General features: G+C 60.2%; 56 protein-coding genes, 2 tRNA genes and 1 pseudogene (1 of these 59 running past the window's edge). 26 read left to right on the top strand and 33 right to left on the bottom strand.

The window, feature by feature from the left end; all coding sequences use genetic code 11:
• The 4 genes and pseudogenes from BSU04_RS48695 to BSU04_RS02410 all read right to left on the bottom strand — a co-directional run.
• Positions 1-234, bottom strand: the 5' portion of a protein-coding gene (locus tag BSU04_RS48695) for a DUF2946 domain-containing protein (RefSeq protein ID WP_373452785.1). Its footprint begins 75 nt before the window's first position; 234 of the gene's 309 nt are visible here — the first part of the coding sequence; it begins with the start codon at positions 232-234; its stop codon lies beyond the left edge, outside the window.
• Positions 216-312 (bottom strand): annotated as a pseudogene (locus tag BSU04_RS48690) (DUF2946 domain-containing protein); the annotation flags it as partial. The gene BSU04_RS48695 and the pseudogene BSU04_RS48690, both read right to left, overlap by 19 nt.
• A gap of 238 nt (positions 313-550) precedes the next feature.
• A tRNA-Met gene (locus BSU04_RS02415) sits at positions 551-627 on the bottom strand.
• Between the two features lie 279 nt (positions 628-906).
• On the bottom strand, positions 907-3699 hold the full coding sequence (locus BSU04_RS02410) for an ESPR-type extended signal peptide-containing protein (RefSeq protein WP_089159086.1): 2793 nt from the start codon (positions 3697-3699) through the stop codon (positions 907-909).
• 464 nt (positions 3700-4163) lie between these two features.
• Between BSU04_RS02410 and BSU04_RS02405 the strand changes: the two genes are divergently transcribed.
• Both BSU04_RS02405 and BSU04_RS02400 read left to right on the top strand, forming a co-directional pair.
• Positions 4164-4667, top strand: a complete 504-nt coding sequence (locus tag BSU04_RS02405) for a heme-degrading domain-containing protein (protein WP_089159085.1) — start codon at positions 4164-4166, stop codon at positions 4665-4667.
• A gap of 3 nt (positions 4668-4670) precedes the next feature.
• Positions 4671-5009, top strand: a complete 339-nt coding sequence (locus BSU04_RS02400) for an SMR family transporter (protein ID WP_089159084.1) — start codon at positions 4671-4673, stop codon at positions 5007-5009.
• Between the two features lie 29 nt (positions 5010-5038).
• Here the strand turns inward: BSU04_RS02400 and BSU04_RS02395 are convergent, their stop codons facing one another.
• Complete coding sequence (locus tag BSU04_RS02395) at positions 5039-5356, bottom strand: hypothetical protein (protein WP_256982034.1); 318 nt, start codon at positions 5354-5356, stop codon at positions 5039-5041.
• Between the two features lie 471 nt (positions 5357-5827).
• Between BSU04_RS02395 and BSU04_RS02390 the strand changes: the two genes are divergently transcribed.
• The 5 genes from BSU04_RS02390 to BSU04_RS02370 all read left to right on the top strand — a co-directional run bounded on the left by BSU04_RS02390 (position 5828) and on the right by BSU04_RS02370 (position 8698).
• Positions 5828-6100, top strand: a complete 273-nt coding sequence (locus tag BSU04_RS02390; RefSeq protein ID WP_089159082.1) for a hypothetical protein — start codon at positions 5828-5830, stop codon at positions 6098-6100.
• Positions 6100-6471 carry a hypothetical protein gene (locus tag BSU04_RS02385; protein ID WP_256982031.1) on the top strand — a complete coding sequence of 124 codons (372 nt, stop codon included), beginning with the start codon at positions 6100-6102 and terminating at the stop codon, positions 6469-6471. Before BSU04_RS02390 ends, BSU04_RS02385 begins: the two co-directional genes overlap by 1 nt.
• A gap of 73 nt (positions 6472-6544) precedes the next feature.
• Positions 6545-6826 carry a DUF1488 domain-containing protein gene (locus BSU04_RS02380; protein ID WP_089159080.1) on the top strand — a complete coding sequence of 94 codons (282 nt, stop codon included), beginning with the start codon at positions 6545-6547 and terminating at the stop codon, positions 6824-6826.
• An 84-nt stretch (positions 6827-6910) separates the two neighbouring features.
• A complete protein-coding gene (locus BSU04_RS02375) occupies positions 6911-7528 on the top strand; it encodes a TetR/AcrR family transcriptional regulator (RefSeq protein WP_144021103.1) in 618 nt (205 codons plus the stop codon).
• Positions 7529-7591: 63 nt separating this feature from the next.
• Positions 7592-8698 (top strand): enoyl-CoA hydratase/isomerase family protein, encoded by a 1107-nt coding sequence (locus BSU04_RS02370; protein WP_089159078.1) that lies wholly within the window; start codon positions 7592-7594, stop codon positions 8696-8698.
• Here BSU04_RS02370 and BSU04_RS02365 read toward each other — a convergent pair.
• From BSU04_RS02365 to BSU04_RS02345, 5 genes are all read right to left on the bottom strand, one after another.
• Positions 8695-9126, bottom strand: a complete 432-nt coding sequence (locus BSU04_RS02365; RefSeq protein WP_089159077.1) for a hypothetical protein — start codon at positions 9124-9126, stop codon at positions 8695-8697. The two genes, BSU04_RS02370 and BSU04_RS02365, sit on opposite strands and share 4 nt — an antisense overlap.
• Before the next feature lie 399 nt (positions 9127-9525).
• Entirely contained in the window at positions 9526-9807 is a 282-nt protein-coding gene (locus BSU04_RS02360) for a hypothetical protein (protein WP_089159076.1), read from the bottom strand.
• 247 nt (positions 9808-10054) lie between these two features.
• A tRNA-His gene (locus BSU04_RS02355) sits at positions 10055-10130 on the bottom strand.
• 99 nt (positions 10131-10229) lie between these two features.
• A complete protein-coding gene (gene dusA, locus BSU04_RS02350; protein ID WP_089159075.1) occupies positions 10230-11231 on the bottom strand; it encodes a tRNA dihydrouridine(20/20a) synthase DusA in 1002 nt (333 codons plus the stop codon).
• A 172-nt stretch (positions 11232-11403) separates the two neighbouring features.
• Positions 11404-12843 carry a DHA2 family efflux MFS transporter permease subunit gene (locus tag BSU04_RS02345; protein WP_089159074.1) on the bottom strand — a complete coding sequence of 480 codons (1440 nt, stop codon included), beginning with the start codon at positions 12841-12843 and terminating at the stop codon, positions 11404-11406.
• A gap of 205 nt (positions 12844-13048) precedes the next feature.
• On the opposite strand from BSU04_RS02345, the gene BSU04_RS02340 reads away from it, so the two are divergent.
• From BSU04_RS02340 to gnd, 3 genes are all read left to right on the top strand, one after another.
• On the top strand, positions 13049-14101 hold the full coding sequence (locus BSU04_RS02340) for an NADP(H)-dependent aldo-keto reductase (protein ID WP_089159094.1): 1053 nt from the start codon (positions 13049-13051) through the stop codon (positions 14099-14101).
• A gap of 283 nt (positions 14102-14384) precedes the next feature.
• The gene (tkt, locus tag BSU04_RS02335; RefSeq protein ID WP_089159073.1) at positions 14385-16481 is read left to right on the top strand and encodes a transketolase; all 2097 of its coding nucleotides are present in this window, start codon (positions 14385-14387) and stop codon (positions 16479-16481) included.
• A gap of 6 nt (positions 16482-16487) precedes the next feature.
• Positions 16488-17474, top strand: a complete 987-nt coding sequence (gene gnd, locus BSU04_RS02330; protein ID WP_089159072.1) for a phosphogluconate dehydrogenase (NAD(+)-dependent, decarboxylating) — start codon at positions 16488-16490, stop codon at positions 17472-17474.
• 132 nt (positions 17475-17606) lie between these two features.
• Here the strand turns inward: gnd and BSU04_RS02325 are convergent, their stop codons facing one another.
• Both BSU04_RS02325 and nodI read right to left on the bottom strand, forming a co-directional pair.
• A complete protein-coding gene (locus tag BSU04_RS02325) occupies positions 17607-18494 on the bottom strand; it encodes an ABC transporter permease (RefSeq protein ID WP_089159071.1) in 888 nt (295 codons plus the stop codon).
• Positions 18495-18497: 3 nt separating this feature from the next.
• On the bottom strand, positions 18498-19463 hold the full coding sequence (gene nodI / locus BSU04_RS02320) for a nodulation factor ABC transporter ATP-binding protein NodI (protein ID WP_089159070.1): 966 nt from the start codon (positions 19461-19463) through the stop codon (positions 18498-18500).
• Positions 19464-19863: 400 nt separating this feature from the next.
• Here nodI and BSU04_RS02315 point away from each other — a divergent pair, with 400 nt between their 5' ends.
• The gene (locus tag BSU04_RS02315; protein ID WP_089159069.1) at positions 19864-20370 is read left to right on the top strand and encodes a universal stress protein; all 507 of its coding nucleotides are present in this window, start codon (positions 19864-19866) and stop codon (positions 20368-20370) included.
• Between the two features lie 139 nt (positions 20371-20509).
• On the opposite strand, the gene BSU04_RS02310 is transcribed toward BSU04_RS02315, so the two are convergent.
• The 3 genes from BSU04_RS02310 to lexA form a co-directional block, all read right to left on the bottom strand.
• The gene (locus BSU04_RS02310) at positions 20510-21154 is read right to left on the bottom strand and encodes a DUF2939 domain-containing protein (RefSeq protein ID WP_089159068.1); all 645 of its coding nucleotides are present in this window, start codon (positions 21152-21154) and stop codon (positions 20510-20512) included.
• Positions 21155-21330: 176 nt separating this feature from the next.
• Positions 21331-21717, bottom strand: coding sequence for a hypothetical protein (locus BSU04_RS02305; protein WP_256982029.1), 387 nt, complete (start codon positions 21715-21717; stop codon positions 21331-21333).
• Between the two features lie 196 nt (positions 21718-21913).
• Positions 21914-22564: a transcriptional repressor LexA gene (lexA, locus tag BSU04_RS02300; protein WP_089159092.1), complete on the bottom strand. Its 651-nt coding sequence runs from the start codon at positions 22562-22564 to the stop codon at positions 21914-21916.
• A gap of 294 nt (positions 22565-22858) precedes the next feature.
• Here lexA and BSU04_RS02295 point away from each other — a divergent pair, with 294 nt between their 5' ends.
• From BSU04_RS02295 to BSU04_RS02270, 6 genes are all read left to right on the top strand, one after another.
• A complete protein-coding gene (locus BSU04_RS02295) occupies positions 22859-23908 on the top strand; it encodes a sulfate ABC transporter substrate-binding protein (RefSeq protein WP_089159067.1) in 1050 nt (349 codons plus the stop codon).
• Between the two features lie 167 nt (positions 23909-24075).
• A complete protein-coding gene (gene cysT, locus BSU04_RS02290) occupies positions 24076-24972 on the top strand; it encodes a sulfate ABC transporter permease subunit CysT (RefSeq protein ID WP_089159066.1) in 897 nt (298 codons plus the stop codon).
• Positions 24969-25898 (top strand): sulfate ABC transporter permease subunit CysW, encoded by a 930-nt coding sequence (gene cysW, locus BSU04_RS02285; protein WP_089159065.1) that lies wholly within the window; start codon positions 24969-24971, stop codon positions 25896-25898. The genes cysT and cysW overlap by 4 nt, the downstream gene beginning before the upstream one ends.
• A gap of 15 nt (positions 25899-25913) precedes the next feature.
• Complete coding sequence (locus BSU04_RS02280; RefSeq protein ID WP_089159064.1) at positions 25914-26972, top strand: sulfate/molybdate ABC transporter ATP-binding protein; 1059 nt, start codon at positions 25914-25916, stop codon at positions 26970-26972.
• Positions 26973-27010: 38 nt separating this feature from the next.
• Positions 27011-27937, top strand: a complete 927-nt coding sequence (locus BSU04_RS02275) for a CysB family HTH-type transcriptional regulator (protein ID WP_089159063.1) — start codon at positions 27011-27013, stop codon at positions 27935-27937.
• A 62-nt stretch (positions 27938-27999) separates the two neighbouring features.
• Complete coding sequence (locus BSU04_RS02270; protein WP_089159062.1) at positions 28000-29004, top strand: asparaginase; 1005 nt, start codon at positions 28000-28002, stop codon at positions 29002-29004.
• Positions 29005-29036: 32 nt separating this feature from the next.
• Here the strand turns inward: BSU04_RS02270 and BSU04_RS02265 are convergent, their stop codons facing one another.
• The 6 genes from BSU04_RS02265 to gcl form a co-directional block, all read right to left on the bottom strand.
• Positions 29037-29495 carry a GNAT family N-acetyltransferase gene (locus BSU04_RS02265; RefSeq protein WP_089159061.1) on the bottom strand — a complete coding sequence of 153 codons (459 nt, stop codon included), beginning with the start codon at positions 29493-29495 and terminating at the stop codon, positions 29037-29039.
• 180 nt (positions 29496-29675) lie between these two features.
• The gene (gene lysM / locus BSU04_RS02260; protein ID WP_089159060.1) at positions 29676-30176 is read right to left on the bottom strand and encodes a peptidoglycan-binding protein LysM; all 501 of its coding nucleotides are present in this window, start codon (positions 30174-30176) and stop codon (positions 29676-29678) included.
• The gene (locus BSU04_RS45180; protein WP_144021102.1) at positions 30155-30382 is read right to left on the bottom strand and encodes a hypothetical protein; all 228 of its coding nucleotides are present in this window, start codon (positions 30380-30382) and stop codon (positions 30155-30157) included. Before BSU04_RS45180 ends, lysM begins: the two co-directional genes overlap by 22 nt.
• A gap of 111 nt (positions 30383-30493) precedes the next feature.
• Positions 30494-31375, bottom strand: coding sequence for a 2-hydroxy-3-oxopropionate reductase (gene glxR / locus BSU04_RS02255; protein WP_089159059.1), 882 nt, complete (start codon positions 31373-31375; stop codon positions 30494-30496).
• A 35-nt stretch (positions 31376-31410) separates the two neighbouring features.
• A complete protein-coding gene (hyi, locus tag BSU04_RS02250) occupies positions 31411-32214 on the bottom strand; it encodes a hydroxypyruvate isomerase (protein ID WP_089159058.1) in 804 nt (267 codons plus the stop codon).
• A 15-nt stretch (positions 32215-32229) separates the two neighbouring features.
• Complete coding sequence (gene gcl, locus BSU04_RS02245; protein ID WP_089159057.1) at positions 32230-34005, bottom strand: glyoxylate carboligase; 1776 nt, start codon at positions 34003-34005, stop codon at positions 32230-32232.
• A 142-nt stretch (positions 34006-34147) separates the two neighbouring features.
• Between gcl and BSU04_RS02240 the strand changes: the two genes are divergently transcribed.
• The 8 genes from BSU04_RS02240 to BSU04_RS02205 all read left to right on the top strand — a co-directional run bounded on the left by BSU04_RS02240 (position 34148) and on the right by BSU04_RS02205 (position 40106).
• Positions 34148-35059 carry a LysR family transcriptional regulator gene (locus BSU04_RS02240; RefSeq protein ID WP_089159056.1) on the top strand — a complete coding sequence of 304 codons (912 nt, stop codon included), beginning with the start codon at positions 34148-34150 and terminating at the stop codon, positions 35057-35059.
• Between the two features lie 183 nt (positions 35060-35242).
• A complete protein-coding gene (gene rpsF / locus BSU04_RS02235; protein WP_031359789.1) occupies positions 35243-35644 on the top strand; it encodes a 30S ribosomal protein S6 in 402 nt (133 codons plus the stop codon).
• A 43-nt stretch (positions 35645-35687) separates the two neighbouring features.
• Complete coding sequence (priB, locus tag BSU04_RS02230) at positions 35688-35987, top strand: primosomal replication protein N (protein ID WP_089159055.1); 300 nt, start codon at positions 35688-35690, stop codon at positions 35985-35987.
• Between the two features lie 2 nt (positions 35988-35989).
• Positions 35990-36265, top strand: a complete 276-nt coding sequence (rpsR, locus tag BSU04_RS02225; RefSeq protein WP_047896822.1) for a 30S ribosomal protein S18 — start codon at positions 35990-35992, stop codon at positions 36263-36265.
• Positions 36266-36293: 28 nt separating this feature from the next.
• Positions 36294-36749 (top strand): 50S ribosomal protein L9, encoded by a 456-nt coding sequence (rplI, locus tag BSU04_RS02220; RefSeq protein ID WP_089159054.1) that lies wholly within the window; start codon positions 36294-36296, stop codon positions 36747-36749.
• Positions 36750-36901: 152 nt separating this feature from the next.
• A complete protein-coding gene (locus BSU04_RS02215; RefSeq protein WP_031359785.1) occupies positions 36902-38290 on the top strand; it encodes a replicative DNA helicase in 1389 nt (462 codons plus the stop codon).
• Positions 38291-38421: 131 nt separating this feature from the next.
• Positions 38422-39048, top strand: a complete 627-nt coding sequence (locus tag BSU04_RS02210; RefSeq protein WP_089159053.1) for a DUF47 domain-containing protein — start codon at positions 38422-38424, stop codon at positions 39046-39048.
• Between the two features lie 44 nt (positions 39049-39092).
• Positions 39093-40106, top strand: coding sequence for an inorganic phosphate transporter (locus BSU04_RS02205; RefSeq protein ID WP_089159052.1), 1014 nt, complete (start codon positions 39093-39095; stop codon positions 40104-40106).
• Positions 40107-40160: 54 nt separating this feature from the next.
• On the opposite strand, the gene BSU04_RS02200 is transcribed toward BSU04_RS02205, so the two are convergent.
• From BSU04_RS02200 to BSU04_RS02145, 12 genes are all read right to left on the bottom strand, one after another.
• Entirely contained in the window at positions 40161-40967 is an 807-nt protein-coding gene (locus BSU04_RS02200) for an SDR family oxidoreductase (protein WP_089159051.1), read from the bottom strand.
• A 143-nt stretch (positions 40968-41110) separates the two neighbouring features.
• The gene (locus tag BSU04_RS02195) at positions 41111-42388 is read right to left on the bottom strand and encodes a C40 family peptidase (RefSeq protein ID WP_089159050.1); all 1278 of its coding nucleotides are present in this window, start codon (positions 42386-42388) and stop codon (positions 41111-41113) included.
• A 225-nt stretch (positions 42389-42613) separates the two neighbouring features.
• A complete protein-coding gene (locus BSU04_RS02190; protein WP_089159049.1) occupies positions 42614-44479 on the bottom strand; it encodes a PhoH family protein in 1866 nt (621 codons plus the stop codon).
• A gap of 476 nt (positions 44480-44955) precedes the next feature.
• Complete coding sequence (locus BSU04_RS02185; RefSeq protein ID WP_089159048.1) at positions 44956-45417, bottom strand: peroxiredoxin; 462 nt, start codon at positions 45415-45417, stop codon at positions 44956-44958.
• A 165-nt stretch (positions 45418-45582) separates the two neighbouring features.
• Positions 45583-46479, bottom strand: coding sequence for a polysaccharide deacetylase family protein (locus BSU04_RS02180; protein ID WP_089159047.1), 897 nt, complete (start codon positions 46477-46479; stop codon positions 45583-45585).
• 9 nt (positions 46480-46488) lie between these two features.
• The gene (locus tag BSU04_RS02175; RefSeq protein ID WP_089159046.1) at positions 46489-47538 is read right to left on the bottom strand and encodes a bifunctional UDP-4-keto-pentose/UDP-xylose synthase; all 1050 of its coding nucleotides are present in this window, start codon (positions 47536-47538) and stop codon (positions 46489-46491) included.
• The gene (locus tag BSU04_RS02170; protein ID WP_089159045.1) at positions 47535-48575 is read right to left on the bottom strand and encodes a formyltransferase; all 1041 of its coding nucleotides are present in this window, start codon (positions 48573-48575) and stop codon (positions 47535-47537) included. Before BSU04_RS02170 ends, BSU04_RS02175 begins: the two co-directional genes overlap by 4 nt.
• Before the next feature lie 7 nt (positions 48576-48582).
• Positions 48583-49611, bottom strand: coding sequence for a glycosyltransferase (locus BSU04_RS02165; RefSeq protein WP_089159044.1), 1029 nt, complete (start codon positions 49609-49611; stop codon positions 48583-48585).
• Positions 49612-49699: 88 nt separating this feature from the next.
• On the bottom strand, positions 49700-50863 hold the full coding sequence (locus BSU04_RS02160) for a DegT/DnrJ/EryC1/StrS family aminotransferase (RefSeq protein ID WP_089159043.1): 1164 nt from the start codon (positions 50861-50863) through the stop codon (positions 49700-49702).
• Positions 50864-50971: 108 nt separating this feature from the next.
• On the bottom strand, positions 50972-51343 hold the full coding sequence (locus tag BSU04_RS02155) for an SMR family transporter (RefSeq protein WP_089159042.1): 372 nt from the start codon (positions 51341-51343) through the stop codon (positions 50972-50974).
• Positions 51344-51469: 126 nt separating this feature from the next.
• Positions 51470-53143, bottom strand: a complete 1674-nt coding sequence (locus BSU04_RS02150; RefSeq protein WP_089159091.1) for a glycosyltransferase family 39 protein — start codon at positions 53141-53143, stop codon at positions 51470-51472.
• Positions 53144-53561: 418 nt separating this feature from the next.
• Positions 53562-53936, bottom strand: coding sequence for an Mth938-like domain-containing protein (locus BSU04_RS02145; protein WP_089159090.1), 375 nt, complete (start codon positions 53934-53936; stop codon positions 53562-53564).
• A 1238-nt stretch (positions 53937-55174) separates the two neighbouring features.
• On the opposite strand from BSU04_RS02145, the gene BSU04_RS02140 reads away from it, so the two are divergent.
• Positions 55175-55844 (top strand): reverse transcriptase N-terminal domain-containing protein (locus BSU04_RS02140; RefSeq protein ID WP_179258177.1); only part of this gene is annotated, 670 nt, incomplete at its 3' end.

The following is a 55844-nucleotide window of genomic DNA, read 5'->3' as shown; positions in this document are numbered from 1 at the left end:
GTTATCAGGCGGAGGTCCCGGCGTAACACGTGCTTGATAAGCACTTGCGCAAGGTGGGGCCGCAGGTGAATGTGCCGCCAGGCTGCAGTAACCACATGCATCCCAATGACCCGCGGCGGAATGCGGCGAACGGATGGGGTCGTCAGTATTGGTCTGCGGGGTATGGAACTCCGCCGAGCAAAACGCGCTCAGGATTGTCGCGGATTGCGTACTGGAGGCAAGCGCTTGCGACACGGCCGGAGCGAGCGCGGTCATCAGGATCGCGAGCAATCCGATGAGACTTCCGAACTTGCGGACGAGGCGACGGCGCATGAGGCTGACGTTGGCTTCCAAAGCGGGGTTTAGCCGCTGATTATGCCATGCGCGGATTGAGAGTTTGTGCGCCTGCAAGGCGACCATTCAGCGCAGCATGGGATCGTGGACACCCCCGTGGGCGCCCCCCGTGGGTACCCCCCGTGGGTACCCGATAGTCGCGCGAAACAACCACGGCTCAACAATCACTGCCGAAATGAAAAAAGCCCGGAGAACCGGGCTTTTGACTTTTAATCCTTGGTTGCGGGGATAGGATTTGAACCTATGACCTTCGGGTTATGAGCCCGACGAGCTGCCAGACTGCTCCACCCCGCGAAAAAGATTATAGGGCAACGGTGATTGCAGTGCAACATGTTTGTCATGTTCATTGCATTGCATGACTTGGTCGAACACGGCATTGGCTGACGAGGAACTTCGATGCTGTTCGTGCTCAGGTGCCTTGAGACGCCGTAGCTAAGCGCACGACATTGCCTCAAAGAGTTAGAGAGAGAGTGAGAGAGAGTGAGAGCGCATATGAAAACTCGGCCGTTAATCTCATGAGAGGGGTTTGCGGCCGAGTGTTTCGACTAGGCTTCCAGCTTGCTGAACCTTAGCTTAGAAGCCGAACGCGAAGCCTGCGCCTCCGGTGCTTTCTTCGCCGGTCGTCGAACCGCCGACTGTGATGACCATGTTGGTGCCAAAGCGCTTCTGGAAGCCGACCGCAATAGCGGCCTTGTTACGATATACACCCGTGCCCGCCGCGAAGCGGTTGTCCTTATCGGCGACCGCTGCCGCGCTGCCCGCCATCATCGCCATCGCGCTGCTCATCGCACCGACGCTATTGATATGGTTGTTCGCGAGCGAGAGCCCACTGTTCATGTCAGAGCGAAGCGCGTCCGTATAACCTTTTGCCGACTTCACGCCCGTGTTCACCGATTGCTGCATCTGGTTCACGTTGACAGCATCGGTGCCGTCGGTGCCCGCTGCGACGTTCGTGACCTGACGCTGACCGCCGGCCGCGGTGCTTCCCACCGATACCGCGTTGGCACGATCTGCCACCGAGCCTGCGCCCAGCGCGACTGAGTTGTTTGCGCTCGCCGATGCATTCGCACCAACCGCAACCGCATTGTTCGCTGTAGCCGATGTGTTCGAGCCGACTGCGATCGAATTGGTGCCGCTAGCCACGGACGTCGCGCCGGACGCTATTGCGTTTGCGCCCGATGCCACCGCGTTTGCGCCCGATGCTACCGAGTGCGTGCCCGAGGATGTTGCGACTTCCGTGTCGCGATTGCCATCGGCGGTGAACAGCGGGTTGTATGCGCCGTTCGCAATGTTGGTGACCTGGCCCATCATGTCGTTCAACTGACCCAGGTTGACCGCGTCCATGTTGCCCGTGGCTGCGGCGACGTTATGCAGCGCCGTGCCCGTGGTGTTGCCGTTGCCGAGCGTTGCGTTGGCATAGTCCGGCGTGCCGTCGGCGTTGGTGTCGTACTTGATGGCGCTTGCGCTCAGTGACGTGACATTGCTCGATACTGCGTTGAGCTGACCGACGTTGACTGCGTCGGTGGAAGCTGTACCCGCTGCCACGTTTGTCACCTGACGTTCGCTGCCTGCCGCGCCGACCGATACGGAATTGTCCCGATCCGCTACCGAGTTCGAACCGAGCGCAACGGAATTCTTGCCCGACGACAAAGCCGCACCGCCGATAGCCACGGAATCCGCACCGGTCGCCGATGAATCGGCAAGCGTCGAGTTCGTGTGGAAGTATTTGATACCGCCACCGTTGTTGACGTTCCCTTCGAATGTTTCGAGCGAGCCGACGCGCTGGTTGGTCGAGTACAACTGTGAGCCGTTGACAGCATCAGTACTGGTCGAGGACAGGTCGCCAATTTGCAGGTTAGAAATCGTGACAAGCTTCGACGCACCGACGCCGCCCAAGGTGATGTGCGCTTTATCGGTTGTGTCGTAGGCGACCTTGTTGGTCAGTTCGGTATCGACCTTGGTAATCGCGTCGCCAACGGTGCCAAACGAAGTGCCCGCAACGGTGTATGCCGGTGCTTGAATCGTGCCATCGGCATTGACCTTCGCGCCGCCGCCAAGCAGCGTTGTTACGTTTTGAAGTTGCGTGACGTTGACAGCGTCGTTGGCGAACGTACCTGCACCGACGTTCGCAATCTGGCGCAGTTGAGTCTTGCTGCCCACGGAAACCGTGTTCGCGCGATCTGCCACGGAGTATGCACCGAGCGCAACCGAATTATCAGCCGACGCCGTCGATGACCGGCCGAGCGCAACGGCAAGATGGTTGAGCGCCTTCGCGGACACCCCCACAGCAGTCGCGCCGCCCGTCGAACCTGTGCTGTCTGCGATAGAGCCAGAGCCCAGTGCTATGTCGGAATCGTTGTTCGCAAGCGATCCGCCGCCCAGCGCCATGGCTGATTGGGCATTCGCCGCAGCGTTCATTCCAACTGCGATTGCAGAAAGGGATCCGTCGTTACTCCCATTGGTTGTCCCGCTTGCCTTGGAACTCATCCCAATGGATATGTCGCCCAGTTGCGCGCTGCTTGCCGCGCCGCCGATCGCGATGGATTCGGAACCCGTCGCCAATGAATCGGCGAGCGTGGAGTTCACGTGTAAATACTTGCTGGAACCAGCGCTGTCGGCGAGTGCTGTCAGCGCATCGCCGACATTAGTGTAGTTCGTGCCCTTGAGCGAAAAGGTCGGGCCGGTAACCGACCCATCTGCGTTAAGCGTAGCTGCGCCACCGAGCGCGCTGACAAGAGGCGTGAGCTGGCTGACGTTGACCGCGTCGTTGGTTCGTGTGCCGGCCGCGACTTGTACGAGTTGGCGTTGCGTCGTCGAGTTGCCGATGGAGACTGTGTTATCGCGATCGGCGATAGCGCTCATGCCGATTGCCGTAGATGCAACGCCGGTCGCCGTTGCGTGCGATCCTAGAGCGGTCGACTGCATACCCGATGAAACGGCGAGGGCGCCGAAAGACGATGCGCTGGCGGCAAGCGCCTTGGCATTCGAGCCCACGGCGACGCCACCGATCACTCCACCGTCGCCGCCAGGCGCGCCACTCTGTACTTTGACGTCTGCGCCAATCGCGACGTCTCCAACACCTGACGCCGTAGCGCCCGCGCCCATCGCAACGCCATAGTCGTTGGTCGTGTCGGTGCCAGAGCCAATGGCTATTCCGTTAGCGATGCCTGAAGCAGCGGCCGTCACCGTGCCTCCGTCGAGCGACACGGTTGCAGAGGCTCCTCCAACTACCCCAATAGACATCGCAGATGCGAGCGCTGCCTTCGCCAATTTTCTACCGCGCTTACCTCGTGCCGGACTATTTTCCGACACCGCGACCCATGCACCGATGGATTCATTCCAGACCGACTTATAAACCTTGTTCATTTTGCATTCCTGCGTAGAGTTGACTCGGATCCATGACGCAAGCAAGCAGATGAACGATGGTTCATCTGCTTGTCGAGTCAGCGCTGGTGTCGAATCCAGGTGGACCCGCAAATGCCTGCGTGGACAGGGTCCGAACTCTACGTAGCGAGATGAAATGCTCTAATGAGAAATCTCCTAATTGGTAGTGGTTTGTAATAGAAACAACATATCAGCTAACCGAACTAATTTGATGTGCACAGCGCGCTAAGAAAAACTAAGAATTATTAGGGTGCTGGACGACAAATAAATCGATTTCTACTTACTCACTCAAACAAGACATGCCGGTCGTCGCAGAGCAGTTAAATGGCGCACCTGCACAAGCCCCTTCACCCAGGCATGTCACAATTTGTGTAATTCGCGTCGGGTAACGAATGATTTTAAGATCGCGTTGCCCGGACTTGTTACTTGCCAGGAAATCATCGCTTATGAACATCGCTCAGGACCTTCAGACCATCGTCCATCAAGAACAGACGCTGGTCTTCCCGCACTTCGACTCGGACCGCGCGTGGCAGATCGGCTCGCAACTCCGCGAGATGGCGGTGGCGCGCGGCGCGCCGATGGCAATCGACGTGCGTACCTTCGGGCAGCCCCTGTTTTTCGCGTTACTCCATGGCGCCACGCCCGATAACGTCCGCTGGGCGCAACGCAAGGCGCGCACAGTCGAGCATTTTCGCCGTAGTTCGTATGCAATCGGTTTGAGCTTGCAGCAGGCATCGGCAACACTCGCCGATAAATACAGTCTTCCCGCCGCCGAGTTCGCTTCTCATGGCGGCGCATTTCCGTTGTCGGTCAAAGGCGCGGGCGTGATCGGCGTGGTGACGGTGTCGGGCTTGCCGCAACGCCAGGATCACGAGTTCGTGGTGCAAGCGCTGTGCGCGGTTCTCGGGCACGACGCAAGCGCGTTCGCGTTCGCACCGGACAAGGCGTAACCCATGCGCTCTTCCGCTTATATGCTGCTCGCGGTTGCGATCGTTGCCGAAGTCGTGGCGACATCGGCCTTGCGGGCATCCGAGGGATTCTCGCGGCTGGTGCCATCCGTCATTGTGGTGATCGGATACGGCATCTCGTTCTACTTGCTCTCGCTGACGCTGAAGTCGCTGCCCGTCGGCATTGTGTACGCAGTTTGGTCAGGCGCGGGCATCGTGCTGATCACGCTCGTGGCCGCGCTGCTCTTCAAGCAGATCCCCGATTTGCCCGCCGTGCTCGGCATGGGCCTGATCGTGGCGGGCGTGGTCGTGCTGAACGTGTTTTCGAAGGTCAGCCCGCACTAATTTGCGAAGCGGGACGGGCGTTCCTAAAGCTAGTTGCAGCGTATGACCATCGAGCGGTTTTTAACATTGGCGGATACCACGTTCGTGATGCTGCCGCCCGACGGTCCGCCTTCCTCGTTGTCCTTCGATACGATCGTGTAGCCGGTCGCGCCGCATTTATCGCCTGCCAGGACGTAGCAACTCGCCCATGTCGTGCTCGCATCGGCGCCGCTGCAGTTGATGGCGTAGCCGCTCTGGCCGTCGGGGAGGTGGATCAGCGATGCATCGGTCGACGACGCGCATCCGCCGAGACTTAAAACACCCGCGGCCACCATGGCGAGGCCGGTGACCTGTAAAACCCGCGTCATGCGAATCGGGGAAGGGATCGGCAAGCGCCGTGCAAATTGCTTCATCGTGTTCCTCTGGTGGCAAACGCCGGAGAACGCCGTGGAAGATCGGGCAGAGCGCACAGCCTCTGCGCTGTAACCCGTCTCTCCAACATACGTCTCCAACATGTTTCGTAGCCGCATTTTCCCACATGCCGGTGAGCACAGGAAAAAGCGGGCCTTTTGATCTAAATCAAATTCCCCTGGATAAACACTTCCTTAGCGAGCGCTCTGGCGCGCGCCTTGCAATACTTTTGCAAACGGACAAGCTTCGGTCGCTCCGGGCCACCTCAAGTGCCACCTCAAGTGCCACCTCAGGGGCGACCTCAGGGGCGACCTCAAGCACGGAAGAATATGCAACAGGTTGCAACCGCTGAGAACTATTTGCCGGCTGGCATACCTTACAGAGATGCAGGCAACACGCGGCACCTATAAAACACTTGAGAGGAAGACATGGCTGAACGCGTTAGCGGCCCGTATCGCGGGTATTACATCAGCGCGGCGGCGCGCCTTACCCAGGCGCCCGATCAGGCGCACGGAAAGTCTGACGCCCCCATCTACGTGGGTACGGTCAGCCTTGCCGAAGGCGGTCCGGACAACGTCCGTCGCTACGAAGCGCTAGTCGATGTTGGTACACAGCAGCGCTTCACGACCGAGGACGAAGCGCTCGCCACTGTGGAGCAGGCGGCGCGCGCCTATATCGACAGATTGTTGCAAAATAGCTGATGCGCACGCTCAACATCCGTCTCCCGGCGATGCGTTGCGTAGCCGAGGCGCTGCTTGACTTGTTCCCGATCGGCGCAGATATCAGCGAAATCGGCACGGATCAGAAGCCGTGCCTCTTCGTGAGCTGGCGCACGAGCGGCATGGCAAGTCATCCAGGCAATATTGCGTGGGGCGTGCACTACCGCTTCGAGGCGGAGGCGCTGGGTCTTTTCGATCTCGCCGCCGACCCGGCGCAGCAGCAATTTTGCGAACGGGTAAGGGACATGAGCCGGCATCTGAAGTTCGATTACGCCGATCCGGACGCGGTGTCGCTGCTCATTGTCGACGTGCCCGCCGAGCTGCTCCGGCTCAGCATGGAAGAAGCCGGGTAGACCGGATCGAGGTGCCGCGAGTAGGATCGTGCTTTCGTGCGTTACCGCCATTTCCTTGCCATTCGAGGCCGCCATGAACATCCTTTTTCCCGCCGATGCGCCCGCGTATCGCGACGCGAATCTCACGGTGGTATTCGCTGCGCTGGTCGATGGTGAGCGCGTTCCGTGCGCGATCTCGGTCGAGGCGCTGGAGGATCATTTTGGCGTGGAGAGCTGCGACAGCACCGGATGGATCCGTGCATTCGATGCTGCGCGTCCGAGGATTGAAGCGGTTGCGAGGGAACATCTGCACATCAATAATGGTGAGCCCGTGCTCTTGAAGAGCGGCCATTTTCCGCCAGGAATGGCGAGCTGATAGCGGGCATTCAACGAGACGATCACATTCAACGCCATTCAGTTTTGCATTGACTTGGCTGGTGTCATCCGGAAAATGCGCGGGATGGCAGGCTCAAAACAACATCTTTCAAATCAGCCCTTACTGCGCATCCAGATCCTGGATGCGGCACGTGTGATCGTCGTGCGTGAAGGTTTTGACGCATTGTCAATGCGCAAGATCGCAGGGGTCGTCGGTTATTCACCCGCTTCGCTGTACCTGCACTTCGCCAGCCGCGACGCCATCGCCCACGCGCTTTGCGCCGAGGGCCACGCGCAGCTGCTCGAGTCCCTGCATGCGCATGATGGCGCGACGGAACCGGTCGAGCGCCTGAAGGCCATGGCGCATGCGTACGTCACGTTCGGGCAGACGCATCCCGAGGTCTATCGGCTGATTTTCATGCAGAATCCCGCATATACGGATGCCGCTTCTAAAGACACTGCATCGGCTGGCGAGACGGTGCTTTCCATGCTGACCCGGACGCTGGTGCTCGTCCATAACCCACCGGCCCGGGCCGAGACGTTGTGGGCAGCGTTGCACGGTATCGTGTCGTTGAGCCTGACGGCCCCGACAGCTTTCATCGCGCTGACAGATGCGCTTGTCGATGAAACGCTGGACCTATACTTGCCCGCTGTCATCAGGAAGAAATCTGCTCGTCGACGGCCGTCTGCAAGCGCTGGTTGACGTGTTTTCCGGTTCCATTTGCGGCGCCATTTCCACTCACACGAATAGAAACCTGCATTGCATATGACTGAATCCATCGATGAAATCCGTATCGAACGCGCGCAGGGCATTGGCTTCATTGCGCTGAACCGGCCGAAGGCGTTGAACGCGCTGTCCACGCCCATGCTGCACGCCATTCATCGGGCGCTGAATGCCTGGCGCGACGACGCGTCGGTGCACGCTGTCGTTATCTACAGCCCGCATCCACGCGCGTTTTGCGCGGGCGGCGATATCCGGTTTTTATACCAATCGGCGAAGGCCGGCGAACACGCGGTCATCGAAGAATTTTTCACCGATGAATACCGCCTGAATCACGCAATTTTCACATTTCCGAAGCCGTATATTGCGTTGTTGAACGGTGTGGTGATGGGCGGCGGAATGGGCATTTCGCAAGGCGCGCGGCATACGGGCGGCGTGCGGGTGGTCACCGGCTCGACGAAGATGGCGATGCCCGAGACGCGTATTGGCTTGTTTCCGGATGTGGGCGTGAGCTGGTTTCTCGCGCGCACGCCGGGTGCGATCGGGCGTTATCTCGCGGCGACCGGCGCGACAATCGATGCCGCCGATGCGCTCTACGCCGGCCTCGCCGACGCCTATATGGACGATGACGCGCTGCCCGCACTGATCGATACGCTGAAGGAAAAACCGTTCGCTACCGGCGCGGAGGTGGTGCGGTTTATCGAAACGCAGGCGCGCTCGCTTGGCGGGAAGGCGAGTGAACTGGAAAAGGAACGCGGTTTTATCGACAAGCATTTTGCGACGGGCAACGGCGCCGCCTGCCTGAAGTCGCTGGAAAGCGTAACGGGCGGTGACGAGAGCGACTGGGCTGTCCGCACGGCGGCGGAGTTGCGTGAGCGTTCGCCGTTATCCGTCGATGTGTCGCTGGAATTGATTGACCGGGCCAAAACATCGAGCATGGCTGAGACGTTGAGGCGCGACCTCGGGCTCACGCGTGCGACGTTCGATCATGGCGATGTGATGGAAGGCATCCGGGCGCGCATTGTCGACAAGGATAATCAGCCGGTGTGGAAAGTGGCGCGTATGGAAGACGTGACGCGTGATGCGGTCGTGCGGATGTACGACAGCCCGTGGGCTGAGCGCGACCATCCGCTGGCCGCGCTGGCGGATTAATCTGCGTCGCTGCCGGCCATGAAGGCGCGCATGAATACGAGCGCGCCCCAGCCCCACATGCCATTCGATGCAAAACCGAGCGCCAGCCGGGGCAGCATGTTGCCGCTCGGCCAGATGCCGCGCAGCGGATCGACCACAAACACGCTTGCGGCCGTCAGCACGACACCGCCGAACACCAGCGCGCCGATCCACGGCGCCGTGCGGTCGGGTGCGACGCGCAGCAGCCACGCCATCAAGATGCCGAAGAATGCGCTCCATAGCGCATTGACGATGAACTCGGGAATGCCCAGCGCCAGTGGCAGGAATGGAACGGTGGAGTAGCCACTTGGATCGATGACACCGGCCGCGTGCAGCATCGCAATTGTCGGCTCGCGGAAAAACAGGGCGGCGAGAAAGCCCGCGACGAACGGCAGAATGACTTTTTGCATTGAAAACCACCGCTTGGGACGCGAGCCGCGGCTGCGCCAATATTTAAGGTGGCGTCATTATAGAGGCGGGTATGTCGCATTATGGTGCAATCGGGCGAGGCTTCGCGGTCGATGCAACGGGGTAATGGGTAAAGCGCGAATCGGGTTGCAGTTTCGCGGCGATGTTGCTTTGGTTTGGCTTGGCTGGAGATGTTGAGTAGCGTGCGCGGTTTTATTGCGCTTGGCGTGGATCCTTTCCCTGCGTCAAGTCGCGACGTGTCTTGAGCGCCCCCGGAGGGCGAATTAGAGGTGAATCGATGGATCGAGCGGAGTTTCGCCGCTGATGCATGCCGCCGCGACATGATTTGCCGCCACGGTTAGTTATCCGGATTCCGCGGGTGTGCTGTGCGCCCGCCGGTGCTATTTCGCGATTGCGTCGCTCGCTGGATTGTTACGCAGCATGCGGTTGCTATTGGGCGGCAGAGCGGGGCGTTTCGTCGGCATGTTGTCCGGGTTATCTGCTCGTGGAGCAGCGGCGTTCGGGGCACTGGGTGTAATCGGCGGTTTAACCATCGACGCAGAGTCGGCCGGCGCCGCGGTCTGAGCCTGTGTGCTCGTTTCCATTCCGATGCCGAGCACGGCTGTCACGAAGGCAAGGGCCACGACGGTGCCGGGGAGCGTTTCAATCGCACGGGATTTCATGAGTTTCTCCGGTTCGACGGCGCATTTCGATTAAATCCGGCAAAGCGCGGTCATCTGGTTTTGTGACACCGGAGCGTGCGGAAGATTCGGTTTTTTGTGGATCCTTCGTAAGAGAAGCGTTGGCCTACGCTCAGAATGATGACTTGGATATTAGAGAATAAAGCGGGCGCGACAAAGCCGATCCCAAAAAGACAAAAGCCGTTCCGATTTATATTCGGAACGGCTTCGCCTTGAAAGCTTGATTCTTTGGGGTGGCTGATGGGGCTCGAACCCACGACAACAGGAATCACAATCCTGGACTCTACCAACTGAGCTACAGCCACCACTGTCTTACTTCTTGCTGCCTCTCTAGCTCACCAGGAACCGGCTTGCCGAATCGAGAAACGAGATTATACGAACAAAGATTGGCTTTGCCTAGCCCCTTATTCGATGAATTCGGCTGCTTCACGCAGATGAGTGCGTGCTTCATCGAAAATGGTCATATCACCGGTGGCGAGACGGCGGCTGTCCGAGAGCACGCGACGCCAGCCACGTGCTCCCGCCTCGCCTCGATACAAACCCAACGCATGCCGCGTAATGCCGCCGAGGAACACCCCGCGCGCCACTTCCTGACGCGCGTAGTCGATCAAGCTGGCCTCAGCCTCCTCGCGCGACAACACGGGTGTGTGCGCACCATAAAACCGTGAATCGACGGCCGCGAGCACGTAAGGGTTGTGATAAGCCTCGCGGCCGAGCATCACGCCATCGACGTGTTTCAAATGCTCTTCCACTTCGTCGAGCGTCTTGATGCCACCGTTGATCGATATTTCCAGATGAGGAAAATCGCGCTTCAACTGATACGCATATTCGTACTTGAGCGGCGGAATCTCGCGATTCTCCTTTGGACTCAAGCCCTTCAGGATCGCATTGCGTGCGTGGACAATAAACACTTCACATCCGGCATCGGCGACCGTGCCGACGAAGTCGCGCACATATGCGTAGTCCTCGACCGCGTCCACCCCAATCCGATGTTTGACCGTGACCGGAATCGATACCGCGTCGCGCATGGCTTTGACGCCATCCGCGACGAGTTGCGGCTCGTTCATCAGGCATGCGCCAAACGCGCCGCGTTGCACACGTTCGGACGGGCAGCCGCAATTCAGGTTGATTTCGTCATAACCCCATTGCTCGCCGAGCTTCGCACTGCGAGCCAGATCGGCCGGTTCGCTGCCGCCCAGCTGCAACGCGACGGGCGCTTCGGCCGGCGTGAACGCCAGATGGCGCGCGACGTCGCCGTGCAGCAGCGCGCCGGTCGTGACCATCTCGGTGTAGAGCCACGTGTGCCGTGTCAAGATCCGATGAAACGACCGACAATGACGATCGGTCCAGTCCATCATCGGGGCAACGCTGACGCGGCGCGGGCTGGGTTTTAAAGCTGTCGACATGGGAACTGCTAATTTTGGACGTTGGGCGCCTTTTCGGGCGCGGAATCCCCAATTTTACCGTAACAGGCAAAAGTCGATCGGCTGGCCGAGAAGGCGACAGCGCGAGCGGAACTTACCCGGAGCGTACCCGGAGCGTACCCGGAGCGTACCGTTATGACGTGCTGTCCTTCATTTATTTCCTTCCGTGCCCACTCACCTGAGCACCCGCATCGCGATGCAGGCTGAAAAGATCCGCCACCCCCAGCAATCCCACCGCCCCCACGATCAGGAACGCGATACTGAAATCGGCCGGCACGACCGTCTGCGCGCCATGACCATGCATCCATTCCGCCAGCCTCAGAGCGATGGCCCCGAGCGCGACGCCGATCCCCATCGTCAACTGGAACAACGTGCTCGACAACGCCGACGCGCCGCTCATCTGCGCCTTCGGGACATCGGCGAAACTGAGTGTGTTCAGCGCCGTGAACTGCAGCGAGCGTGACAGCCCGCTCGCAAACAATACGGCGACGATGATCCAGGTCGGTGTCGTCGGCGATATCAAGCTCATCACCGCCAGCGATAAAGCCGCCAGGATCCCGTTCACGATCAGCACCGGACGAAACCCGAAGCGCCGCATGACGGGCGTGGTGACGAGTTTCATCGATAAATTCCCGGCGAAGACTGACAACGTCAGCAGCCCGGATTCGAACGCATTCAGCCCGAAGCCGACCTGAAACATCAGCGGCAGCAGGAACGGCGCCGCGCTGATGGCGATGCGAAACAGCGAGCCGCCGCCCATCGCAACCTTGAAGGTTTTAATCCGCAGCGCGTTGAGATCAAGCACCGGTTCGGCCGCGCGCCGCACATGCCACCAGGCGCCCACGCCCGCGAGCACGCCGACCGCGATCAGCCCGCTTGCGAATACCCAGGGCGTGTCGTTGCGGCCGACGAGTTCCATTGCGTAGAGCAGGGTCGTGCAGGCGAGGCCGCACAGCACGAAACCCAGGAAATCGAAGCGGCGGCTGGCGTGCTCGCGAGTGTTATCGAGGTAGCGGAGCGCCACCACCAGGCCGATCACCCCGAGCGGCAAATTCAGATAAAAGATCCAGCGCCACGATGAATAGGTGGTGATAAACCCGCCCAGCGGCGGCCCGATCACAGGCGCGACAAGACCTGGCCAGGTGATGATGGAGATAGCGCGCATCAAGCCCTCTTTGGGCGTTGCGCGTAATACCGCGAGCCGTCCGACCGGCACCATCATTGCGCCGCCAATGCCTTGCAGCACGCGCGCCGCCGTGAACGTGGGCAGCGTCGACGCCATGCCGCAGAGCACGGACGCGACCGTGAACAGGGCGATGGCGCTGCCGAACACGGTGCGCAGGCCGAAGCGATCGGCGGCCCAACCGCTGATGGGGATGAATACGGCAAGCGTTAGCAGATACGACGTAATGCCAAGGCTCAGGTCGACGGGATGGAGCCCGAACGAGCGCGCCATCTGCGGCAGCGCCGTGGCGATGATCGTGCCGTCGAGGTTCTCCATGAAGAATGTCGCCGCGACCAGCATCACGATGACGGAGGAACCGCGTGGGTTCGCCGTGCCGGACGTGGTACGGGTGAGGTCGGGGGCCTGCATCGAATGCTTCTCTCTTGTTTGTCTCTGAATGAGCGCAGCGATATTGAAAAGCTAATGAAAGGCAGATTCCGCCCCATGCCGACAGCTTATCGGACTGGAGCAGCACCGTGGCAAAGGGCATCGATGCAGCATGGCCGGGGCTATGGTAGCTTCGGCACTCGGCTAGCGCCTTTAAAACCTGAACACGAACATGGGGAAGCAAGCGATGGAGTACCGCAAACTCGGTGGAACGGATGTCAATGTGAGCCTGATCGGACTGGGCACGATGACCTGGGGCGAGCAGAACACAGAAGCCGATGCGCACGCGCAACTCGATGCCGCGCTCGATGCCGGCATCAACCTGATCGATGCCGCCGAGATGTACCCGGTGCCGCCGCGCCCGGAGACGCAAGGGCGCACGGAGGCGTACATCGGCACGTGGCTGGCAGCGAACCCGGGCGCACGCGAGAAGATCGTGCTCGCGACCAAGATCGCGGGACCCGCGCGCCAGCCCCATAACCCGCGGCATATTCGCGGCGCAGGCAACCAGTTCGACCGGAAGAACCTGACCGAAGCCGTCAATACCAGCCTCGCACGGCTGCAGACGGATTACGTCGATTTGTACCAGTTGCACTGGCCCGATCGCAGCACGATGACGTTCGGACGCGCGAACTATCCGTGGATCGAGGACGAATATACGGTGCCCGTTGAAGAGACGCTGGCCGTGCTTGGCGATCTCGTGAAGGCGGGCAAGATCCGCTACGTCGGGGTATCGAACGAAACGCCCTGGGGTGTCGCGCAATTCCTCCAGGCTGCCGACAAACTCGGCCTGCCGCGCATCGTCAGCATCCAGAATCCGTACAGCCTGGTGAACCGCACGTTCGAAACGGGGCTTTCGGAATTTACGCACAAGGAAGGCGTTGGCCTGCTGGCGTATTCGCCGCTTGCGTTCGGCTGGCTATCCGGCAAGTACGAGGCGGGTGCGCGTCCGGCAGGCGCCCGCATCACGCTGTTCGAGCGATTTGCCCGCTACAGCAAGCCGCACACGATCAAGGCCGTCAGCGGCTACGTGGAGCTGGCGCGACGTCACGGCCTGAGCCCGGCGCAACTCGCGCTCGCGTTCGTGAACAGCCGGCCGTTCACGACCAGTACGCTGATCGGCGCAACGTCGCTCGCGCAATTGCAGGAGAACATCGGCAGTCAGGACGTGAAATTGTCCGATGAGATCCTGGCTGAAATCGATGCGCTTCACGAAGCCCAGCCAAATCCCGCGCCCTGATCGTTTCGCTGAAAAGTGTCACACGCTGTCGTTACGCTGATCGAAAACCGCTACGATTTTTTACCCATTGCGTTCGTTTTTTGCATGGTTTCAAGCGTAAAGTTATTGTCTCGGTTGATGTCGTAATCGTCTGTCATAAGCCGCGCCGCGCGTGTCTGGCGCGCGCTTCGCTGCTCTTCGGTGACGCGCCAGTTGTCATGGCACTACACTTGCTCGAAGGTCCCGGTTGCCGCTGTGGTGCCCCTCGTGCCTCAGCGCGCCCTACGCAAAGGAGTCGTCGCTCATGCCGCAATCCCCCTCGAAGTCCTCTTCCGATCTCGACACCCTCGCCATCAACACTATCCGCACGCTGTCCATGGACGCGGTGCAAAAAGCCAATTCCGGTCACCCGGGTACGCCAATGGCGCTCGCACCGGTCGGCTTTCACCTGTGGCAAAACCACCTGCGCTATGACCCGGCTGAGCCGCTGTGGCCGAATCGCGACCGCTTCGTGCTGTCGGTTGGCCATGCGTCCATGCTGCTGTACTCGCTGTTGCACCTGACCGGGGTGAAAGCCGTCGATCACGCCGGTAAGCCAACGGGTGGTCCGGCCGTATCGCTGGATGACATCGAGCATTTTCGGCAGCTCGACAGCAAGACGCCAGGTCACCCCGAATACCGCATGACAACGGGTGTCGAAACAACAACCGGTCCGCTTGGGCAGGGGCTTGGGAATAGCGTCGGCATGGCAATGGCCGGGCGCTGGTATGAGTCGCACTTCAACAAGCCGGATGCGCAGATCTTTGACTATCACGTGTATGCGCTGTGCGGCGACGGCGACATGATGGAAGGCATCTCGCATGAAGCTGCGTCCATGGCGGGGCATCTGAAGTTGTCGAATCTGACCTGGATCTACGACAGCAACCGCGTGACCATTGAAGGTCACACGGACCTCGCGTACAGCGACGACGTGGAAACGCGTTTCAAGGGCTATCACTGGAACACCATCCACGTTGACGACGCCAACGACGGCGCCGCGCTCGAAGCTGCGCTGAACCAAGCGAAGGCCAACACTGACGCACCTACGCTGATCGTGGTGAAAAGCATTATCGGCTGGGGCGCGCCGCACAAGCAGGACACCTCCGCGGCGCATGGCGAACCGCTGGGCGTGGACGAAATCAAGCTCGCGAAGAAGTTTTACGGCTGGCCGGAAGATTCGAGCTTCCTCGTGCCGGACGGGGTGTATGAGCACTTCAACGAGGGCATCGGCGCACGCGGCAAGGCGGCCCGCGTTGCGTGGCAAAAGAGTTTCGATGACTACGCGAAGAAGTACCCGGATCTGGCGAAAGAGTTTGCGCAGATCGAAGCGCATGAGTTGCCGGACGGTTGGGACGCGGATATCCCCACGTTTGACGCCGATGCGAAGGGCATGGCGTCGCGGGAATCGTCGGGGAAGGTGTTGAACGCCATTGCGAAGCGTTTCCCGTGGATGATCGGCGGTTCGGCGGATTTGTCGCCATCGACGAAGACCGATATGAAGTTCGAAGGCGCGGGCAGTTTCGAGCACGACAACTACGGCGGCCGCAACCTGCACTTCGGCATTCGCGAGCACGTGATGGGCGCGATCTGCAACGGCATCGCGTTGTCGAATCTGAGGCCCTACGGCTCCACGTTCCTGATTTTCAGCGACTACATGAAGCCGCCTGTCCGGCTTTCGGCCATCATGGAAGTGCCGGTGATCTACGTGTTCACGCACGATTCCATCGGCGTGGGCGAAGACGGTCCGACCCATCAGCCGATCGAACAACTGGCCTCGTTGCGCGGTGTGCCGGGGCTCAGCACGTATCGTCCGGGCGACGCAAATGAGGTTGCCGAGTCGTGGCGTGCCGCACTGGCTGAGCCGCAACGTCCGGCGTGCATCGTGGTGTCGCGCCAGCCAATGGCGACTTTCGACCGGTCGAAATATGCATCGGCGAAGGGCGTTCACAAGGGGGCGTATGTTCTCGCCGACGCTGAAGGCGGCAAGAAGCCGGAAGTCATCCTGATGGCGACGGGCACTGAAGTATCGGTGTGCGTCGACACATATGAGAAGCTCAAGAGCGAAGGGATCGCGGCACGGGTCGTCTCCATGCCGTCATGGGACCTGTTCGAACGGCAGGACAGCGCCTACAAGGATTCCGTGTTTCCGCCGGATGTCGATGCGCGTGTTTGTGTGGAGCAGGCAGGCACGCTCGGCTGGGATCGCTACGTTGGCCGTCTCGGTTCGCAGATCGTGATGCATACATTCGGGGCGTCGGCCCCGCTTTCCGACCTGAAGAAGAAATTCGGCTTCACGCCGGAACACGTCTACGACGAAGCTAAAAAGCAGATCGAACGCGTCAAAACCAGCCATAAGGAGTAAGCCATCATGCAGATCGGAATTGTGGGACTAGGCCGTATGGGCGCGAACATTGCACGCCGGTTGATGCGCGGCGGGCAGACATGCGTGGTGTATGACCATGCACCCGAAGCGACGCAGGCTGTCGTGGCCGACGGCGCGACCGGCGCCACCGACCTGGGCGATCTTGTGAAGAAGCTTGCAGCGCCGCGCTCGGTCTGGCTGATGCTGCCTGCGGGCAAGATCACCGAAGACTCGCTGAACGATCTCTACGAGATTCTCGAAGCGGGCGACACGATCATTGACGGCGGTAATAGCTTCTACAAGGACGACATCGTCCACGCGGCGAAGCTGAAAGAGAAGGGCATCCATTTCGTCGATGTCGGCACGTCAGGCGGCGTGTGGGGACTCGAGCGTGGCTATTGCATGATGATCGGCGGTGAGAAGGACGTGGTGCAGCGGCATGATCCGATTCTCTCGGTACTGGCTCCGGGACGCGGCGATATTCCCGCCACACCGAATCGCGAGGGACGCGATACGCGCGTGGAAAACGGTTATATGCACGTGGGGCCGGTGGGGGCGGGTCATTTCGTGAAGATGGTGCATAACGGGATCGAGTACGGTCTGATGCAGGCGTACGCGGAAGGGTTTGACATCCTGAAGCACAAGTCGTCGACCGATCTGCCCGAGGCGCAACGCTACGATCTCGACATTGCAGACGTGGCTGAGGTATGGCGGCGTGGCAGCGTGGTGTCGTCGTGGCTGCTCGACCTGACCGCGGGTGCGCTGGCCGGTAACAGCACGCTCGATAAATACTCCGCCGAAGTGGCCGATAGCGGCGAAGGGCGGTGGACTATCGAGGCGGCACTCGAGGAGGCGGTGCCCGCGCAAGTTTTATCGGCCGCGCTGTATGCGCGGTTCCGCTCGCGCGAGGAGAATTCGTTTGCCGACCGGATGCTATCGGCAATGCGATTCGGGTTTGGCGGCCACAAGGAGTTCAGCCCAGGACTGAAGTAAGTTGGTTTTCCCGCTGAGTTTTCCGCAGCGGCGAGCGGATTGAAGGACGTTCAAAAGCCCGTTTCAACTCACGTTGGAACGGGCTTTTTCGAGTACGACGGCGTCAAGCGTTCTATCGTTCAGTCACTTCACCTAACGCATCATCCGTCGACGGAACAGCACTGCGCAGATAAAAAATGGCACGATTGCATACGCCACAAGCACAGCCACATGCAGCACCACATGTTCTGCCGGACGGTCGAGCATCGCGGGCCGGATCAGCGCGACCGCGTGCGACAACGGCAACAATAGCGAGACATGTTGCGCCACCGCCGGCAACTGCGTGAGTGGGAAAAACACGCCGGAGAGCAGCAGCATGGGCGTGAGCGCGAGCGTCTGATAGAACATGAAGAAGTCGTAACTCGGCGCCACCGCGGTCACGATCATCGCCGTGCTGGAAAACGCCAAACCCGTCAGGATAATCACGGGCAACGCATAAAGCATCGTCGGAAAACTTGCGTAACCGAGCACGCCGGCCACGAGCATGATCGCTACGCCCGACAGCACCGATTTGCTTGCCGCCCACACAATTTCCGCGAGCACGATATCGCCCAGCGTGAGCGGCGTATGCATGATCGCTTCCCATGTGCGCTGCACATGCATGCGCGAGAAGCCGGAGTACATGGCCTCGAAACTCGCCGACATCATTACGCTCGACGCAACCGTACCCGCTGCAAGAAACGCGATGTACGAAACACCGTCCACGTGGCCGACCATCAAGCCGAGTCCGAGACCCAGGCCGAACAGATAGATCATCGGATCGGCGAGATTGCCGAACATCGACGCAATCGCGAGCTTTTTCCAGACGAGATAATTTCGCCGCCAGACCGACATCCAGTTCGATGCGTTTGCGGGCATCGCACTCAAGAAGGGCTCGCGATAACGCTTGAGTTGCGACTTACCTACTGCGCGAGTTGCGCGCGAAGGTGACGCAGCGGGCGCAGAAGATTCAGCGGTGTTCACATTCGGGTCGCTCGACATCGATCAGTCCACCATCTCGCGGCCGGTCAGGCGCAAAAACACATCTTCAAGATTCGCCGGCCGGTGCAGATAACGTACGCCGGGCCGCCCCTTGACGCGTTGATGCACGGGAGCAGGGTCATCGACGTAACAAAACAGCGTCTCGCCGCTGATCTCCATGCGACCGACGAACGGCAAAAGCTCGTCGCGCAGGGCTTGCGGATCAGGACCGTAGATCTCGATCACGTCGCAGCCGATTACCCGTTGGATCAAGTCGTCGGGTTTGCCTTCGGCCACTTTGCGGCCTTCCTCTATGACGCACAGGCGGTCGCAAAGCCGTTCGGCCTCCTCCATGAAGTGGGTGGTGAGCAGAATCGTCTTGCCGCGCGCAAGCAGCGAGCGCAGCCGTTCCCAGATCAGATGCCGGGCTTGCGGATCAAGCCCGGTGGTCGGTTCGTCCATGACCAGCACGTCGGGATCATTTACGAGTGCGCGCGCTAGCGTCAGCCGCCGCTTCATGCCGCCCGATAGCTCGCCGACCCGCGCGTTCGCCTTGCTTTCCAACCGCGCGAATTCGAGCAGCGATGGCACCACGGCTTCAATCTCGCTGCCGCTCATGCCGAAATACCGGCCGAATACGAGCAGGTTTTCGCGGACGGTGAAGTCCGGATCGAGGTTGTCGAATTGCGGCACTACGCCTACACGGCGCCGGGCGTAACGAGCGCGCGAGGGGATCGGTTCATCGACGAGACGGATCGTGCCCGCATCCGGCGCGGTCAGCCCGAGCAGCATCTTGAGTGTGGTCGTTTTGCCCGCCCCGTTGGGACCAAGCAGGCCGAAGCACTCGCCGGGCTGGACGTGGAACGACAGGCCGTTCACGACCGTCTTGTCACCGTAGTGTTTTTCAACGTCGATAAATTCGATCGCCGGATTTCCCGGCGCGGCGGTCGTACGGGTTGCATTGCTGGGTAACACGGCTGCATCTGACATGCGCAAACTCAGGTGTTGGGTCGGAAATTCGGTTTGAAGACAAGCTAACTAGTTTAATCGATTGCACCAACGAGGCGCGTCCGGCCGCGCGACCTGCACTGCGCACGCGCACGCACGCCATTTTGCGGTCGCCGGGCGCTGGTGCCGCGCGCGGACTAGCGGCCGGAAAGCCCGCCCATCATAGGATTCACGTACCTGGCACGGTGTCCGCTTGGCGTTTCGCAAACGAGCGGGCCGCATTAGCGTTTTCCATCGTTGCCACCGTTTCAGCGACGCACCATGATGAAGGCAACGCGGCTCGGGTTTTGTCGCCCGCCCGGCCCACGGGGCAGAATCCGCAAGACCACGACGACCGTTTTTTGATGCCCTTTGCTGCTTTCGCGCAGCGCGGAGAACCACCATGGCGAGCTACCGAAAAATCCTGTTGTGTTACGACGGCTCCCGCGAAGGGCGTAAGGCGTTACGGGACGGCGCGAATCTGGCGCTCGACCTGAAAGCCGAAACGCATGTGCTTGCCGTGGTCGACATGCGTTCCAGTATTGCGCAAAGTGCAGGCCTTCTCACCGATATGGCGTGCGGCCGTTTCGAAGACGCCGCCCGGGACATCCTGCGCGAAGGCGTGGAGTGGCTGACCGAGCGGGGCGTGCCGGCGCAGGGCCACTTTGCGTTCGGCCATCCTATCGATGAAATCGCCGGGCTCGCTCAGAGCTTGCAGGTGGATCTGGTGGTCGTGGGACACCGGTGCCGCACGGGTCTTGCGCGCTGGTGGATGGGCGCGGGTAACACGCCGCTGATGGATCGGGTGTCGTGCAGCATTTTGGTGGCGGTGTCGCCGACGGGTACATCCGCGGAACAGGAAGACGCCGCGCATGCGGCGATGCCCGCGAAAGCCGAGGCCAGTGTTTGATGCAGCGGCCGGCCTGCCGAGAGCGGCATTAGGCTAAATTGGGCTGAGTGGGTGCCGCTTTCTGCGAGGGAGCCTGCAACCAGCAAGCAGCAGCAACTGGACAGGCAGTCCCGTTGCTGCAGGAAAGCTGATGGCTCGCCTAGCCGTCGTTCAACTCCACCGCGACCAGTTTCCACGAGAACAACCCGGAGCGCCGGAGAATGGCCGAATAGCGCGCGTCGCCGGTTCCATGCTGGTAATTCACCGCGAAAGTATCGAAACTTCGATACCCCGCCGTGGTTTGCGGCGGTGGCTTCGGTGCGGACGGTGAGGCTACGGCAGGCGCCGGTTGGGCGGGCGCGGACGGTTGGGGTTGAGGCGTTTGCGCGGCTCCCGGACCCGCAACAACAGCGCCGTTTGCCTCGGACGGGACCGGCGGTTTCTCGCCCGGATCCCCCCTTGGTGGGATGCCATTGAGAATAGCCGCCACTCCGTCGGGCGTTGCATACGAATCGACCAGCGGGCCGATTAGCGCCGCGCCAATCATGGCGCCGATCATCGCTAACGGATTGCCGCTCTTCTGTATGTCGATCTTTCGGGTCAACAACTGCCCGACCTGGTCCTTCAGGCTTTCACGCAGCAGCGGAAAGTCGACGTACTGATTCACGGTTTGAGCGTCCCGGGCGTCGGCGGCGCGTTTCAATCGGTCGAGCGCGATATATGGCGACGCGTAGATCACACCGAGCACCGCCACGACAACAATAACCAACAACGCAATAACAACGGATCTGCTGGTACGGGACATACGCTAAGGCGCCTTTTTGGCTGATAAGGGTGATGCCGCTCGAATTCAGGAGTTGAGGTCAGACGCGGAGACCTGAGACACGGAGGCCGGAGACACGGAGGCTTGAGACGACTCAACCCTTGGATGGACCGCAACGGCGCCAGAATTATCCCCACGAATTTCTTCGCTTCTGAAAATCAGGCGAGCAATCCGCCTTCAACGCCTGCCCGCTCCTCGTCGATACAGCGGTCGATCATTCGCGATACCGCCTCAATATTGCCAACCATGATGACTCGCGACTCACCGCGATAAACCCGCACCGGCGCACGTTGCTCGGCCCGAGCATGCACCGACGCACTCAGCGATACCCGGGCGAACGCCGGCTGCCGCGAGGGCAGGAGGGGCAGTTCATCGAAGAGATCGGGGGTGTCTGCGGGCTTTGGTGTCTTGCAGGAGATCAGTGAGCGCAGATGCCGCAAACGGCCAAACTCGCGGAATTGCCGAAACGACAGCGGCGTACGTGCCGTTGGTGCGAAAGATGCCGATAAAAACGAAGCAGAAAACAGCCGGGCGAATCGTTCCATGATGTTTCTCCGATAACCGATGACAATAGGACGCGCGCCGGTTCATCGCGAATGCGATGCCCGTCACGCTTTATAGGGCCGGAATTCAAGCGCAGTACGGCTGGAGGCAGGAATACCCGGAACACCCGGGAACCCCGCCGCCGCTCTGCAAATCAGCAAACAGAAATCAAGACAGAGACTGAAAACCTTGCAAAAATCAAAGCTCGCCGGAACGAATCAATCCGACTGCAATACCTTCCAGCGCAAAGTCGTCGCTGCCTGACGCGACGAAGATGTTCTCGTAATCAGGATTTTCAGCGATCAGTTCAACGCCATCTGGACGACGTTTCCAGCGTTTCACCGTGACGTCGTCGCCGATTCGCGCCACGACGATCTGCCCGTCTTTAGCCTCGTTTTTCTTCTGCACGGCGAGCAAATCACCGTCGAAGATGCCTGCGTCGCGCATGGAAAGACCGCGCACCTTCAACAGATAGTCCGGTTTGCTGGAAAACAGCGCCGGGTCACAGGCGTAATGCTGGGAGATATGTTCCTGCGCGAGGATCGGGCTACCAGCCGCCACGCGCCCGACCAGCGGCAATTGCATGATGCTGGCATGCGGCAACGTGAACTGATGGGGTCCATCGTCCAGGCCGCCATTGGTCAGCAAGCGAATGCCACGCGATGAACCCGCCGCCAGTTCAATTACCCCTTTACGCGCCAGCGCCCGAAGATGCTCTTCGGCGGAGTTAGCGGAGCTAAAACCAAGCTCGGCTGCGATCTCGGCGCGCGTGGGCGGAAACCCCGTGCGTTCGATCGCGCGCTGGATCAGTTCGAAAACTTCTTGCTGCCGCGCAGTCAGTTTGCTCATTTTGGTCACGTGCTTTTGCCCCTTGTATGGCCGGTCGTCCACTGTATGGATGAACAGATGCCTGTAGTTTTATACAGTATTCGGCGCTTTTCAAGCTTTACTTTAAGTTCGACGTCGTCAGAACCACACAGAGGCCACAAACACGGTGCTTCAACGCCCGTTTGACGGTCGCAACGCCGCTTCCAGCCTTCATTAGCACTTTTTGATCTAAAAGAATGAATAACAATTATTTTTAATAATGAAAGCTCGCCGATAGACTCGGCTGCTCAAACACATAAGACGGGGAACGGGGCAATGTTGAGTCGGAATTCGGGGTGGGGCGCGCGTGCAAGGAAGCTGTTTGCCACGGTGGTGATCGGGGCAGCGTCGGCGACCGGGATGACCGCGGCAATGATTGCGCAAGCGCATGCCGACACGTCGTTCCTGAACGTGTCGTACGACCCGACGCGTGAGTTGTACCAGGACTTTAATCAGGCTTTCGGCAAGAAATGGAAGGCGGAGACCGGAGAGAGCGTCACCTTCAAGCAATCGCACGGCGGCTCGGGCGGTCAGGCGCGCTCGGTCCTCGACGGTTTGCAAGCCGATGTGGTGACGTTGGCGCTGGCCTATGACATTGATGCGCTCGCAGCCAAGGGACTGGTTGCTCAGGATTGGCAGAAGCGTTTGCCGGACAACGCATCGCCGTACACATCGACCATCGTGTTCCTCGTGCGCAAAGGCAACCCGAAGCAGATCAAGGACTGGCCGGACTTGCTCAAGCCGGGCGTGTCCATCGTGACCCCGAATCCGAAGACCTCGGGCGGCGCGCGCTGGAATTACCTCGCAGCGTGGGCTTACGCAGAACATCTGCCGGGTGGCAACGCAACGACCGCCAAGGACTTCGTGACCAAGCTCTATAAGAATGCCGGCGTGCTGGATTCGGGAGCACGGGGCGCGACGACGAGTTTCGTTCAGCGCGGGCAGGGCGACGTGCTGATCGCGTGGGAAAACGAGGCGTTCCTGTCGCTGAAGGAATTCGGTTCGGACAAGTTCGAGATCGTTGTGCCGTCGGTGAGCATCCTGGCGGAGCCGCCGGTCGCGGTCGTCGACAAGGTCGTGGATCGTCATGGCACGCGCAAGCTGGCTGAGGCGTACCTCAAGTATCTGTATAGCGAGGAAGGCCAGGAGATCGCGGCACGCAACTTCTATCGACCACGCTCCACCGCAGTTCCCGCAGCACTGACGAAGCAGTTCCCGAAGATCAAGCTCTACACCATCGACGACTCGTTCGGTGGCTGGACCAACGCACAAAAGACGCATTTCGCCGATGGCGGTGTCTTCGATTCGATCTATCAGCCGCAGTAAGCACGGCGGCATGAAGGACAGCATCGCCGGCGCTTATGCGCTCGCGGTGCTGTAGTCGTAAAGAAGCTTGAAATAACACTACGGCCGCACAGACGGCCATGAAACCAACCCGAAGCTCGACCCCGAAGCGCCGTCCCCGCGGCGCGGCGGAACTGGATGATTCACGCATGACGACTTTCACTTTCCGCAAGCCCAGCGCACTGCCGGGCTTCGGCCTGACGCTCGGCATCACGGTGGCGTATTTGAGCCTCGTGGTGCTGATCCCGCTTGCCGCGACCTTCGCCAAGACGGCTACGCTCGACTGGGCGACGTTCGTGCGCGCGGTCACTTCGCCGCGCGTGCTGGCGTCGTATCGGCTGACGTTTGCGGCTGCCCTCGGAGGCGCGCTGATCAACGCCGTGTTCGGTTTCCTCGTGGCGTGGGTGCTCGTGCGCTATACGTTCCCGTTCAAGCGCGTGGTGGACGCTGTTGTCGATTTGCCGTTTGCGTTGCCGACTTCCGTTGCGGGCATCGCGCTTGCCGCGGTGTATGCACCGAATGGCTGGATCGGCCAGTTTCTCGCGCCGCTTGGGATCAAGGTGGCCTTCACGCCTTTGGGCGTGCTCGTGGCGCTGACGTTTATCGGCTTGCCGTTCGTGGTGCGCACCGTGCAGCCCGTGCTGGAAGATTTCGAGCGCGAGCAGGAAGAAGCGGCTGCGTGCCTTGGCGCCACGCGCTGGCTGACGTTTCGCCGCGTGGTGCTGCCGTCACTGTTTCCCGCGATCCTGACCGGTTTCGCGCTCGCGTTCGCGCGCGCATTGGGCGAATACGGGTCGGTGATTTTCATCGCGGGCAATGTGCCGATGAAGTCCGAAATCACGTCGCTGCTGATCATCACGAAGCTCGAACAATACGACTACGCCGGAGCCACCGCGATCGCCGTGGTGATGCTGTGCGTATCGTTCCTGATGCTGCTGCTGATCAACACGTTGCAATGGTTCCTGCAACGGCGCACGAGTCGCGGTGGAGCAGGTCCTGCGCCCGCTTCGGCCGGTGCATTGCAGATTGACGGGGCAAAAGCATGAGCACCGTCAACCAGAAAACCGTGGATGCCACCACGGCCCGCGTGACTGAGCACCGACTTGATCCGGTTACCGAACCCCGTGTCGTGCGATGGGTCCTGACGGCCATCGCGCTGATTTTCCTGGCGCTGTTTCTCGTCGTGCCGCTCGTTGCCGTCTTCGCGCAAGCGTTCGCGAAGGGCGTGGACTATTACTTCGATTCGCTGAAAGACCCCGACGCGTGGTCCGCCATCAAGCTCACGCTGATCGTCGCCGCAATTGCGGTGCCGCTGAACGTGGTGTTCGGGTTGACGGCGTCCTGGTCCATCGCGAAGTTCGAATTTCGCGGCAAAGCCTTCCTCACGACGCTGATCGACTTGCCGTTTTCGGTGTCGCCGGTCGTCTCGGGCCTGATCTATGTGCTGATGTTCGGCGCGCAAGGCTGGTTCGGTCCCTGGCTCATCGATCACAACGTGCAGATTATCTTCGCGGTGCCGGGCATTGTGCTCGCCACTGTCTTCGTCACGTTCCCGTTCGTCGCACGCGAGTTGATCCCGCTGATGCAGGCGCAAGGCAACGACGAAGAGGAAGCCGCGCACGTACTGGGCGCTTCGGGCTGGCAGATCTTCCGCCGCGTGACGCTGCCGAACGTGAGGTGGGGTTTGCTGTATGGCGTGATTCTCTGCAATGCACGTGCGATGGGCGAGTTCGGCGCGGTATCGGTGGTATCGGGCCATATCCGCGGACAAACCGACACCATGCCGCTGCATGTAGAGATTCTCTACAACGAGTACAACTTTTCGGCGGCGTTCGCCGTGGCGTCGCTGCTTGCGCTGCTCGCGCTCGTCACACTCGGGCTGAAGCTGCTCGCCGAGCGCCGCATGTCGCAGTCGATTGAAGCAGTGCAGGCACGCCCCGCCGAGTTGCCGGTCGCGTCACTCCAGAACTAGAAGGCGAAAATCACCATGAGCATCATCGTTCGCAATTTGCAGAAGCGCTTTGGCGATTTCGTCGCGCTGGATAACGTCTCGCTCGACTTCCCGTCGGGCGAGCTCGTCGCGCTGCTCGGGCCGTCAGGCTGTGGCAAGACCACGCTGCTGCGCGTGATCGCGGGGCTGGAATACGCGGACGCCGGCTCGGTCGTGTTGAACGGCGAGGATGTGGCGTCCGTGGGCGCGCGGGAGCGGCAGGTCGGTTTCGTGTTCCAGCATTACGCGCTTTTCCGTCACATGACCGTGTTCGAGAACGTGGCGTTCGGCTTGCGCGTGAAACCGCGCAAGGAGCGGCCGTCCGAAGCGGTGATCCGCGAGAAAGTGCATGAATTGCTGAAGCTCGTGCAACTCGACTGGCTGGCGCAACGGTTTCCATCGGAGCTCTCAGGCGGGCAGCGGCAGCGGATCGCGCTGGCCCGGGCGCTTGCAGTCGAACCGAAGGTCCTGCTGCTCGACGAACCATTCGGCGCGCTCGATGCCAAGGTCCGCAAGGAACTCCGTAGCTGGCTGCGGCGTCTGCACGACGACCTGCATATCTCGACTATTTTCGTCACGCACGACCAGGAAGAGGCGCTTGAAGTCGCGGATTGGATCGTGGTGCTCAATCGTGGGCATGTGGAGCAGGTCGGCAGTCCGCAAGACGTCTATGATCATCCGCAGACATCGTTTGTATACGAGTTTCTGGGCGCGGCGAACCGGCTCAAGGGCAGCGTGGATGCGAACGGTTTTGTGGCGCAAGGCGCCGCGCAGCCGATCGCAACCGTTGCAAATTTCACGGGTCCGGCGTTCGCGTATGTACGGCCGCACGACCTGACGCTGTTCCCGACTGCTTCCGGTCATCGCGATGGCATCGTAGTCGATGTGCGCCGCGTCGTGACGCTGGGCGGTTCGGTGCGTGTGGATCTGGAAGGCGCTGAAGGAAACGTGCTGGAAGCGGAACTGGATCGCGAAACCTGGCGTGGATTAAATCTGAATATTGGTGACGGCGTGACCGCCGTGCCGCGTGTTCTGCGCGTGTTCCCGGCGCATTGAGCCTATTGAATCAAGAATACTGAAAAAGAGAGGCTGACATGAACTTCCAGCAATTGCGATTCGTACGTGAAGCCGTCCGGCAGAACATGAATCTGACCGAGGTCGCGAACGTGCTTTATACGTCCCAATCGGGTGTATCGAAGCAGATCAAGGATCTTGAGGACGAACTCGGTGTCGATATCTTCATCCGACGCGGCAAGCGTCTCACGGGCCTGACCGAGCCGGGCAAAGAGGTGCATCAGGTGATCGAGCGCATGCTGCTCGATGCCGAGAACCTGCGCCGCGTCGCCCGCCAGTTCGCCGATCAGGACAACGGTCATCTGGTCGTGGCGACCACCCATACGCAGGCGCGTTACGCGCTGCCCAAGGTGATCCGCCAGTTCACCGAGGTCTTCCCGAAGGTCCATCTCGCGCTGCGTCAGGGCAGTCCGCAACAGATCGCGCAGATGATCATCAACGGCGAAGCGGACATCGGCATTTCGACGGAAGCGCTTGACCGGTACCAGGATATCGTCACGTTCCCGTGCTATACGTGGCATCACACGGTGGTCGTGCCAAAGGGACATCCGCTGGTCGGCCGTGAAAATATCACGCTGGACGAGATCGCCGAATATCCGATCATCACCTATGACCACGACTTCACCGGTCGCTCGCACATCGATCAGGCGTTTGCGAAAGCGGGCGCGCTGCCGGACGTGGTGTTGACCGCTATTGATGCCGACGTCATCAAGACGTACGTGGAACTGGGTATGGGCATTGGCATTGTGGCGGCGATGGCCTTCGACGAAAAACGCGATACCGAACTCGTCGCGCTCGACACGCAGCATCTGTTCGAAGCCAGCACCACGCGCGTGGGCTTGCGGAAGGGTGCTTTCCTGCGCGCGTATGCGTACAGGCTGATCGAGATGTTCGCGCCGCAACTCGATGAAGCGCAGATCGCGGCGCAATTGCGGGAAGCTGCGTAGCCTTTAAAAAAGCTTAAAGCGTGTAAGGAGCAGCCAGCCGCCGCTCCGCTACAATTGTGGCCATGAACTCCTCACACACTTCTTTGCCGCGGATTGCGGTGCTGGCCACCGGCGGAACCATCGCGGGCGAGGCCGGCGATGCCTCGAAAACCTCGGGTTACAAGGCCGGCGTGGTCGGTGTCGATAAACTGCTCGGCGCCGTGCCTTCGCTCTCGCAAGTCGCGCAGATCCAGGCCGAGCAGGTAGCGAGCATCGACAGCAAGGACATGACACCCGCGCTGTGGGCTACGCTCTGCACGCGGGTGAATGCGTTGCTGGCGCAGGACGATATCGAAGGCATCGTCATTACGCACGGCACCGATACGCTCGAGGAAACCGCCTACCTGCTGCATCTGACCGTTAAAAGCGACAAACCGGTCGTGCTCACGGCAGCCATGCGGCCAGCCACCGCTTTATCCGCCGATGGCCCGCTGAACCTCCTCAACGCGGTAACGGTAGCGGCGAGCCGGGCGTCGTGGAAGCAGGGCGTGCTGGTCGCGTTCAACAACCAGATCCACTGCGCCCGCGACGTGACCAAGACAAGCACCTATGCCGTCGATGCCTTCCGTTCGCCCGAAGGCGGTGCGCTCGGCTGGGTGCAGGACGGGCAGGTGGAATTCCAGCGTTCAGTGGTCAGGGCGCATACGCTGCATAGCCCGTTCCAGATGCCCGCTGAACTGCCCGCGGTCGAGATCGTGACGAGTTACGCGGGGGCGTCGCGAGCGGCTATCGATGCATTCGTTGCCGCCGGCGTCAAAGGGCTCGTGATTGCAGGCACGGGCAACGGCTCGATTCATTCGACGCTGCAACAGGCTGTCGCCGATGCGGTCAAACAAGGCGTGGCGGTGGTCCGGTCGTCGCGGGTTGGCGCCGGGCATGTGATGCGCAATGGCGCGGCGCCCGACGATGCGCTCGGCTCGATCACAGCGGGCGCTTTGAACCCGTACAAGGCGCGCGTGCTGCTGATGCTGGCGTTGGCGGCGGGCACCGCACCGGCAGACCTGCAACGCGTCTTCGATACGTACTGAAGCAGAACCTTCCGCATGAGCGTTGCAAAAGCTCACCCCAGCATCTTTCGATACTGCACAAAGCCGGACCGGTCCGCGATACGGTCATACAACTGCATCGCATCGGTATTGGTTTCGTGAGTCAGCCACCAGACGCGCGAGCACTGCGCTTGCGCGGCCTTTGCATAGACATGCTCAATGAGCTTGCGTCCAATTCCGGCTCCGCGAATAACCGGTTCCACGTATAAATCCTGCAGATAACAGTAGTCGCCTTCAGTCCAGCACGACCGATGCATGATCCAATGCACTATTGCGACTATACGGCCGTCCATGACCGCCACCGCCGCGAATACCGGCTCCGCCGGATCGAGCATGCGGGCCCACGTGCGCCGGGTCGTGTCCATGGGGATATCGGTCTTGTAGAACGCTTGATACCCGCGCCATAGGGCCAACCACGCATCGAAGTCGGAAGCCGCCACCGATTTGATCTCGATAGGAGTTGTCGATGTCATGGGCGTGGTTTCCTGGCATTTGGGATTGGGCGAAATAGCGAGGGAGATCATAGAGCGCCTGCCCGCAACCCAAAAGAGCCAGCGCAGGTCGTTTGGAGGGAGCCACGCCCGGACTCGTCGTTCCAACAAAAAACGCGACCCGAGGGTCGCGTTCTCATTCAAGCATCCAACCAGTCTTGATCAAGCCAGCGCGGGAATCCGCAGAACCTGTCCCGGGTAGATCTTGTCCGGGCTCTTGAGCATCGGCTTGTTGGCTTCGAAGATCACGTCGTTCTTCGCGCCGTTGCCGTAGTACTTGTCGGCGATCTTCCAGAGGTTGTCGCCGGAAGCCACCGTATGAAATTGCGAAACGGGCGTGGGGGTTGGTACGGTCAGTTGGTCGTCGACCTTGTCCACATGCTGCACGTTACCCGCTGCCACGAGGATCTTTTCCTTCGTCGCCTGATCGGCGGCCTGGCCGCTCACCGTGACCGTATGCGACGCGCCATCGAAGCTGACTTGCAGGTTGTCGGCGTTCAAGCCTTGCGTGCGGATATACGCCGCAATGGCGTCGCCGGCCGTCTTGTTGAGCGCGGCGACATCAACGGGTGGGGCGGCACCGGCGGGCGCTGCTTTAGCGGTAGTCGATACAGCGCCGAATAACTTCTCGCCAGCGTCCTTCATGAAACTGAGAATGCCCATGTTGCAACTCCTGTAATAACCGGGTAGATCGGCTTGATAGAGCCGAGCCATTTAGTCTCCAGAACTAAGCGATAGTTCTCGGATTTCACCGATGGAATTGTCAAACTGTGTGGATGGGCATTTTTGAGCGCATAAGGAAACAAAGCAATAAAAGATCCGGCAAGGCGGACACCCGGCAATGACGTCTGACCGACCAAGGCTTCCACGTCATCACCGGGCGCCGCTTGACGGACCCCGCTTTATTGCACTTTCTGCAACCGGCTATGCGTAGAGGTGCACTGTGGGTACACGTACGCGTCAGCCGGTTTTCAAGCAGTTCATTCGGTAACCTGATGATTCGACATCAGTTCCAGCGCCCGAACCATTCCAGAGTGATCCCACTCACGTCCGCCGTTCGCCACGCACACGCTGAACAACTGCTGCGCGCTCGCCGTGTGCGGCAAAGCAAGACCCAGTTTCTTCGCGCTTTCCAGCGCGAGGTTCAAATCCTTCTGATGCAATTCGATCCGAAAGCCCGGGTTGAACGTACGCTTGGTCATGCGCTCGCCGTGAACTTCCAAGATCCGCGATGCCGCGAAACCACCCATCAACGCACGCCGCACGCGCTCGGGATCCGCACCGGACTTCGAAGCGAACAGCAACGCTTCGGCCACCGCTTCAATGTTCAACGCCACGATGATCTGGTTCGCGACCTTGCACGTTTGTCCCGCGCCGTTATCGCCGATGAGTGTCACGTTCTTGCCCATGACATCGAAGAGCGGCTTTGCGCGTTCGAACGCCGCTTCCGGTCCTCCGACCATAATTGTCAACGATGCTTCACGCGCGCCGACTTCGCCGCCTGACACCGGTGCATCGAGATAATCGCAGCCTAGCGCGTTGATTTTCTTCGCGAACGCTTGCGTTTCGAGCGGCGAGATGGAGCTCATGTCGATCACGAGCTGGCCTTTCTCGAGTCCCTTCGCCACGCCGTCATCGGCAAAGAGGACGTTAGCGACATCGGGCGTGTCGGGCACCATGATGATGACGATTTCGCTTGCTCGAGCGACGTCGGTCGAGCTGTCGACTACTTTGCCCAGGGGGCGCAGGTCGTCCGGCACGGGGTACGCGCCGTTCAGCACCAGCGAATGGCCTGCTTTCTTCAAATTGCGCGCCATGTGCGCGCCCATGATGCCAAGGCCGATAAATCCGATTGTTGCCATTGTGTGTGTCTCCTCCAGTTGTTCAGGCCACTGCTTTACGCGACTGCGCGCGCAGTCTTCCAGTCAGCGATTTCCTGCAGCCAGCCAAGGCCGGCTACAGTCGTGCCGCGCGGTTTGTACTCGCAACCGATCCAGCCGTCGTAGCCGATTGAATCCAGCAGCGAGAACAGGAACGGATAGTTGATCTCTCCCGTGCCCGGTTCGTTGCGGCCCGGGTTATCGGCCAGTTGAATATGCGCAATTGACGGCAGGTTGCGCTTGATCGTGGCAGCCAGTTCGCCTTCCATGCGCTGCATGTGATAGATGTCGTATTGCAGGAACAGGTTGTCCGACCCTACGTCGCGAATCACGTCCAGTCCTTCCTGTGACCGGTTCAGCGCGAAGCCGGGGATATCGAAGTGATTGCACGGCTCGACCAGCAGCCTGATGCCTTCCTTCTTAAGCGCGGCGGCTGCGAACTTCAAGTTTTCGACGATGGTCGCCCGCGCTTCTTCACGGCTCACCGAAGCCGGCGGAATGCCGACAAGACAGTTCAGTTGCGGCACGTTCAGCGCCTTCGCGTACTCGATCGCCCGTGTTATGCCCTCACGGAATTCTTCCTGGCGATCGGGCAGGCAAGCGATGCCACGCTCGCCTGCTTCCCAATTCCCGGCCGGCAAGTTATGCAGCACGAGCTGGAGATTGTTGGCGTCCAGACGTTGACGCAGTTCTGCCGCCGGGTACGGATACGGGAACAGGAACTCGACCGCTTCAAAGCCCGCCTCCGCTGCCGCCGCAAAGCGGTCGAGGAACGGCACTTCGTTGAACAGCATGGTCAGGTTTGCGGCAAATTTCGGCATGATTTTTATTCTCTCTCAGGCGGTATGCGCAATGGCCGTCGGTGCGTCCTGCTCGCTTTCTGCGAGCGGTTCGAATTCGTTGATCGCATCGATCTCCGTGCCCATCGCGATGTTCGTCACACGCTCGAGGATCACTTCAACGATGATCGGCACGCCGAATTCCGCAAGCATTCCCTGGGCCTTGCGAAGGGCGGGAGCCAGGTCTTCCGGATTGAAGACGCGCACTGCCTTGCAGCCGAGTCCTTCAGCCACTGCGACGTGATCGACGCCATAGCCGTTCAGATCGGGCGCGTTGATGTTCTCGAAGGCGAGCTGGACGCAGTAGTCCATATCGAAGCCGCGTTGCGCCTGACGGATCAGGCCGAGGTACGAGTTATTCACGACCACGTGGATGTACGGCAGCCGGAATTGCGCGCCAACGGCGAGCTCTTCGATCATGAACTGGAAGTCGTAATCGCCCGAGAGCGCGACGATCGGCCGTTGCGGGTCCGCTGCACGGACACCGAGTGCCGCCGGAATGGTCCAGCCGAGCGGTCCGGCCTGACCGCAATTGATCCAGTTGCGCGCTTTGTACACATGCAGGAACTGCGCGCCGGCGATTTGCGACAGACCAATCGTCGAGACGTAGCAGGTATCGCGGCCGAAGACCTTGTTCATCTCTTCGTAGACGCGTTGCGGTTTCATCGGCACGTTGTCGAAGTGCGTCTTGCGATGCAGCGTGCGCTTGCGTTCCTGGCACTCGCCGACCCACGTCCCCCGATCCTTCAGCTTGCCCGCGGCTTTCCATTCACGTGCCACTTCGACGAACAATTCGAGCGCGAATTTGGCGTCGGAGACAATGCCGAGATCCGGGCCGAACACGCGGCCGATCTGCGTTGGCTCAATGTCCACGTGCACAAACGTACGGCCCTTCGTATAAACCTCGACGCTGCCCGTGTGACGGTTGGCCCAGCGATTGCCGATACCGAGCACGAAGTCGGATGCGAGCATGCTGGCGTTGCCGTACCGGTGCGCGGTTTGCAAGCCGCACATGCCGGCCATCAGCGGATGGTCGTCGGGGATTGCGCCCCAGCTCATCAGCGTGGGGATGACCGGGACGTTCATGATTTCCGCGAACTCGACCAGCAGATCTTCGGCCGCAGCGTTCAACACACCGCCGCCGGAAACGATCAGCGGCCGCTCTGATTCGTTCAACATCGACAGGGCTTTTTCAACCTGTCCACGCGACGCTTTGGGCTTGTAGACGGGCAGGGGTTCGTACGTGTCGATATCGAACTCGATTTCCGCAAGCTGCACGTCGATCGGCAGGTCGACCAGCACCGGACCCGGACGGCCTGAGCGCATCAAGTGGAATGCTTGCTGGAACACGCGCGGCACGAGTGCCGGTTCACGCACGGTCACCGCCCACTTGGTCACCGGCTTGGCGATCGATTCAATATCGACGGCCTGGAAGTCTTCTTTATAAAGACGCGCACGCGGCGCCTGGCCCGTAATTGCCAGAATAGGAATGGAGTCAGCCTGGGCGGAGTACAACCCCGTGATCATGTCCGTTCCCGCCGGTCCCGACGTGCCAATACACACGCCGATATTGCCCGGCGCCGCCCGCGTATAACCTTCGGCCATATGCGACGCGCCTTCCACGTGGCGCGCCAGCACGTGGCCGATGCTGCCAGCCCGTTGCAGGGCGGAGTAGAACGGGTTGATCGCCGCGCCCGGAACGCCGAACGCCATTTCGATCCCTTCTTTTTCCAGCACGAGAACGGCTGCGTCGACTGCTCGCATTTTTGTCATGAGTGTCTCCTTCCATTGTGTTCTGCTGCATTGCGCCGTTGCGCAATGTCGTTAAGGGGACTTTATGCGTATGCCGGAGTGTTGATAAGATCAGCCAGAGTCGTTTGATCCGATACAAAAAGTACGGAATGGAGACGTAAGAATGGACCGCTTCAGGCAGATTGAGACGTTCGTAAAGGTCGCCGAGGCCGGCAGTCTGGCCGCGGCGGCGTTGGAGGAGGGCGTGTCGCCGGTGATTCTGGGGCGGCGTATTGATGCGTTGGAGAAGCGTCTGGGCGTCAAGCTGATGTACCGGTCCACGCGCCGTCTAGTGGTAAGCGAGGAGGGCGCGGCGTTCCTGGAGCGCTGCCGGGGCTTGCTGGCGGACTGGAACCAGGCGGAAGACGAACTCGCCGACGGCCAGCGCACAGTCGACGGCCACCTGATCGTCTCGGCACCGGCAGCTTTCGGACGAATGCATGTGGCGCCCCATGCGCCGGGTTTTCTCGTCGATAAACCCGCGTTACAGATGTCGTTCAACCTGAACGACCGCGTGGCCGACCTGATCCGCGAGGGTTACGACCTGTCGATCCGCATAGGCGGGGCGGTCGATCAGAACTTCGTTGCCGTGAAACTCGCCGATAACCGCCGGGTGGTCTGCGGCACGCCGGCGTATTTCAAGAAGCACGGCAAGCCGAAATCGCTCGATGACCTGCCGCGCCACAACTGTCTCGCGTTCAATTTGCAGGGTGGCCAGAATCGCGGCTGGTATTTCCGTCGCAACGGCAAACTCGCGACGGTGCGTGTCGCGGGCAACCTGGATTGCAACGACGGCGAATTGCTGCACCGCTGGGTGTCAGAAGGGTATGGGCTTGGCTGGCGCTCGACCTGGGAAATCCAGCGTCAACTGGCGAATGGCGAGCTGGAAACCGTTCTGGACGAGTTCGCGCTCCCCGATTACGACATCCTCGCGGTCTATCCACAGCAGCGCTACGTGCCGGCGAAAGTGCGCTACTTCATTGATTATTTGAAGAAAATATACGCACAGCCGGACTATTGGAGCCGCGAAAGGTGACTTTCCCAGCCTGTCCGGCCCGTGCGCGACATGCAGATGCTAAGCCATTGAAAACACAGCGGAAGTAATGCGCGAAACGCGTAAATCAGTTGTGTGGCCGGCCGTATCTCGCTATAATCGCTGGCTTCTCTCTTGCCGCACCGGTCCGACGCCCGGGTGGCTTTATATCCTCAAGGAGTAACAATGCGTCATTACGAAATCGTATTTATCGTGCATCCGGATCAAAGCGAGCAAGTGCCCGCCATGATCGAACGGTACAAGACCACGATCACCACACACGGTGGTTCGATCCATCGCATCGAAGACTGGGGCCGCCGTCAGCTGGCTTACATGATCGAGAAGCTTGCGAAGGCTCACTACGTGTGCATGAACATTGAATGCAGCCAGGAAACGCTCGAAGAACTGGAACACGCGTTCAAGTTCAACGACGCTGTGCTGCGTCACCTCATCGTCAAGCTGAAGAAGGCCGAAACCGGCCCGTCGCCGATGATGAAGGAAGTTCACCGCGAAGAAGCCAAGAAGGCGGCCAGCCAGCCGTCGACTGAAGCGCATGCAGCTCCGGCCGCAAGCTCGCAGGCAAACTAATCAAGAAGGCGACTTTTAAGGTCGTCGCGTCACCAGGAATCAAGTGAACCGGCTGCAACTGACAGCAAGCGTTGTGGAGCGAGAACCGGTGCGGTACACCCCCGCCGGCGTCCCCATAGCGAGTTGCACGTTGCATCACCGTACGGAAGTCGTCGAAGCGGGCATTGCCCGGCAAATCGAACTGACTCTCCCGGCGGTCGCGGCCGGTGCTGCGAGCGGCAAGCTGGAAGGCCTGACAATGGGCGTGGAAACGCTCTTCACGGGTTTTATGGCCAAGAAAAGCCGCAACGCGCGAACCCTGGTGTTTCACATCACAGAATTGCAGGATATTGGAAAGGACTGAACATGCCCCGCCCGACTGGTAAGAAATTCGACAAACGTCGTCAGCAACAAAACCCGCTCTTCAAGCGCAAGAAGTTCTGCCGTTTCACCGCGGCCAATGTCGAGTACATCGACTACAAGGACACGGAAACGCTGAAGGACTTCGTTGGTGAGAACGGCAAGATCACGCCGGCTCGTCTGACAGGAACGAAGGCTCACTACCAACGTCAGCTCGATACGGCTATCAAGCGCGCTCGTTTTCTCGCGCTGCTGCCGTACACCGACCTGCACAAGGCCTAATCAGACGACGCAATAAGGAAAAAGCCAAATGCAAATCATTCTTTTGGAAAAAGTCGTCAACCTGGGCAACCTGGGCGACATCGTTCGTGTCAAGGACGGTTATGCACGTAACTTCCTGATCCCGGGCAAGAAGGCCCGCCGTGCAACGAAGGACGCGATCGCGGAATTCGAAGTGCGCCGTGCTGACCTGGAAAAAGTTGCCGCTGAAAAGCTGGCAGCCGCTACGGCCCTGGGCGAAAAGCTGAGCGGCGCGACCGTTCAGATCTCGCAAAAGGCTGGCGTCGACGGTCGTTTGTTCGGTTCGGTGACGAACGCGGACATCGCCGAAGCGCTGAAGAAGCAAGGCCTGGCTGAAGTCGAAAAGTCGCAAGTGCGTCTGGCCGACGGCCCGCTGAAGCTGGTTGGCGATCACGCCATCCAGGTTGCACTGCACACCGACGTGGTTGTCGACGTGACGGTGTCGGTGCTGGGCGAACACGCTTAAGTGGTTTTCGTCCGCCTCGGCCGCCGGGCTTAGCCTGGGCGCCGGTGCAAAGTAGTGCCGCAGTAAAAGAAAGGCGGGAACCGCGAGCGGTTCCCGCCTTTTTGTTTTTCCGGCCTCGCCGCCGCCCGTCATTTCGCCGATAATTCCTCCCCATGAACGCACCGTCGAAAGATCCCCAATTGGATGCGCTGAAGGTCCCGCCGCATTCCATCGAAGCCGAGCAGTCCGTCATTGGCGGCTTGCTGCTGGATAACGCCGCATGGGACCGTATTGCGGACGTGATGTCGCACGGCGATTTCTACCGCTACGACCATCGGATCATTTATGAGGCGATCGGCAAGCTGATCGCGACCACGCGCCCGGCCGACGTGATCACCGTCTACGAGGCGCTGACGAATACCGGGAAGGCCGAGGAAGTGGGCGGCCTGGCGTACCTGAACGCGCTCGCGCAGAACACGCCGAGCGCCGCGAACATTCGCCGTTATGCGGAAATCGTGCGGGATCGAGCGGTGTTGCGCCGCCTGGTTTCAGTCGCCGATGAAATTTCCGCCGATGCCTTTAATCCGCAAGGCAAGGAAGTGCGCCAGTTGCTGGATGAGGCCGAGGCGAAGGTGTTCTCGATCGCGGAAAGCGGCGCGCGTGGCACGCAGGGCTTTCTCGAGATCGGGCCGTTGCTGACGCAAGTGGTTGAGCGTATCGACACGCTGTATCACACCGCGAACCCGAGCGATGTGACCGGTACGCCGACGGGTTTCGTCGATCTGGACCGCATGACCTCGGGTATGCACGGTGGCGAACTGATCATTGTGGCGGGCCGGCCGTCGATGGGTAAAACCGCGTTCTCGATGAATATCGGTGAATATGTGGCCGTTGAATATGGTTTGCCGGTAGCGGTGTTTTCCATGGAAATGCCGGGCACGCAGCTCACCATGCGTATGTTGGGCTCGGTGGGCCGTTTGGATCAGCACAGAATGCGAACCGGCCGTCTCACCGACGAAGACTGGCCGAAGCTCACGCACGCAGTGCAGAAAATGAGCGAGGCGCAAATCTTTATCGATGAAACAGGTGGTTTGAACCCAATGGAACTGCGCTCGCGCTCGCGCCGTCTGGCGCGGCAATGCGGCAAGCTGGGTTTGATCATCGTGGATTATTTGCAGCTCATGTCCGGTTCGGGTTCGGCCGGTGAAAACCGCGCGACCGAAATTTCGGAAATCTCGAGGTCACTCAAAAGTCTCGCCAAAGAACTGGATGTTCCCGTGATGGCGCTTTCGCAGTTGAATCGCGGGTTGGAGCAGCGTCCGAACAAACGCCCGATCATGTCGGACTTGCGTGAATCCGGCGCTATTGAACAGGACGCGGACGTGATTCTGTTCATTTACCGCGACGAGGTCTACAACCCGGACAGCCCGGACAAAGGCACGGCCGAGATCATCATCGGTAAGCAGCGTAACGGACCAATCGGTCCCATTCGACTCACGTTCCAAGGTCAATACACGAAGTTCGAGAATTTTGCCGGCGCGCAGAATTTCTACGGCGACTAGGGAACTTACCCGCGAACTTATTGGCCGTCCGCACTCGATTTGACGTCCGTCAGGGTGCGGCGGTGGTTCCGCGAAGGTACAATGTGGCGGTTTTATGTCAGCGCCATTTTGAGCCACTTTCCGGGATTTTCATGTTCGGTCGATTCATGCCCACTGAGGGCAAATTTTTCGAAATCTTTAATGCGCACGCAAAGTGCATCGTTGACGCGAGTCACGAGCTCGAACTGCTGATCGACAACATGGACCAGATGGAGGTCCATAAGCAGAACGTCCAGACAAACGAAAAACGTGCGGACAAGCTCACGCACGAAACCATCGATCTACTGCACAAGACCTTCATCACGCCGCTGGACCGGGACGAAATCCACAAGCTCATCACGACGATGGACGACATCCTCGACCTGATGGAAGACGTCGCCACCGCCATTTCGCTTTACGACGTGCGCGAATCGACCGCGGAAATGAGCCAGCTCGCGCATATCTGCACGGCCACCTCCGAGCGTGTGCAGCAAGCCGTCAAGCTGCTCGCCGACATGAAACGCGCCAGCGAAATCCTCAAGATCTGCGAAGAAATCGACCGTCTGGAATCGGACGCCGACCGCGTGCTGCGCTCGGCCATGTCGAAACTCTTCCGCGAAGAGGACAACGTCAAGACGCTGATCAAGCTCAAGGCAATCTACGAGTTGCTCGAGACGATCACAGACAAATGCGAGGATGTCGCGAACATCATCGAAGGCATCGTGCTGGAAAACGCCTGAACGCCTGAACGTTTAATTCAGCCGCGCCACTCACTCGATAAACGATGCATTCGATTCAACTCGCCCTCTGGGCTGTCATTACGCTTGTCGTGGTCGCACTCGTGTTCGACTTCATGAACGGCTTCCACGACGCCGCCAACTCCATCGCAACCGTTGTGTCCACGGGCGTGCTGAAACCTCAGCAAGCCGTGGCATTCGCCGCCGCGTTCAACGTCATCGCGTATTTCATCTTCCATTTAAAGGTCGCCGCCACTGTCGGCAAAGGGACGATCGACCCGGCTATCGTCGATCAATATGTGATCTTCGGTGCGCTTGTCGGGGCGATCGGCTGGAACATCATCACGTGGCACTACGGAATTCCATCGAGTTCGTCGCACGCGCTGATCGGCGGCCTGGTCGGCTCGGCGTGGGCGAAGTCAGGGTGGGGCTCGTTGAATATGGAAGGCTTGCTCAAGACCGTCTCGTTTATCTTCATCTCGCCGGTGCTGGGCTTCGTGCTGGGGTCGCTGTTCATGCTGATCGTGTCGTGGATGTATTTCCGCACGCCACCCTCCAAGGTGGACCGGCGATTCAGACGCTGGCAGCTTATATCGGCTGGGGTGTATAGCCTTGGGCACGGCGGCAACGACGCGCAGAAGACCATCGGCGTTATCTGGATGCTGCTGATTGCGGCGGGGTATGCGTCAGCAACGGCCGACGCGCCGCCGATCTGGGTGATCGGCGGCTGCTATCTGTCGATGGGGCTCGGCACGTTGTTCGGCGGCTGGCGCATCGTGCGCACGATGGGTCAGAAGATCACGAAGCTCAAGCCGGTCGGAGGATTTTGTGCGGAGTCGGGCGGGGCGATTACGCTGTTCGTCGCGTCGTTTCTCGGTATTCCCGTGTCGACCACGCACACGATCACCGGCGCGATTGTAGGTGTAGGCGCTACGCAGAAGTTCAGCGCAGTGCGTTGGGGCGTGGCGGGCAACATTGTCTGGGCCTGGATCCTGACCATTCCGGCGTCTGCCGTGATGGCCGCCGCCGCTTGGTGGCTCGGACATCGCTTTCTTCCTTGAACGCAACGAGCCGTTCCCGGGTGACTTACTTTTAAGTCACCCGCGCTTCGTGCGTCAAATCAATGGCGCGCTGACACCGTCCATAGGTATGATCGCGCCCGATACGTAACTCGCCCGACGGCTCGCCAGGAACAGTGCGACGTCTGCGATCTCCTCGGGTTTCGCGTATCGTCCAAGCGGCACCTTTGCCTGGCTTTGCGCCAGCGCTTCATCTCGCGTGACACCCAGTCTCTGTGCCTCGAGCGCTAACGATTCCTCCACGCGTTCCGTCAACGTCGCGCCCGGATTGATCGCGTTGATGCGAATGCCCAGCTTTGCGTAGTGATGCGCGAGACCGACGGTTGCCAGCATCAGCGCGGCATTCGCCGCGCCGCCCGCGATATGAATATCGCTCGCGAACTTCCCACCCATCCCGATGATGTTCACCACCGCGCCCGGCTCGGCCTTGGGGTTCGCTTTCAGCCGTTCGGCCATTTGCTTCAGCACGGCTTGCTGGGGGTAGATGCAGGGAAAATATTTCGCTTCCATCGCGGCCTTGTAGCCCGCGGCATCGAGGAGATCGGGATCGTAGCGTTTGGCGGCCCCCGCGCAATTCACGAGAATATCGATCGGACCAAGCGCACCCGTCGCTTCTTCCACTACGTCTTGCGCGCTGTGCGCTTCGTGAAGGTCGGCACGCGCGAGATGCACGTGAAACCCATCTTTCGCGAGTTCTTCGCGTGCGCGGGCGAGGTTTGCCGGATCGCGTGAAACAATCGCGACGCGCGCACCTTCCGCTGCAAATGCCCGCGCGCACGCGAAGCCAATACCCTTGCTGCCGCCCGTGATGAGCACGATCTTGCCGGCGAGTCCCAAGTCCATGAGGTTCACTCCTTTTGAGGCCGATGGTCGATTCGACGGTCAATTCGATGACGCGTGGAGTCGTTATCGAGACACGATAGCAGACGCTGGGAAGTGTGTGCGGTTCAGAAAAACGCGCTGAACGCGGATCGCCGAGTGATGGCTCAGTAGCTGCCGGTGGCGAACTTCGCGATGGGGTCGTCGGCGGTAGCGGGACGCGTGGGCGTGAGCGAATTCGTGGATGCGCGCATCACGTGGGCAGAGGGGTCGGCGGCGGGGATGCGGCCGACTGACGAGGGTTGCTGCGCTTGTTGTCGCTCTTGAATCGAGCGTACCTGCTGTGCTGCCAGCCGGGCGGTGGGTGGCGGTGGTTCGAAGGCATCGGCAGCGGCCGCGATGGGGTCGGGCGCATTCGATGCCGCCGCGACCGCATTCGATTCAGCCTGCGAGTTAGCCTGCGATTCAGCCCGAGATTCGCGTGGCGGCGAGATCGCGTTAGCTGTTTGCGATTGACGTTGTGCGGCGGAAAGCGAAGACGGTGGTGGTTCGAACGGATCTGCGCCGGAGCGGGCAGTTGCGACGACCGGCGACACAGCCCCCGCCGATTGCGCCTGCCGTTGTGCGGCGGACAATGCGGGCGGCGGTGGTTCGAACTGATCGGCTCCGGCTCCGGCTCCGGCTCCGGCTCCGGCTGCGGCTGCGGCTGCGGCGGTGCGGTAGGAACCTGCGGGCGATGCCGTCATTGGCGGAGCGCGCGGCGGTTCATAGCGATCGGCGGTGGTCGCTCCGTTGACCGTCGCTGCAACTTGCGTCGGTGAGCGGTCCGACGCGCCATCCGCCGGGACAGGAACGGGAACCGGAGACGCCAGATACGTCGGTGCATCGAACGGAGCCGGTGCGGCTTTCGGCGACGCGACGCGTCGGATGCCATCGAAACGCTTGGCCCAATAGGGATTGGTGAGGTAATCGAGCCGCACGGTGCCACCAGTCGACGGCGCGTTCACGAAGCGCAGCTTACCCACGTAGATGCCGACGTGCGAATGCGGCCGGCCTGTGGTGTTGAAGAAAATCAGGTCGCCAGGGGCAACTTCGTCGGGTTCAATCGATTCGCCGCGTACGCTCATGTCCGCGGTCGTACGCGGCAGATTCACCGATGCCGCCCGATCCACCACATAGCGTACAAGCCCGCTGCAATCGAAACCTGCCTCCGGCGTATTACCTCCCCAGCGATACGGCACACCCACGAGCGACATCGCCTGAATGGAGATTTCCTCGCGTCCGACGCTGTGATCGACGAAATTCGGGAAGCCGGAGGGGGTGGCGAAGGTTCGATTAGAGGCTGTTGCGTTCGATGCAGCCGGTGCACGCGACACCCGCGTCGGCGCACTGGAGCACGCGGCAACGAGGAGGGTGAGCAGCAGCAGTGACCAGAGTCGACGCATTCGGCAAGGGCGAGCAGAGGGTGAACATAAAACGCTCGCCATGATGGCGGTCTCGCGATACTAGCCCGTCAGACGGGGCACGAGCAAGTTTTCTTGATAAGTCACTTGAGGTTTACGCTGTAAGTGTTGCTTCGGAGAAACGTGTTTTCAAGCTCAAAAACGATGAAAAGACGCAAAAAAGCCCGGCAAGCGATGCTTGCCGGGCTTTCAAAGCGTGTCGAAAATTTAAAGAATCTCGGACGCGTAATCCGCCAGACGTGAGCGCTCGCCACGCGCGAGCGTGACGTGACCGCTATGCGTCCAGCCCTTGAAGCGGTCAACCACGTAAGTCAGGCCCGAACTGCCCTCGGTCAAATACGGCGTATCGATCTGCGCGATATTGCCCAGACACACGATCTTCGTGCCCGGACCGGCGCGCGTGACGAGCGTCTTCATCTGCTTGGGCGTTAAATTCTGCGCCTCGTCGATGATCACGTATTTGTCCACGAAGGTCCGGCCGCGCATGAAGTTCATGCTCTTCACCTTCAGGCGCGATCGGATCAGTTCCTGCGTGGCGGCGCGGCCCCATTCGCCGGCGGCGTCGTCGGTCTTTTGCAGGACTTCGAGGTTGTCATCGAATGCACCCATCCACGGCTGCATCTTCTCCTCTTCCGTACCCGGCAGGAAGCCGATGTCTTCGCCAACCGGAACCGTCGCACGTGTCACGATGATCTCGTTATAGCGCTTGTCGTCGAGCACTTGAGCGAGGCCGGCGGCCAAGGCCATCAGGGTCTTGCCGGTACCGGCCTGACCCAGCAGCGTGACGAAATCCACGTCGGGGTTCATCAGCAGGTTCAACGCGAAATTCTGCTCGCGATTACGCGACGTAATGCCCCACACGTTGTTCTTGTGATGGCTGTAGTCACGCAGCGTTTGCAGCAGCGCTGTCTTGCCATTCAACTCGCGCACGATGCCGTAGAACGACGGTTCGCCGTTCTGCGGCTCGAAATACACGAACTCATTCACCAGCATGGACGCGCATTGCGGACCGGTCACACGGTAATACGTCGTGCCCGTCTTGGTGTCCTGCCAGCTTTCCATGCCCTTCGCGTGCTTCGTCCAGAAATCCGAAGGCAACGCGCGTACGCCGGAATAGAGCAGGTCCTTGTCTTCCAGCACCTGGTCGTTGAAATAATCTTCAGCGGGCAGGCCGAGCGCGTGGGCCTTGATACGCATGTTGATGTCTTTCGACACCAGCACGACCTGGCGATCCGTGCGCTCCTTCTGCAGCGCGCGAACCACGCCGAGAATCTGGTTGTCGGCCTTGCCGACCGGCAGCCCTTCAACCGGCTCAATGTCAGTCAGCGTGGTCTGGAAGTACAGGCGGCCGGTCGCATCGCGATTGCCCAGCGCGGACAACGGCAACCCGGCGGACATCTCGCCGACGTGCGCCACCAATGCATCCAGCGTACGGCTCACCTGACGCGCATTGCGCGCCACTTCCGACATGCCCTTCTTGTGGTTATCGAGTTCCTCGAGCGTCATCATGGGCAGATAGACGTCGTGCTCCTCGAACCGGAACAGCGATGACGGATCGTGCATCAGCACGTTCGTGTCGAGCACGAACAGCTTGCCGATCTCGTTTTCCGGCTGGCCACGCTGGCGGCGCTTTTGCTGACCACGTGGTTGACCCGCTGTGGCCACGGGCGCGGCCGGTGCTTCCGAGCGCGACGGCGCGCGTGCTTCGACCGGCGTGCGGGCGACAGCCGGTGTGGTTTCGACCTGTTCGGCCGGTGCGGCAGCGGGTTGCAGCAACGCCGCGGTTTGTTTCGCACGGCGTGTGCGCGCGGCGGGCGCTGCGTCGGAGGCTTCTACCGCTGAGCCTTTGGCCGCGTTCGCAAGCGTCTCGCTTGCTATTGCGCGCAACGTATTGGCGGTGTTCGCGGCAGCAGGCCGCGAAGCGCCGACGCTCGCGCCAAAATCGGTTTCGGTTTCAACTAGATCGCCGTCGCTTGCCTGCTTTTTCGATGATCGGGCAGGCCGGGCTTTGGCTTTGTATTCTTCAGACGGCAGGAGGTTGCCGAGCTTGACGGGTGCGGTAGGCAAAGGCATGGTTTTCCTCGATAGGATTCGGATCGTATGTCGTGCGTCGCCTGTCGCATCCTGCGTGAGTCTTTCAGGCCTTCAGGCTTTTAGCCAGGAGGCCGTTGGTCTATGCAGTTTGCGCCCGGAGACGCGCTTCGGTTTCGAAAACGCCGGTTCGCCTAGATTTCGATCGGCTCCTTGGAAGTTGCGTCCTGAAGAAAACGGGGATGAAACGCACGGACGGCGCGGGACGCCCAGGGCGCACACGCTGCGGGTAAGGGAGCGTCCGCAAACAAAAAAGCCGCCGTCCCGGACGATGGGACCAGCGGCTCGACAGCGCCTGCTTCAAAGCGCCTTTCAACTTCCGCCACGCCCCTGGATTGCCGGCGTGGCGTGTAGCGGGACCCCGTGCCGGTCGCGGGGAAAACCGCGAAACACCGGACGCTACGTAAAGAGAAATGGAGGGAAGGGCAAGCGCTCATTGCGAATCAATATAACGTGCCTCAAAGCGCTTGTACAGCTTCCACAATCTGCTCGACGTGGCCTGGAACCTTTACGCCACGGAACTCCCGGCGAAGCACGCCCTTCGCGTCCAGCAGGAAGGTCGAACGCTCGATTCCGCGCACTTCCTTGCCATACATTTTCTTCATTTTGATGACACCAAAGAGCGTGCAAATCGCCTCGTCGGAATCGGAAACCAGCGTGTACGGCAGTTCCAGCTTCGCCTTGAAGTTGTCGTGCGACTTCACGCTGTCACGCGAGATGCCGATCACTTCAGCGCCCGCTTTCTTGAATTGCGCATAAAGATCACGGAACTGCAGGCTTTCCGTGGTGCAGCCGGGCGTGTTGTCTTTTGGATAAAAAAACAGCACGACTTTCTTGCCTAGCAAACTGGACAGCGAAAACTCGCCGCCGGTTGCGGGCGCGGTGAAATCGGGAACGGGTTGATCGACTGCGATCGGCACGAAGTTTCTCCATTTTTTATCGGTAGACGCGTGGCTCGTGCGCCAGTTTCTGGAGAGCGAGCACGTTGGAACGGTAGTGCGGATCCGGGAAAGGCTGCAGCTGCCCAGCCGAGCCAGCGACAGATACAGGCGAGAAAACGGCCGGGAAAACAGACACAACCAGCGTTAGTCCGGCTGGAGTATCAGCTCGCCCGCGCGACCAGGAATCTCGCCCCACGCGACAGGGTACGTGGGCAGCGTCGCGCGGTCCAGCGCCGCATGATAGTCGCCCATCGTGCAGAAGCTGTGACCTTGCGCACGCCAGCCGGCCAGCAATTGCTCGAATACCGCGGCCAGCTTTTGTCCTTCCAGCTCGGCGTGCAGCGTGTAGACCTGATCGTGCGCCTGCTTCGACGTGAGACCCAGCAAATGCGCGGCCACGTTGCCCACGTCCACGCCACCCACACCGAGGATTTCATCCAGCGTAGGCAATGTGGTGGGCATCTGGACGTGATTCAGCGTCCGGCCGTCGAGCACCGGAATGTAGGGCGTGTGGCCACGACCATCGGACGCGTATTTCATGCCCCAGGCGTCGATCTGTTCGAACGCATAGCCGTTCATCTGCCAGCCCGCCGCGCCGTGCGTAACGGGCGGTGTGCCGAAGATCTCGGCAAAACGTGCGTGACTGCGCTGCATCTGGCTGGCTGTCCACTCTCGATCGCCGGCACGGACATTGTCCTGCCAGTACACGTGATCCCACGTGTGGATGCCGCACTCGAAACCCGCTTCATGAATCGCGCGCATTTCGGCAACCGCGCGGCGGCCAATGTCCGGGCCCGGCAGAAGCACGCCGTACATAAGCGTCTTGATGCCGTAATGCTCGACCACCGACGTCCGTGACACCTTCTTGAGAAATCCAGGGCGAAACACGCGGCGCAATGCCCAGCCGGTGTGATCGGGTCCTAGGCTGAACAGGAACGTGGCGCGGGCGTGGTATTTGTCGAGCAGGCGCGCGAGATTCGGCACGCCTTCGCGCGTGCCACGCAAGGTGTCGACGTCGATTTTCAGAACGATGCGAGCCACGCGCCGTCCTTAAGACTGATCTTCGACAAGGCGCCGCGCCGTGCCCACATCGCCGCGATAGGCTTCGAAGATCTTGCGCAACGCGTCGTCCATGGTCGCGACCGGTTTCCAGTCGAGTTCCTCGATGGTGTTGTCGATCTTGGGCACGCGGTTTTGCACGTCCTGATAACCCGCGCCGTAATAATCGCCCGACGACGTTTCCACGAGTTGAACCGTCTTCGCGCTCTCAGCGTACTCGCTGATCTCGTTGGCGAGCTTCAGCATTTTGTGCGCGAGTTCACGGACCGAGAAGTTGTTGCTCGGATTGCCGATGTTATAGATCTTGCCCGTCGCCACTCCGTTCTTGTTTTCGATGATCTTCATCAACGCGCCGATGCCATCGTCAATATCCGTGAACGCGCGCTTTTGCGCGCCGCCATCGACGAGGCTGATGTTTTCACCGCGCACGATGTGACCCAGGAATTGCGTGACCACGCGCGAGCTGCCTTCCTTTGGCGTGTAGATCGAATCGAGGCCCGGGCCGATCCAGTTGAACGGGCGGAACAGCGTGAAGTTCAGGCCTTCCATGCCGTAACCCCAGATCACGCGGTCCATCAACTGCTTCGAACACGCGTAGATCCAGCGCGGCTTGTTGATCGGGCCATAGCTCAGTTGCGATTCTTCCGGATCGAATTGCTCGTCGGTGCACATGCCGTACACCTCGGACGTCGACGGAAAAACCAGATGCTTGCCGTATTTCACAGCCGAACGAACGATAGGCAGGTTCGCTTCGAAGTCGAGTTCGAACACGCGAAGCGGCTGCTTCACGTAGGTGGCCGGCGTGGCAATGGCAACCAGCGGCAGGATCACATCGCACTTCTTGATGTGATACTCGACCCACTCCTTGTTGATCGTGATGTCGCCTTCGAAGAAATGCATGCGCTCGTGATTGGCGAGGTCGCCGAGACGGTCGCGTTGCATGTCCATGCCGAAGACTTCCCAGTCGGTCGTCTCGAGAATGCGCTTGGAGAGGTGGTGGCCAATGAAGCCGTTGACACCCAGGATCAGGACTTTTTTCATGAATGAGGAAGGGATTGAGTGAGTCGGCCGAATTCGGCGGGACTGACGACGCGTTCGCCGCCGGCTGGAGTCTGGCTTTCGTCCACGAATGGTTGCCGTAATTCACGGATGGCGACGATGCGGCTGTCGCCGCATACGCCAAACAGCGCATTATCCTTCACGTGCAGGCCAGGGGGCAAATTCGAAACCTCACGCAGGGTCTCGGCGTCGATACCCGGCAAGCCGTTTTCGGGCACGAGACGAGCCCGCGCGATGATAAACCGCTGCTGGCCGATGTCCGTAAAAGCCCCCGGATAGGGCGGCGCGACGGCGCGAATCAGGTTGTAGACCTGCTGCGCGGTTTGCGACCACTCGATGCGGCCATCCTCCGGCTTCCGGCCGCCGAAGTAGCTGCCTTTCGTGAGGTCGTTTGGCAAATGCGGCGCTGCGCCCGCGATCAAAGCCGGCAAGACACGCCACAAGGTTTGTTCTGCGGCGACGGTGGTTTTGTCGAAGACTTGCGCGGCGGTGTCGTCGGGGAGAATGGGCACGGGCGTCTGGGCGAGGATCGCTCCGGCGTCGGGTTTTGCGGCCATCTCGTGCAGCGTCGCACCCGTTTCTGTTTCCCCGTTCAGCACGGCCCAATTGGTGGGCACGCGTCCTCGATACATCGGTAACAACGAACCGTGCATGTTGTACGCGCCGCGGGCGGCAAGCGCGAGCAGGCCGACCGGCAGCATGTGCCGGTAATAGAACGAGAAGATGAAGTCCGGCGCGAGTTCGCTGATTGCGTCATGCAGTTCGGGCGACTTGGGATCGGCCGGCGTGATGACCGTGATGCCATGATCCGCTGCGACCGTCTTCACGCTGCCGAACCAGATGTTCTCGTCCGGATTGTCTTCGTGCGTGACGACGAGCGCGACTTCCACGCCGCGTGCGAGCAGGACCTGCAGGCAGCGCACGCCGACGTTGTGATACGCGAACACGACCGCGCGAGGCTTCGCGCGTGGAGCCCGCGCGGCGCTTGTAGCGCTGGCAGCGGTAGCCGCCGGGTTCATAGCGGCCTCATAGCGGATCGACCTCGCGACTGATTGCTGCTACCGCTTCCTGGCGTGGCATGGTTCGCGCGAGCTTGCCGTCGCGCTCTTCCAGGATGGTCTGCACCAGGTAACGCGGCCGCGCGCGCACTTGCTGATAGATCCGGCCGATATATTCGCCGAGCAGTCCAAGCGCGAAGATGATCACGCCGAGCATGAAGAAGGTGATGGCGAACAGCGTGAACACACCTTCAACTTCCGCGCCGAACATGAAGCGTCGAACCAACAGCAGCAGGAACAGGCCCGCGGACCCCACCGACAGGATCACACCGATGAACGACAACCACTGCAGCGGCACGACCGAGAATCCGGTCACCAGGTCGAAATTGAGGCGGATCAGGCTGTACAGCGAGTACTTCGATTCACCTGCGAAGCGCTCTTCATGCGCGACATCGATTTCAATCGGGTTCTGCGCGAACGTATAGGCCAGCGCCGGAATGAAGGTATTGATTTCACCGCAGCGGTTGATGGTGTCAATGATGTGCCGGCTGTAACCGCGCAACATGCAACCCTGGTCGGTCATCCTGATGCGGGTGATGCGCTCGCGCAGCCGGTTCATCAAGCGCGACGCCTTCTTGCGCCAGAAGCTGTCCTGGCGCTGCTGGCGAATCGTGCCGACGTAGTCGTAACCCTCCCGCATCTTCTCGAGCAGCTTGGCAATTTCCTCGGGCGGATTCTGCAAATCGGCGTCGAGCGTAATGACGCGTTCCCCGCGCGATTGTTCGAAGCCGGCAAGAATGGCCATGTGCTGGCCATAGTTGCCGTTCAGCAGGATCACGCGCGTTGTGTCCGGCCGCGCGCGAAACTGCTGGGCGAGCAACCTCGCCGACTTGTCGCGGCTGCCGTCGTCGATGAAGATCACTTCATACGTCGCGCCGAGCGCGTCAAGCGCGGGAAACAGGCGGGAGAAGAGAGCGTCGAGGCCTTCTTCTTCGTTGTACACCGGGACCACGACCGTTAATTCCGGGCCGGTCGGCAGAAAATCCGTTTGACTCATGTTGACGATGGTTCCGCTAGGTGTCCGTGGTGAAAAATGTGCTTCTTGTTTTGCTGTGCCATCCGCGTGACGTGCTTGCCTGCGCTGCTTAGATGGTGTGCGCCGCGCAGATTTCGTTGACTGCATGCACGACGCGTGTCACGTCGTCCTGGGTCATCTGCGTGAAAAGCGGCAGTGTGACCGTAGATGCGCCATATTTTTCGGCGTGCGGGAACATGCCTTCGTGAAACCCGCGTCCGCGATACAACGTGAACAGGTGCAGTGCCGGGTAATGCATGCCCGTGCCAATGCCGCGTTCTTTCATCAGGCCCATGAACGCCGAGCGCGTAAGCGACAGGCGCTCGAGCGGCAGTGCGATCTGGAACATGTGCCAGTTGCTGTCGGTGAAATTCGGCACCGGCAATTGCACGCCCACTCGCACGGCCGCGCCGTTGGCGAAACTCTCGAAGTATGCGCGTGCCAGCTCGCGGCGTTGTTCCGTGAAACGCTCCACATGCTTGAGCTGGCCGAGGCCGACGCGGGCAGCGACATCGGTGAGATTGTATTTGCCGCCGAGGAGATCGCAATCCATGCCGTCAAAGCCGGTGCGCGTGATGCCTTGCAGCCGGTACTTCTGTGCGAGCACGGCTTCTTCCTCGTTATTCAGGACGAGCGCGCCGCCTTCGATCGACGTGACATTCTTGTTCGCATGAAAGCTAAACGAAATAATGTCACCGAATGAGCCGATCTTCTGGCCGCGCCAGGACGATCCAAACGCCTGGGCCGCGTCTTCGATCACGCGCAGGCCATGCTCGCGCGCAATACCGTACAGCCGGTCCATGTCGACGGGCAGGCCCGACAGATAGACCGGCAGGATTGCCTTGGTGCGCGGCGTAATGGCTTTTTCGAGCAGGTCCAGGTCGATATTGCGCGTGACCGGGTCAATATCCGCGAAAACCGGCGTAGCGCCTGTTTCGATGATCACATTACTGGTCGAGACCCAGGTCATGGGTGTGGTGATGACTTCGTCGCCTTCGCCCACGCCCGCGATCCGCAAGCCAATCTCCATGGTCGCCGTGCCGGAATTGAACGTGCGTACCGGGCGGCCGCCGCAAAAGGCTGACAGTTCGGCTTCGAACTGCTGGTTTTGCGGACCGGTCGTGATCCAGCCTGAACGCAGAACGTCGACGACGCCCTGAATCGTCTCTTCGTCGATCTCGGCGCGTACGAAAGGCAGAAAGGCAAGCGTAGTGGAAGGCACGTTCTGGGTCATAGAAGCTCTGCGAAGGAAAGGAACGGTGAGATCTTTGATACACAGTCTTTGACACACGGTGTCAGCCGGGTTCAGGTTCGCTCAAGCGCTTTTGGCCGCCTGAGCCCCTCAACCTCGCGTCAGTACCACAACGCCGATGAGGATAATGCCGATGCCTACCAGCCGTTGCAATGACAGGATTTCGCCAAATAGATACCACGCCGCGAACGCGTTCACCACGTAGCCGAGCGAGAGCATGGGGTACGCGATGGAGACGTCGACCCGCGACAATCCCACGATCCACACGAAGACGCTGATCACGTAGCATGCCAATCCGCCGATGATCGGCCACTGCGTGGCGATCTTGAAACCGATCGGCACGATGTTTGCCGGCGTGAACTCGAAATGACCGACTGCGTTCACGCCCGCTTTGAGCAGCAACTGGGCGCCGGCGTTCAGCATGACGCCGGTGATGATGCAAATGAAGGATATCGGGTTCATCGTTGGCCGTAATAGGGTTTTTTTCGGAGCGCGGCGAGGCGGTAAGACTTCGTGGCGTCTCGTGGCGTCTCCGGCTTTTGTATTCGCTGGCGGCCGGTGGTCCGGTCAACACGCGGCGCCATTGTTTCAAGGCTGCGGTTTTTCGACAATCACTCTTCGATCGTCCCGCGCTATTACCTGCATGGGTACGTGCTTCGCCAGCAACTCGTCGTACCGGCCGGGCGGCATCAGCGCAAGACCGTAGGGCTGTGTGTTCCAGCGCTGGATCCACTCGTCGATGGTCGGCACCCACTTCTGGGGTTCCGTCGTGACTCCGAACTTCAGTTCGTCGGGTTCCTGGACCATGATCATGGTGTGGCCGAGATAGAACGGCATGGTGTGATCGAGCTTGGCGACAGAGTAGAACGGCGTGTCGGCGGGCAATCGGGCCATGGCGGCTCTTACTGCGGGCACCAACTGCACACCCGAGCTTTCGCGGCCGAACACATCGTGGCCGGTGCCGGCGATCGTGCCCATTAGCAGCCAGGCAGTTCCCAGCAGCATCACGCCACCCATCGAACTGCGCCGGTTCAGCCAGATGGCAGCCAGCGTGACCACGAAGGCTACGGCGAGCGCGGCGTACACCCAGACCTGAAATTCCTTGTACAGCGCGTTGGGCGTGTGGCCACCGCCCATCCGGCCCAAAAAGATTGCGCCAAAAGCCGCCACGACAAGAAACACCGCGTATCCGGTCAGGTGTTTGTGCCATTGGGCGCGCGTGAGGAGCGGCAGGTAGATAGCGATCAGCAGCGCGATGGAAGGCGCGATCGGCAGCGTGTACGACAGCAGTTTCGAATGCGACGCGCTGAAGAACAAGAAGATAAACGCCGACCAGATCAGGAGCAGCGTGACCGGTGCGAAGCCGTTCGGCTGGCGCGGTACCTTCAGCGCATGCCGGACGCTCTGGAACGCCACCGAGAGCCAGGGCAGGAATCCGACGATCAACACCGGCACGAAGTAATAAAACGCACCCGGGCGGTTCTGTTCAGGGGTCAGGTATCGCGCGAATTGCTGCACGATGAAAAAGAAATTGAGGAACTCAGGGTTTTTGATCTGGACCAGAACGAACCACGGCGCGGCAATTAACAGGAACAGGATCAGCCCGCTGCCGATATAGAGGCGGCGCCACAGCGCCCAGTCACGCGCGATCAGCGTGTAGAGCACCAGCACCGCGCCCGGAAGGATCAGGCCGACGAGCCCCTTTGATAACAGCGCGAGCGCCATGCCGGCCCAGCAAAGCCACATCCAGAGGCGGACCTGGGGCGCCGGCAGGTTCGGACGCTGCGCCAGCAGCAAACTGCAGAGCGTGAGTTGCATCCAGAACGACAGGCCCATGTCGAGCGTATCGAAATGGCCCATCAGGTTCCAGTACGGCGAAGTCGCAAGCACGACGGCCGCGCAAAACCCCGTTACACCGTTGAAGACCCGCGTGCCGGTATAGCCGATCAGCAGCACGCCGGCAAAGCCCGTCAACGCGGTATAAAGCCGCGCCTGCCATTCGCCGATACCAAACCACGCGAACGTCAGCGCGTTCGCCCAGGTTTGCAGCGGCGGTTTTTCGAAATACTTGTAGCCGTTGTAACGCGGCGTGATCCAGTCGCCGGTCACGAACATTTCGCGCGCCATTTCGGCGTAACGGCCTTCGTCGCTTGGAACGAGATGGCGCAGGCCCAGCGGCGCGAACCAGATCACGGCGAGTGCCGCGATCAGCAACAGAAGTGAAAGGCGTGTGAGCGGTAGCCGGGAAGGCATATCGTTCATGAGAGTCGACCTGTCCGATGCCGCTTTCGCGGCGCTAGCAAAATCCATGGGGGGCTCGAGTTTGGAGCAATGACGCTTAAGGCCGGCTTAACAGGCGCGTTTGCGGCAAGCCGCGCCGCGTATTCGCTTCGCATTTGCCTCGCATTTGCCACGCATCCGGCCCGCGGCTAGTCCATGCAGGTTCCGCTGGTTCAACAAAGCGCACAAGCCAGCCAAACGGCCAGTACTTGTGCGTTTCGCCGCGCGGCGGGCGATCGCGAACCGGTGCGTCATCCTGCGATGCGCAGAAAACAGGTGTTACCGATGCCGATAGCCGTACCGTTACCGGCGCCGGGCGGCAGTTTATCGCACTGGCGCGCCGAGACCGCGCCGCAGCGTTGCCGCGGCGCTCGTGCAAGCTTCCACCGGCAAGCCGGGATCACGCTTCGATCAGCAGCGCAGCCGCGACCCGGCGGCCTTCCGACATGAGTATGTTGTAAGTGCGGCATGCGGCGCCAAAATCCATTGTCTCCACGCCAATGCGCTGCTGGGAGAGCTTGGCGATGAGTCGCGGATGCGGAAAACGCAGGCGCGTGCCGCTGCCGAAGACGACGACCTCAGGTGCGATCGCGATGAGTGCGTCAAAATCTTCCGGCGTCAGCGCCTCGAACGACGACACGGGCCACTCGATCACCGGTGTTTCCGGCATCACGATGATGCTGCCTTCATGGCGTTGCAGATTGATCGCGACGTAATCGGCGCCGTAACTCGTGATGGTATTGAGCGCGCCGCTGGCTTCCTGATGTAATTTCAAATCGGTATTCCGACAGGCAAGTTGATGGCGAGAGGTGACTGCGCGAGAGGCCTTCGACAACCGGATGGCCTGGCGCACAATGCCGCTTTCATCGGCTCGGGCGGGCACCTGAATGAAGCCAATGTGCACGCGTTTTGCCGGTGGCGCATTGCGAAAGTCACGGATAATCCGCTAAATTATAACTTTTCGTGCGACACGCATGCTCGTGTCCGTTAGCCCACGTTACGGGCATCGACCTGTCGGTATCAGTTGGGAGTTCATTCCCGACTGCCCTGCCGACCATTTGTTGGCACCTTGAGGCCAACACTTTGTAGTGAAGCGAGACCCAGTAGGGCATTTTAGGGTTTCGCCACAGGCGATTCTCTGTATGCCGTCCGTACCGGGAATCGCATTGTAATTGCCTGACTACCGTCAGGTACCGCCCTGTCAGCGGCTTCACCTCCGCCGACAAGGCGGAGTGATGTTTGCAAGTCCCGCGCGTCAAGCAACGGATTCGCTACGGGATACGAGCGAAAGCTCGGTGTGTCATGGTTCGGCTCGGTTCCGCAAGTTGGGGACGGGTAGTGAACCTGCTATACGACTAGCAGTAGCCTAGGAAGACATGCGTCACTGGTAACGGTGGGGTTTGAAGCTCTTCTGACAACGTAGCCCCCGGACGTTCGGGCGGATGGGTGCCGCGAGGTGCTCAGCCGGAGACTCCTAGCAGTGAGGGGGTCGAGGAGCAAGGCTGATTGGTAAGGTTAATGTAAGTGAACTGCTGATAAACCTCGTTAATAATGCGGTGCCTAAGCTGCTGAGTGGCATTTACCAAACGGTGCGCGGTCGGACAATCCGTTGAAAGGTCGGATTGCGTCGTCATCAGACCGCCGGGGAATAGGCAGAACCTAAGCCAGTCGTGTGACATGCCGGGAACGTGGTAAGCCCGTATGGTTGCCAGTGCGGTTTGACTGGCAGGCGGACCGTAAGGAACGCTGTTGATTGTGCGGGTATGGGAGGACGGAAAAAGCGAACGTCGGGCTGTAATGGTCCGGATAGGAGTTGAGACATTACTCCACGCGAAAGCGGGCAGACTTCCGTCTGGTCTACCGTCGCAAGACGGCTGACTACCCTCTGTGTCTTGGTTAGGTACGGGTGCATGCGCCCGTACTGAGGTGTTTGTTGTTCCCCAGCGGGGTGTATCTACCCCGCTGGGGGAGATGCGCCTTCTGCTCGGGGACTTTTCCAAGTAGGAGAGCAGCATGAAAGTATCTAGTCGGAAGACTGGATCTGCGCTTTCCCACGCGCCGGATGACTGGTACGCCGTAGATTGGCGTCGGGTTGAACGGAACGTGAGAGGGATGCAGATTCGAATTGCGAAGGCGACGCGGGAAGGCAAATGGCGCAGGGTGAAAGCCTTGCAACGGATGTTGACCCGCACGTTGTCCGCCAAGTTGCATGCGGTACGACGTGTTACACAAAACCAGGGTGCGCGAACGGCTGGAGTCGATCGTGAACTATGGGATTCGCCTGAAAGTCGACGGCTTGCTGTCGATCGGTTGAAGCGGCGCGGATACAGACCTCTGCCTCTACGGAGGGTCTTTATCCCCAAGGCCAATGGAAAGGAACGCCCTTTAGGCATTCCGACCATGCATGACAGAGCGATGCAAGCTTTGTATTTGCTGGCCTTGGAACCAGTGGCGGAGTCAACGAGCGACCCGAACTCATATGGGTTTAGGAGTCATCGCTCGACAGCCGATGCCCAGTCTCAGTTATTCAAATCCTTGCATGACAAGGGCTCGGCTCCTTGGGTGCTGGAAGCGGATATCAAGGGATGCTTTGACCATATCAACCATGACTGGTTGGAGTGCAATGTCCCGATGGACACAGCAATCCTCCGGAAGTGGCTGAAGGCTGGCCTGATTTATCAAG

This window comes from Caballeronia sordidicola (assembly GCF_002220365.1).
Taxonomy (GTDB): domain Bacteria; phylum Pseudomonadota; class Gammaproteobacteria; order Burkholderiales; family Burkholderiaceae; genus Caballeronia; species Caballeronia sordidicola_C.
Note: the sequence above shows the minus strand (reverse complement) of the source record. Positions and strands in the feature narration are given on the sequence as shown.

Bases quoted from the DNA above. Each gene is read 5' to 3' on its own strand.
- rpsF (WP_031359789.1), top strand. From the start codon at position 35,243: ATGCGTCATTACGAAATCGTATTTATCGTGCATCCGGATCAAAGCGAG.
- BSU04_RS02150 (WP_089159091.1), bottom strand. From the start codon at position 53,143: ATGAACGATATGCCTTCCCGGCTACCGCTCACACGCCTTTCACTTCTG.
- BSU04_RS02275 (WP_089159063.1), top strand. From the start codon at position 27,011: ATGAACTTCCAGCAATTGCGATTCGTACGTGAAGCCGTCCGGCAGAAC.
- BSU04_RS02310 (WP_089159068.1), bottom strand. From the start codon at position 21,154: ATGTCCCGTACCAGCAGATCCGTTGTTATTGCGTTGTTGGTTATTGTT.
- BSU04_RS02360 (WP_089159076.1), bottom strand. From the start codon at position 9,807: ATGAAATCCCGTGCGATTGAAACGCTCCCCGGCACCGTCGTGGCCCTT.
- BSU04_RS02380 (WP_089159080.1), top strand. From the start codon at position 6,545: ATGAACATCCTTTTTCCCGCCGATGCGCCCGCGTATCGCGACGCGAAT.
- BSU04_RS02200 (WP_089159051.1), bottom strand. From the start codon at position 40,967: ATGGACTTGGGACTCGCCGGCAAGATCGTGCTCATCACGGGCGGCAGC.
- BSU04_RS02265 (WP_089159061.1), bottom strand. From the start codon at position 29,495: ATGACATCGACAACTCCTATCGAGATCAAATCGGTGGCGGCTTCCGAC.
- BSU04_RS02370 (WP_089159078.1), top strand. From the start codon at position 7,592: ATGACTGAATCCATCGATGAAATCCGTATCGAACGCGCGCAGGGCATT.
- BSU04_RS02195 (WP_089159050.1), bottom strand. From the start codon at position 42,388: ATGCGTCGACTCTGGTCACTGCTGCTGCTCACCCTCCTCGTTGCCGCG.
- rplI (WP_089159054.1), top strand. From the start codon at position 36,294: ATGCAAATCATTCTTTTGGAAAAAGTCGTCAACCTGGGCAACCTGGGC.
- gcl (WP_089159057.1), bottom strand. From the start codon at position 34,005: ATGACAAAAATGCGAGCAGTCGACGCAGCCGTTCTCGTGCTGGAAAAA.
- BSU04_RS02295 (WP_089159067.1), top strand. From the start codon at position 22,859: ATGTTGAGTCGGAATTCGGGGTGGGGCGCGCGTGCAAGGAAGCTGTTT.
- BSU04_RS02315 (WP_089159069.1), top strand. From the start codon at position 19,864: ATGGCGAGCTACCGAAAAATCCTGTTGTGTTACGACGGCTCCCGCGAA.
- BSU04_RS02240 (WP_089159056.1), top strand. From the start codon at position 34,148: ATGGACCGCTTCAGGCAGATTGAGACGTTCGTAAAGGTCGCCGAGGCC.
- BSU04_RS02410 (WP_089159086.1), bottom strand. From the start codon at position 3,699: ATGAACAAGGTTTATAAGTCGGTCTGGAATGAATCCATCGGTGCATGG.
- BSU04_RS02175 (WP_089159046.1), bottom strand. From the start codon at position 47,538: ATGAAAAAAGTCCTGATCCTGGGTGTCAACGGCTTCATTGGCCACCAC.
- dusA (WP_089159075.1), bottom strand. From the start codon at position 11,231: ATGTCGACAGCTTTAAAACCCAGCCCGCGCCGCGTCAGCGTTGCCCCG.
- BSU04_RS02205 (WP_089159052.1), top strand. From the start codon at position 39,093: ATGCATTCGATTCAACTCGCCCTCTGGGCTGTCATTACGCTTGTCGTG.
- BSU04_RS02190 (WP_089159049.1), bottom strand. From the start codon at position 44,479: ATGCCTTTGCCTACCGCACCCGTCAAGCTCGGCAACCTCCTGCCGTCT.
- BSU04_RS02160 (WP_089159043.1), bottom strand. From the start codon at position 50,863: ATGACCCAGAACGTGCCTTCCACTACGCTTGCCTTTCTGCCTTTCGTA.
- nodI (WP_089159070.1), bottom strand. From the start codon at position 19,463: ATGTCAGATGCAGCCGTGTTACCCAGCAATGCAACCCGTACGACCGCC.
- gnd (WP_089159072.1), top strand. From the start codon at position 16,488: ATGCAGATCGGAATTGTGGGACTAGGCCGTATGGGCGCGAACATTGCA.
- cysW (WP_089159065.1), top strand. From the start codon at position 24,969: ATGAGCACCGTCAACCAGAAAACCGTGGATGCCACCACGGCCCGCGTG.
- BSU04_RS02400 (WP_089159084.1), top strand. From the start codon at position 4,671: ATGCGCTCTTCCGCTTATATGCTGCTCGCGGTTGCGATCGTTGCCGAA.
- BSU04_RS02395 (WP_256982034.1), bottom strand. From the start codon at position 5,356: ATGACGCGGGTTTTACAGGTCACCGGCCTCGCCATGGTGGCCGCGGGT.
- BSU04_RS02385 (WP_256982031.1), top strand. From the start codon at position 6,100: ATGCGCACGCTCAACATCCGTCTCCCGGCGATGCGTTGCGTAGCCGAG.
- BSU04_RS02325 (WP_089159071.1), bottom strand. From the start codon at position 18,494: ATGTCGAGCGACCCGAATGTGAACACCGCTGAATCTTCTGCGCCCGCT.
- BSU04_RS02170 (WP_089159045.1), bottom strand. From the start codon at position 48,575: ATGAACCCGGCGGCTACCGCTGCCAGCGCTACAAGCGCCGCGCGGGCT.
- BSU04_RS02270 (WP_089159062.1), top strand. From the start codon at position 28,000: ATGAACTCCTCACACACTTCTTTGCCGCGGATTGCGGTGCTGGCCACC.
- BSU04_RS02375 (WP_144021103.1), top strand. From the start codon at position 6,911: ATGGCAGGCTCAAAACAACATCTTTCAAATCAGCCCTTACTGCGCATC.
- glxR (WP_089159059.1), bottom strand. From the start codon at position 31,375: ATGGCAACAATCGGATTTATCGGCCTTGGCATCATGGGCGCGCACATG.
- BSU04_RS02210 (WP_089159053.1), top strand. From the start codon at position 38,422: ATGTTCGGTCGATTCATGCCCACTGAGGGCAAATTTTTCGAAATCTTT.
- BSU04_RS02345 (WP_089159074.1), bottom strand. From the start codon at position 12,843: ATGCAGGCCCCCGACCTCACCCGTACCACGTCCGGCACGGCGAACCCA.
- BSU04_RS02390 (WP_089159082.1), top strand. From the start codon at position 5,828: ATGGCTGAACGCGTTAGCGGCCCGTATCGCGGGTATTACATCAGCGCG.
- BSU04_RS02215 (WP_031359785.1), top strand. From the start codon at position 36,902: ATGAACGCACCGTCGAAAGATCCCCAATTGGATGCGCTGAAGGTCCCG.
- rpsR (WP_047896822.1), top strand. From the start codon at position 35,990: ATGCCCCGCCCGACTGGTAAGAAATTCGACAAACGTCGTCAGCAACAA.
- BSU04_RS02305 (WP_256982029.1), bottom strand. From the start codon at position 21,717: ATGGAACGATTCGCCCGGCTGTTTTCTGCTTCGTTTTTATCGGCATCT.
- BSU04_RS02165 (WP_089159044.1), bottom strand. From the start codon at position 49,611: ATGAGTCAAACGGATTTTCTGCCGACCGGCCCGGAATTAACGGTCGTG.
- BSU04_RS02405 (WP_089159085.1), top strand. From the start codon at position 4,164: ATGAACATCGCTCAGGACCTTCAGACCATCGTCCATCAAGAACAGACG.
- BSU04_RS02155 (WP_089159042.1), bottom strand. From the start codon at position 51,343: ATGAACCCGATATCCTTCATTTGCATCATCACCGGCGTCATGCTGAAC.
- lysM (WP_089159060.1), bottom strand. From the start codon at position 30,176: ATGGGCATTCTCAGTTTCATGAAGGACGCTGGCGAGAAGTTATTCGGC.
- lexA (WP_089159092.1), bottom strand. From the start codon at position 22,564: ATGAGCAAACTGACTGCGCGGCAGCAAGAAGTTTTCGAACTGATCCAG.
- BSU04_RS02340 (WP_089159094.1), top strand. From the start codon at position 13,049: ATGGAGTACCGCAAACTCGGTGGAACGGATGTCAATGTGAGCCTGATC.
- cysT (WP_089159066.1), top strand. From the start codon at position 24,076: ATGACGACTTTCACTTTCCGCAAGCCCAGCGCACTGCCGGGCTTCGGC.
- BSU04_RS02280 (WP_089159064.1), top strand. From the start codon at position 25,914: ATGAGCATCATCGTTCGCAATTTGCAGAAGCGCTTTGGCGATTTCGTC.
- BSU04_RS02365 (WP_089159077.1), bottom strand. From the start codon at position 9,126: ATGCAAAAAGTCATTCTGCCGTTCGTCGCGGGCTTTCTCGCCGCCCTG.
- tkt (WP_089159073.1), top strand. From the start codon at position 14,385: ATGCCGCAATCCCCCTCGAAGTCCTCTTCCGATCTCGACACCCTCGCC.
- hyi (WP_089159058.1), bottom strand. From the start codon at position 32,214: ATGCCGAAATTTGCCGCAAACCTGACCATGCTGTTCAACGAAGTGCCG.